The 57671-nt window shown below is 74.4% G+C and carries 35 protein-coding genes and 1 pseudogene (1 of these 36 running past the window's edge); 16 read left to right on the forward strand and 20 right to left on the reverse strand.

The genetic code is table 11. From position 1 onward, the window contains the following. The first annotated feature begins 309 nt into the window (after positions 1-309). The gene (locus tag C3492_RS33580; RefSeq protein WP_258056051.1) at positions 310-1053 is read left to right on the forward strand and encodes an RICIN domain-containing protein; all 744 of its coding nucleotides are present in this window, start codon (positions 310-312) and stop codon (positions 1051-1053) included. 39 nt (positions 1054-1092) lie between these two features. On the opposite strand, the gene C3492_RS33585 is transcribed toward C3492_RS33580, so the two are convergent. The 5 genes from C3492_RS33585 to C3492_RS33605 form a co-directional block, all read right to left on the reverse strand. Next, entirely contained in the window at positions 1093-1581 is a 489-nt protein-coding gene (locus C3492_RS33585) for a universal stress protein (protein WP_103816423.1), read from the reverse strand. A 27-nt stretch (positions 1582-1608) separates the two neighbouring features. Further along, positions 1609-2862, reverse strand: a complete 1254-nt coding sequence (locus tag C3492_RS33590; RefSeq protein WP_103816424.1) for an SLC13 family permease — start codon at positions 2860-2862, stop codon at positions 1609-1611. A gap of 63 nt (positions 2863-2925) precedes the next feature. Next, the gene (locus C3492_RS33595; RefSeq protein ID WP_181140686.1) at positions 2926-4167 is read right to left on the reverse strand and encodes a hypothetical protein; all 1242 of its coding nucleotides are present in this window, start codon (positions 4165-4167) and stop codon (positions 2926-2928) included. 246 nt (positions 4168-4413) lie between these two features. Beyond that, positions 4414-5121 carry a DUF4232 domain-containing protein gene (locus C3492_RS33600; protein ID WP_103816425.1) on the reverse strand — a complete coding sequence of 236 codons (708 nt, stop codon included), beginning with the start codon at positions 5119-5121 and terminating at the stop codon, positions 4414-4416. 162 nt (positions 5122-5283) lie between these two features. Next, positions 5284-6675: a serine/threonine-protein kinase gene (locus C3492_RS33605; protein ID WP_103816426.1), complete on the reverse strand. Its 1392-nt coding sequence runs from the start codon at positions 6673-6675 to the stop codon at positions 5284-5286. Between the two features lie 47 nt (positions 6676-6722). Between C3492_RS33605 and C3492_RS33610 the strand changes: the two genes are divergently transcribed. Next, a complete protein-coding gene (locus C3492_RS33610; protein ID WP_103816468.1) occupies positions 6723-7271 on the forward strand; it encodes an RNA polymerase sigma factor in 549 nt (182 codons plus the stop codon). 15 nt (positions 7272-7286) lie between these two features. On the opposite strand, the gene C3492_RS33615 is transcribed toward C3492_RS33610, so the two are convergent. Next, positions 7287-9668, reverse strand: a complete 2382-nt coding sequence (locus tag C3492_RS33615) for a SpoIIE family protein phosphatase (protein ID WP_103816427.1) — start codon at positions 9666-9668, stop codon at positions 7287-7289. A gap of 276 nt (positions 9669-9944) precedes the next feature. Between C3492_RS33615 and C3492_RS33620 the strand changes: the two genes are divergently transcribed. From C3492_RS33620 to C3492_RS33640, 4 genes are all read left to right on the forward strand, one after another. Continuing rightward, a complete protein-coding gene (locus C3492_RS33620) occupies positions 9945-13037 on the forward strand; it encodes a glycoside hydrolase family 2 TIM barrel-domain containing protein (protein ID WP_103816428.1) in 3093 nt (1030 codons plus the stop codon). Between the two features lie 201 nt (positions 13038-13238). Continuing rightward, the gene (locus C3492_RS33630) at positions 13239-13478 is read left to right on the forward strand and encodes a hypothetical protein (protein ID WP_030344647.1); all 240 of its coding nucleotides are present in this window, start codon (positions 13239-13241) and stop codon (positions 13476-13478) included. Positions 13479-13481: 3 nt separating this feature from the next. Continuing rightward, on the forward strand, positions 13482-13859 hold the full coding sequence (locus tag C3492_RS33635; protein WP_041666033.1) for a toxin Doc: 378 nt from the start codon (positions 13482-13484) through the stop codon (positions 13857-13859). A gap of 334 nt (positions 13860-14193) precedes the next feature. Next, a complete protein-coding gene (locus C3492_RS33640) occupies positions 14194-15738 on the forward strand; it encodes an RICIN domain-containing protein (protein WP_103816429.1) in 1545 nt (514 codons plus the stop codon). 72 nt (positions 15739-15810) lie between these two features. Here the strand turns inward: C3492_RS33640 and C3492_RS33645 are convergent, their stop codons facing one another. Both C3492_RS33645 and C3492_RS33650 read right to left on the reverse strand, forming a co-directional pair. After that, positions 15811-16989, reverse strand: a complete 1179-nt coding sequence (locus C3492_RS33645) for a lactate 2-monooxygenase (RefSeq protein ID WP_103816430.1) — start codon at positions 16987-16989, stop codon at positions 15811-15813. Positions 16990-17071: 82 nt separating this feature from the next. Beyond that, on the reverse strand, positions 17072-18673 hold the full coding sequence (locus C3492_RS33650) for a cytosine permease (protein ID WP_103816431.1): 1602 nt from the start codon (positions 18671-18673) through the stop codon (positions 17072-17074). A 453-nt stretch (positions 18674-19126) separates the two neighbouring features. Here C3492_RS33650 and C3492_RS33655 point away from each other — a divergent pair, with 453 nt between their 5' ends. Beyond that, positions 19127-19561 carry a protease inhibitor gene (locus tag C3492_RS33655; RefSeq protein ID WP_103816432.1) on the forward strand — a complete coding sequence of 145 codons (435 nt, stop codon included), beginning with the start codon at positions 19127-19129 and terminating at the stop codon, positions 19559-19561. Between the two features lie 208 nt (positions 19562-19769). Here C3492_RS33655 and C3492_RS47010 read toward each other — a convergent pair whose 3' ends face one another. The 5 genes from C3492_RS47010 to C3492_RS33675 all read right to left on the reverse strand — a co-directional run bounded on the left by C3492_RS47010 (position 19770) and on the right by C3492_RS33675 (position 23938). After that, entirely contained in the window at positions 19770-20078 is a 309-nt protein-coding gene (locus C3492_RS47010) for a CDGSH iron-sulfur domain-containing protein (RefSeq protein ID WP_374938403.1), read from the reverse strand. A 1-nt stretch (position 20079) separates the two neighbouring features. Further along, a complete protein-coding gene (locus C3492_RS33665; RefSeq protein WP_103816433.1) occupies positions 20080-20709 on the reverse strand; it encodes a HemK2/MTQ2 family protein methyltransferase in 630 nt (209 codons plus the stop codon). 45 nt (positions 20710-20754) lie between these two features. Next, on the reverse strand, positions 20755-21816 hold the full coding sequence (locus tag C3492_RS33670) for an iron-containing redox enzyme family protein (RefSeq protein WP_103816434.1): 1062 nt from the start codon (positions 21814-21816) through the stop codon (positions 20755-20757). 303 nt (positions 21817-22119) lie between these two features. Beyond that, positions 22120-22296 carry a hypothetical protein gene (locus C3492_RS44890; protein ID WP_181140687.1) on the reverse strand — a complete coding sequence of 59 codons (177 nt, stop codon included), beginning with the start codon at positions 22294-22296 and terminating at the stop codon, positions 22120-22122. 136 nt (positions 22297-22432) lie between these two features. Then, positions 22433-23938: an MFS transporter gene (locus tag C3492_RS33675; protein ID WP_103816435.1), complete on the reverse strand. Its 1506-nt coding sequence runs from the start codon at positions 23936-23938 to the stop codon at positions 22433-22435. A gap of 248 nt (positions 23939-24186) precedes the next feature. Here C3492_RS33675 and C3492_RS33680 point away from each other — a divergent pair, with 248 nt between their 5' ends. The 3 genes from C3492_RS33680 to C3492_RS33690 are packed head-to-tail and all read left to right on the forward strand — an operon-like array spanning position 24187 to position 26746. Continuing rightward, entirely contained in the window at positions 24187-25026 is an 840-nt protein-coding gene (locus C3492_RS33680; RefSeq protein ID WP_103816436.1) for an SDR family oxidoreductase, read from the forward strand. Positions 25027-25032: 6 nt separating this feature from the next. Continuing rightward, on the forward strand, positions 25033-25959 hold the full coding sequence (locus tag C3492_RS33685; protein ID WP_103816437.1) for a DMT family transporter: 927 nt from the start codon (positions 25033-25035) through the stop codon (positions 25957-25959). Between the two features lie 7 nt (positions 25960-25966). Further along, positions 25967-26746 carry a polysaccharide deacetylase family protein gene (locus C3492_RS33690; protein WP_103816438.1) on the forward strand — a complete coding sequence of 260 codons (780 nt, stop codon included), beginning with the start codon at positions 25967-25969 and terminating at the stop codon, positions 26744-26746. A gap of 368 nt (positions 26747-27114) precedes the next feature. Here C3492_RS33690 and C3492_RS33695 read toward each other — a convergent pair whose 3' ends face one another. Then, positions 27115-28233, reverse strand: coding sequence for a galactosyldiacylglycerol synthase (locus tag C3492_RS33695; protein ID WP_103816439.1), 1119 nt, complete (start codon positions 28231-28233; stop codon positions 27115-27117). Between the two features lie 191 nt (positions 28234-28424). Here C3492_RS33695 and C3492_RS33700 point away from each other — a divergent pair, with 191 nt between their 5' ends. Next, entirely contained in the window at positions 28425-29249 is an 825-nt protein-coding gene (locus C3492_RS33700; RefSeq protein WP_103816440.1) for a ribonuclease BN, read from the forward strand. Here the strand turns inward: C3492_RS33700 and C3492_RS33705 are convergent. The 5 genes from C3492_RS33705 to C3492_RS33725 all read right to left on the reverse strand — a co-directional run bounded on the left by C3492_RS33705 (position 29246) and on the right by C3492_RS33725 (position 36474). After that, a complete protein-coding gene (locus C3492_RS33705; protein ID WP_103816441.1) occupies positions 29246-32062 on the reverse strand; it encodes an NHLP bacteriocin export ABC transporter permease/ATPase subunit in 2817 nt (938 codons plus the stop codon). The genes C3492_RS33700 and C3492_RS33705 overlap by 4 nt on opposite strands. A 1-nt stretch (position 32063) precedes the next feature. Beyond that, positions 32064-34289, reverse strand: a complete 2226-nt coding sequence (locus C3492_RS33710) for an NHLP family bacteriocin export ABC transporter peptidase/permease/ATPase subunit (protein ID WP_103816442.1) — start codon at positions 34287-34289, stop codon at positions 32064-32066. Then, on the reverse strand, positions 34286-35092 hold the full coding sequence (locus tag C3492_RS33715; RefSeq protein ID WP_103816443.1) for an HlyD family efflux transporter periplasmic adaptor subunit: 807 nt from the start codon (positions 35090-35092) through the stop codon (positions 34286-34288). Before C3492_RS33715 ends, C3492_RS33710 begins: the two co-directional genes overlap by 4 nt. A gap of 101 nt (positions 35093-35193) precedes the next feature. Further along, a complete protein-coding gene (locus tag C3492_RS33720) occupies positions 35194-35412 on the reverse strand; it encodes a hypothetical protein (protein ID WP_014676668.1) in 219 nt (72 codons plus the stop codon). 648 nt (positions 35413-36060) lie between these two features. Beyond that, positions 36061-36474 (reverse strand): PaaI family thioesterase, encoded by a 414-nt coding sequence (locus C3492_RS33725; RefSeq protein WP_103816444.1) that lies wholly within the window; start codon positions 36472-36474, stop codon positions 36061-36063. Positions 36475-36663: 189 nt separating this feature from the next. Between C3492_RS33725 and C3492_RS33730 the strand changes: the two genes are divergently transcribed. Next, on the forward strand, positions 36664-38046 hold the full coding sequence (locus C3492_RS33730) for a S1 family peptidase (protein WP_258056053.1): 1383 nt from the start codon (positions 36664-36666) through the stop codon (positions 38044-38046). 202 nt (positions 38047-38248) lie between these two features. On the opposite strand, the gene C3492_RS33735 is transcribed toward C3492_RS33730, so the two are convergent. Next, entirely contained in the window at positions 38249-40399 is a 2151-nt protein-coding gene (locus tag C3492_RS33735; protein ID WP_374938404.1) for a SpoIIE family protein phosphatase, read from the reverse strand. A 1312-nt stretch (positions 40400-41711) separates the two neighbouring features. On the opposite strand from C3492_RS33735, the gene C3492_RS33745 reads away from it, so the two are divergent. From C3492_RS33745 to C3492_RS47015, 4 genes and pseudogenes are all read left to right on the forward strand, one after another. Further along, positions 41712-42920: a cytochrome P450 gene (locus tag C3492_RS33745; protein ID WP_103816446.1), complete on the forward strand. Its 1209-nt coding sequence runs from the start codon at positions 41712-41714 to the stop codon at positions 42918-42920. Positions 42921-43021: 101 nt separating this feature from the next. Continuing rightward, positions 43022-44374, forward strand: coding sequence for a serine hydrolase (locus C3492_RS33750; RefSeq protein WP_103816447.1), 1353 nt, complete (start codon positions 43022-43024; stop codon positions 44372-44374). A gap of 463 nt (positions 44375-44837) precedes the next feature. Beyond that, a pseudogene (locus C3492_RS33755) lies at positions 44838-46232 on the forward strand (amino acid adenylation domain-containing protein); the annotation flags it as partial. A gap of 142 nt (positions 46233-46374) precedes the next feature. Beyond that, positions 46375-57671, forward strand: the 5' portion of a protein-coding gene (locus C3492_RS47015) for a non-ribosomal peptide synthase/polyketide synthase (protein WP_374938402.1). Its footprint extends 6397 nt past the window's final position; the window shows 11297 of its 17694 coding nt (coding positions 1-11297); it begins with the start codon at positions 46375-46377; the stop codon falls past the right edge of the window.

Consider the following 57671-nt stretch of genomic DNA (forward strand, 5'->3'; position numbering starts at 1 on the left):
GTCGGCTCCGGAGGGGTCGATGGTGCCGGGTCCGCCGGGTCGGGTGGGTCGGCTGGTGATGGATGGGCCGGTCGGGGCGCGTCGCTCGCCCGTCGCCGAAGGGGTGCGTCCTCGGTCGGCTCCGGAGGGGTCGATGGTGCCGGGTCCGCCGGGTCGGGTGGGTCGGCTGGTGATGGATGGGCCGGTCGGGGCGCGTCGCTCGCCCGTCGCCGAAGGGGTGCGTCCTCGGTCGGTCCCGAAGGGGGCGGTGGTGCCGGGTCCGGTGGGACCACCGGACGTGATGGGGCGCCTTCCCGTCGCCGGGCGGGAGTGGTTGCCGCCGTCGCGCCGGGCGGCGGCGGTGTCGAACCCGCCGTCGCCTCCAGCCGTTCCGCCCTGCGTGCCGCCCGCCGGGCCCGGCGCCGGAATCTCGCGCTGGCTGTTCTCACCGTCAGCGGTCTGGTCGTCCTGCCCCTGGCGCTGTGGTCGGCGTTCGGCTCCGACGGCGGCCCGGCGCCCGGCGCCGCCGGGACGCCCTCCCGTACGCCGGGCGGGGACGCGGCCTCCCCGGGCCCCTCCTGGGCCGGTCGGAACGCCCCGGACCAGGACACCCTGCGGGGCAGGCTGCGCAACCTCGCCTCCGGTCTGTGCGTCGGAGTCGTCGGCGACAAGGCCGTCCGGGGCGCCGAGACGGAACTCACCGACTGCTCCGCCGCCCCGACCCAGCAGTGGACGTACGAGACCGACGGTCTGCTGCGCAGCGCCGCCGCCCCCGATCTGTGCCTGGACTCCCACCTCGGCTACTCCGTGCGCCTCGCACCCTGCACGGCCACCGGCAAGGCCGCCCGCGACCTCCACTACGACTTCACCCTCCAGGGCACCCTGGTGCCGCGCTCCGACCAGGAGCTGGCCCTCACCCCGGCCGCCACCGACGGCTCCGGCGCCCTCGTGCTGAAGACCCGCGCCGCGGGCACCGCCCAGCGCTGGGCCATCGACACCGCACACCCGGACCTGCGGATGGAGAACGTCGACTGGGACGGTGCCAACAGCCCCGTGCAGGCCGCACGACCGTGACGGGGGGGGCGGCCCCGCACCCCGGCGCTGCCCGAGCCGTCACGGGTGGTGGTGCGGCGGCGGTGGCGGGATCGTGTCCAGACGCGGGGCCGGTTCCGGCCAGACCAGCAGGACCGGGCAGGGTGCGTGGTCGACGGCGAAGCGGACGGCCGGGCCCAGGCTCTTCGGACCCAGCCGGGACCGGTCCCCGTCCCGCGCCAGCACCAGCAGCCCGGCACCCTCGGCGGCGGCCACGACCTCCCGTTCGACCCGGCCCGAGCGTTCCTCGCGCACACAGGGCCGGCCCAGCCGTTCGGCCGCCGCGTCGAGCAGGGCGGTCGCCGAGGTGCCGCCGAGCGCTTCGAGGCGGTCACCCGGGTCCTGGCCCCGCCGCCCGAGCAGCCCGGCGAAGGCCCCGTGCGCCACCGCCGGCACCTCCGGTCCGCTCACATGGAGCAGCACCACCTCGGCGTCACCGGGTGCGTGGGCGCGCACCGCGTCCACGCAGGCGGGCCAGGTGCCTTCCACGAGCCAGGCGATCACGCGCATTCCTCGGCCTCCTCCGATCACTACCCGTCACATGATGCGCAGCGACCCCCACAGTGCCACCACCGCGACGGCGAGGGAGGAGGGCACGGCCAGCAGCCCGATCCGGGTGAACTCCCGGAGGTCCACGTCGTGCTCGTGCTGGTGGACGATCCGCCGCCACAGCAGCGTCGCCAGCGACCCGGCGTAGGTGAGGTTGGGGCCGATGTTCACGCCGAGCAGCACGGCCAGGACGGCCCCCGGCCCGGCGGGTGCCGCCAGCGGCAGCAGGACCAGGACCGCGGGCAGGTTGTTGATCAGGTTGGCCAGCAGGGCGGCCAGCGCGGCGATCCCGAGCAGCGCGACCAGCCCGGTGCCGCCCGGCATCACCCGTCCGAGCACGTCCGCGAGCCCGTTGTCGACCACCGCCCGCACCACGATGCCCAGCGCCAGCACGAACGCGAGGAAGGCCGGGGCCGCCGCCCGTACGACGGTCAGCGGGCTCGCCTTCCGGCGGACCAGCGCCCGCCCGGCCAGCACCAGCGCTCCCGCCGCGGCCACCCAGGCGGGCTCCACGCCGAACGCCGACGCCACCACGAACCCGGCCAGCGTGCACCCCACGGTCCCCAGCGCGAACAGCGGCAGCTCGGGCGTCCCACCGGTGTCCCGGTCCGCCGGGGCCGCCGCCGCCAGGTCCCGCGCGAAGAACCGCCGGAACACCACGTATTCGACGCCGATCGCGGCCAGCCACGGCAGCGCCATCAGCGCCGCGAACCGGATGAAGCTCAGCCCGCTCGCCGCGAACGCGAGCAGGTTCGTCAGATTGGACACCGGCAGCAGCAGTGACGCCGTGTTCGACAGATGCGTACAGGCGTAGACGTGCGGCTTGGGCCGTACGCCCGTCCGTGCGGCCGTGGCGAACACCACCGGGGTGAGCAGCACGATCGTCGCGTCCAGGCTGAGGACGGCGGTGATGACCGACGCCAGCGCGAACACCGCCGTCAGCAGCCGCACCGGACGGCCCGCCGCCCACCGCGCCATCCACGCCCCGCACGCCTGGAACAGCCCCTCCACGTCACAGAAGTGGGCGAGCACCAGCACCGCCGCCAGGAACCCGACCACCGGACCGAGCCGCTCCGCCTCGGCCCGCGCGTGGCCCAGGGAGATCGCGCCGGTCGCGACGGCGATCCCGGCGGCGGGCACGGCCATGACCGCCTCCGGCCATCCGAAGGGCCGCACGACGGCCCAGGCCAGCACGGCGACCAGCAGAACGGCGGACAGGGCCTCGGCGAGCGGGGTGTTCAGAGCGGGTCCTTCCGGAGTGGAGCAGAGGGTGCCCGCCCATCAAAACAGACGATCCTGAACGGGTTACGACGCCCCGGCGCCCGCCGCGCCCAGGAACTCCGCCCAGCCGCCCGCCGGGGCCTGCCCGGGCACCAGCGTGCGCAGCTTGCGCAGCACCGCCGGGTCCTGCGCCTCCAGCCAGGCCACCAACTGCTTGAAGGACACGAACCGCACGTCGTCGTAGGCGGCCATCCTCCCGATCGCCTCCTCGACGGCGTCCATGTAGATCCCGCCGTTCCAGCGTTCGAAGTGGTTGCCGATGAAGAGGGGCGCGCGGTTGGACTCGTAGGCCCGCCGGAAGCCGGCCAGGTAGGTGTCGCGGGCCTGGACGCGCCAGGTGTCGTACTGCGCGCGGTCGCCGAGCGGGTTGCCGCCGGACTGGTTGAACATCATGTTGTAGTCCATCGAGAGGACCTGGAAGGAGTGGCCGGCGAACGGTATGGACTGCAGCGGGAAGTCCCACAGCCTGCCGCCCCGCACCTTGCCCGGCCAGACCTGGAGGCCGCCGGGGGAACTGGCGTCGTACTTCCAGCCGAGTGCGGCGGCGGTCGGCAGGAGATTGGCCTGGCCCTCCAGACAGGGGGTACGGCCGCCGGTCAGCTCCTTGCGGTAGTCGAAGGGCAGCGGGTCGAGGTCGGTGAAGCCGGTGTTGGTCTTCCACTTCGTCACGAAGTCCACCGCCTGGTCGATCTCGCTGCGCCACTCGGCCGCGGACCAGTTGCGCACGCCGGTCGCCCCGCAGAAGTGCCCGTTGAAGTGGGTGCCGATCTCGTGGCCCTCCAGCCAGGCCGCGCGCACCTGCTGGAGCGTGGCGTGGATGTGCCGGTCGGCGAGGTAGCCGATCGCGGAGGCGCCGACCGGGTGCTGGGGCGGCCGGTAGAGGTGCTTCTTGGACTCGGGCAGGGTGTAGATGCCGCTGAGGAAGAACGTCATCCCGGCGCCGTGGTCGGCGGCCACCTTGCGGAACCGGGAGAACAGCTTGTTGCTCAGCTCGCCGGCGCCGTCCCACGAGAACACCACGAACTGCGGGGGCCGCTGACCGGGACGCAGCCGGTCCGGCTCCGGCTGGTGCGGCTGGGGGCCGGTGTCGGCGGTGGATCCGTCGCCGATCGGCTTCACCGGCCGGGCCTGCGCGGTGCCCTTCCCGTCCGCCGGGTCCGGTCCGCCGGTCCTGAGGCCGGTGCCGGAGGAGCAGGCGGCCAGTGTTCCGAGGGCGCCCGCCGCCGCCCCCGCCGTCAGCACCCGCCTGCGTGAGATCCCGCTCATCTTTCCCCGATTCCCTGGTCACGGCCCCTGTTGGGGCCACTTCGCTGTGCGGTCGACCGGGTTCGATGACCGGAGGGCGGGAAAAGATCGCGACCCGGGGCGGCTGTTGCCGTCCTGTGACAGTTGTGGCGCCGGCATGACGATCGAGGCCGGCGCCGACGTGACGGACCCGCTGCCTCGGGCGCCGACATGACGGACCCCGCTGCCTCGGGGGTGACAGCGGGGTCCGCGCGGAGGGGCGTCGGGTCAGGAGGGCCCGGCGCCGGGGTTGAACACCGTCAGACGGACGGTCGAGGAGTTGCCGGAGACCGGCACGGGGCCGCCCTTCCAGACCACCTTGACCTGGTCCCGCTCGTCCGGCGGGGTCACCAGCAGCGCGGTCGGCGTGGCCGTCTTCGCCCCGCTGACCCCCGGGTTGGAGAAGGTCAGCCCCGCCCAGGCGCTCTGTCCGGGCCTGAGCGTGACGGTCACCGGGGTGCCCGGGGACCGCTTCGGGTCCGGACCGAGCTGGTCGCCGGAGGCGCCCACGAAGGCGGCGCCCGGATAACCGTGCAGGGTGCAGGTCCGGGCGGAGGTGTTGGTGAGGACCACGGGGAAGTTCTCCTGGCCGGCGCCCGGGTCGTTGCGGCCCACGGAGGCGCGCAGCTCGGAGGTGTGGCAGCGGGTGCTCGCCGCGGCCGGGGTGGTCGTGGCCGTGGCGCCGCCCGGGGACGCCGTCGTCCGGGGGGCGGTCGGCGTGCCGGTGCCGGTGGCGGAGGATGCCGTGGCGGGCGGCACCGGGCTCGTCGTGCCGTCCGTCGCGGGGGCCGCCGTACCGGAGACGGTGGCCGGGGCGTCGCCTTGCGCGCTCGTGCCGTTGCCGCAGGCGGTCAGCAGGCCCAGCACGGCGACCGTGCCCACGAGCAGGGCCCCGTGCCGCGCGGACCGGGGGGCGGACCGGGGGGTGTACACCATGTCGCTCAACACTCCTGGAGGTCACGGCACGCGACGGGACCGCGTGCCTACGGCGCCGGGTGCGCCGTCCTCTCCGTCCGATGCACGGACCGCCGGAAAAGTTCGGGGCGCGCCGGGTCCTGTCGTGTTCCTTTCCCCGCCCCGCCTCCCGGCAGCCGCCGTTCAGGCCACCCGCAGTGAACGCAGTATGCCGTCGGTCGCGTCGTCGTCACCCCGCTCGCGCACCTGCACGTACACCTGCGGCCGCGCCTCCCCGGCCGCCGGGACCAACGCGGACTCGGTGACCGAGCCGCCGTCCGGACAGCCGTTCCAGGCCCGGACCAGCCCGTGCCAGTCGGTGTCCGTGAAGCTGTGGGCGCCCGCGTAGCGGCAGCCGGGGTGCGCGAGCGCCTTCACCTTCGCGGTGACGTCGCCGCGCCCGCCGACCCCGACGAACACCCCGTCCACGGCGGCCTTGAGATCGGACCAGCGGGACAGGTCGTCCGCCACGACGAGACCCGGCTGGTGCCCCGCCGTCAGCCCGAGCGCGTGCGGGTCCCAGCCGGAGTCGCGCAGCTCGCGGCCCCAGCCCGCGGGCACCCGGAGGGTCACCCGCCCGGTGGCGTCCGCGACCCGCACCCCGCCGTCCGTGCCGCCGCCCCGGTGCAGGGCCACGGTCACCGTGACCGCGGCGGCGGTGGCGGCGAGGACCGCGGCCACGGCCAGCGTCACGGTGTTGAGCCGGCCGCGCACCCCGTCCAGGCGCCGCGCGGGCCGCACCGACGGACCCGCGGCCAACCGGTCCAGCTCGTGGGCGAACGCCGGGGCGGACGGCCAGCGCCGCGCCCGGTCCGGCTCCAGCGCGCGCAGCAGCGCCCGTTCCACGTCCGCGCCGAGTTCCGGCCGCAGCCGCCGGGGCGGTATCACCTTCCCCGGCGGGCCCGGCACGGTCCCGGTGAGCAGTTCGTAGCCGACCGCGCCCAGGCTGTAGACGTCCGCCCGCTCGTCGATGCCCTCGCCGGGCTCGGCCTGCTCCGGCGGCTGGTAGCCCGCCGAACCGGCCGCCAGGGTCAGCACCGACGCCTGCGCGAGGCTCTTGGCCAGCCCCAGGTCGGCCAGCAGCACCCGGCGGGTGCCGTCCGGGGCGGTGTGCAGCAGCACGTTGGTCGGCTTGATGTCGCGGTGGACGATGCCCGCCTCGTGCAGCGCGGCGGCGCCGCGCGCGGCCTCGGCGGTCAGCGTGAGCGCCTCACGGACCGGCAGCGGGCCGCCCGCCGGCAGATCGGCGAGGGTCCCGCCGGCGGCGTACTCCATCACGAAGTACGGCCTGCCGTCCGGGAGTTCCCCGATGTCGTAGACCTGCACCACCCGGCTGGACCCGGCCCGGCGCAGCAGCCGCGCCTCGGACAGGAAGCGCTCCCGGATGTCGAGCCGGTGCGACCAGTTCTCGGCGAGGACCTTCACCGCCACCGGGGCCTGGAGCTCGGGGTCGTGCGCGAGCCACACCGTGGCGAAGGCGCCGCTGCCCAGCGGCCGTTCGAGGCGGTGGCGGCCGATCCGCTCCAGGGGGTGCATACGACTATCATGCCTGGCCTGAGATCGACTTGGAGGGGGGCCCGTCCGTGCAGGACCAGGCGCTGACGGAAGACCTCGCCCGGCGCGCCGCCGCCGGCGACAGCGGGGCCCTGGACCGGTTGCTGACCGGGATCCGGCCCGAGGTCGTGCGCCGCTGCGCGCGCTTCCTGCCCTGCCGGGAGGACGCCGAGGAGGCCGCGCAGGACGTGCTGCTCCAGGTCGCCCGGCACATCACGGGCTTCCAGGGCCGCAGCCGCTTCGGCACCTGGCTGTACACCGTCGTCGCCAACTGCTGCCGGCAGAAGTACCGCGAGCTGAAGCGGCGGGCCGCCGAACAGCCCGCGGCCATCGAGCCCGCGCACGCCGTCGACCCGCGCACCACCAGCGTCATCGCCGGCTCCCGGGTGGATCTGCTGGAGGCCCTGGACCGGCTGGAGCGCGAGCATCCGCATCTGGTGGCGCCGCTGGTCTACCGGGACATCTGCCAGCTGGACTACGCCGAGGCCGCCGAGCGCGCGGGCATCCCGCTCGGCACCCTCAAGTCCCGTCTGCACGAGGCCCGCAAGCAGGTACGGCCCTGGCTGGCCGCCTCCTGAGACGCGGCCCCGGGGCTACTGGTCCTCCTCGTACAGCGGCAGCTCGGCCCAGATCGTCTTGCCCTCCGGGGTGTGCCGGCTGCCCCAGCGCTGGGTGAGCTGGGCGACCAGCAGCAGACCCCGGCCGCCCTCGTCGAAGGTCTTCGCCCGGCGCAGGTGCGGCGCGGTGTGGCTCGTGTCGGAGACCTCGCAGATCAGCGTGGTCTCGTCATGGATCAGCCGGAGCCGGATCGGCCGCGCCCCGTACCGGATGGCGTTGGTGACCAGTTCGCTGACCACCAGCTCCGCCGTGAACGTCGCCTCGCTCAGCGACCAGGCGTCCAACTGGTCCACGACCTGCTTGCGGATCGGCGCGACCAGCGCCGGGTCGGCGGGGATGTCCCAGGTCGCCACCTGCGAGGCAGGCAGGCCCCGGGTGCGGGCCAGCAGCAGCGCCACGTCGTCCGGCGCGGCCCCGCCCGGGAGCAGGGCGTGCAGGACGTAGTCGCACGCCTCGTCCAGGGAGGCCGCGTCCTGCCCCAGCGCCCGGAACAGCAGCTCGCGGCTGGCGTCCAGGTCCCGCTCCCGGCACTGCACCAGGCCGTCCGTGTACAGGGCGAGGACGGTCCCCTCGGGCAGGTCCACCTCGGTGGACTCGAACGGCAGCCCGCCGAGGCCCAGCGGGGGACCGGCGGGCAGGTCGAGCAGCTGCGGCCGGCCGCCCGGCCGCAGCAGCACGGGCGGCGGATGCCCGGCGCGGGCCAGCGAGCAGCGGCGGGACACCGGGTCGTACACGGCGTACAGGCAGGTGGCTCCGACCTCGCCCGGGCTGCCGTCGGCGCCGGCGTCCTCCGACAGCCGCAGCACCAGGTCGTCCAGGTGCGTGAGCAGCTCGTCCGGGGCCAGGTCGATGTCGGCGAGGGTGCGCACGGCGGTGCGGAGCCGGCCCATGGTGGCCGAGGCCTGGATACCGTGCCCGACGACGTCCCCGACGACCATCGCGACCCGCATCCCGGACAGCGGGATCACATCGAACCAGTCCCCGCCGACGCCGGCGCGCGCGGCCGGCAGATAGCGGGAGGAGGCGTCCAGGGCGGCCGTGCGCGGCAGCGAGCGGGGCAGCAGGCTGCGCTGGAGGGCGAGCGCCGTCTCGCGCTCGCGCGAGTAGCGGCGGGCGTTGTCGATGCAGACGGCTGCCCGCGCGGTGATCTCCTCGGCCAGCAGCACGTCGTCCGCGGTGAAGGGGTCCGGGCGCCGGTGCCGGATGAGCACCGCGACCCCGAGGGTGAGTCCGCGTGCCTGGATGGGCACCGACATCGAGGAGTGGATGCCGAACCGCCGCACCCGCTCGCCGCGCTCCGGATGCCAGGTCAGCCACTGGTCCATGTCACCGGCGGACAGGGCGGCGATGATCGTGCGGCCCGCGGTCAGCGAGTCGGCCTGCGGGGAGAGGGCCGGGTACTCCTCCGCCGTCCCGGGCGGGACCACCACCTCCGGCAGGTCCGGCAGCACCGACTGGTGGGCGGCCCGGCGCAGCCGTACCGGCGCGGTGATGCGGGCCGGGGGCTCACCGCCGTACTCCTGCGGGTCCAGCAGGTCGATGGTGACGAAGTCGGCGAGCGCGGGCACGCACACGTCGGCCAGCTCCTGCGCGGTGCGGGTGACGTCGAGCGTGGTCCCGATGCGCACGCTGGCCTCGTTGAGCAGTTGCAGCCGCTGCCGGGCGCGGTGGTTGTCGGTGATGTCGTGCGCGGCCAGGCACACGCCCCGGACCCGGCCGGCCGGGTCACGGACCGGGGCCATGCTGGCGAGCCAGGCGTGGGCCCGGTCCTCGCCGCCGGCGCGCATGAAGGTCTGCACGTCCAGGGGCCGGCCCGAGTTCAGCACCCGGAGCATGTTCTCCTCCAGCTCCTCGCTCTGCGGTCGGCCGCCGATCTCCGCGAGCCGCAGGCCCCGTACCCGCGCCTCGGGCAGCCCGACGACGCCGGCCATCGCCTCGTTCATCCGGCGCAGCCGCAGCCGGTCGTCGTACACGGCGACCGGGCACGGCGACTGGATCAGGCCCGCCTCGGTGAGCGGGTCGTCCCCGGCGGGCGGATCGGTGCCGATGAGCGGGGTGACGACGAGCCAGTCACCCGGGTGCTCGTCGTGCGCCGGGCGGTGGTGGGCGAGCAGCCACACGGGGACGGTACGGCCGTCCCGGTGGCGCAATCCGACCGTTCCCGCCCAGCGGGAGCCCGTGGGCGGCACCGGGGTGCCGGCGTCGGCCAGCAGCTCGGTGGCGGGGCGGCCCAGGACGGCGTCGGCCGGGTGGCCGAGCAGGCGGCGGGCGCCCTCGTTCCACTCCACCAGCGTTCCGTCGGTGCCGATGACAGCCCGGGCCGTCGCCGCATCGTCGAACGGATAGACCCGGCTCATCGTCGCCGCTCCCAAGCGCACACTCACAGTGAACAGGTGGCACCACTCGCGTACCAGCCTAGTGCTTCGCGCCCGCCCGTGAGCGCCGATCCGGGCCGCCCGGCCGACCCGTCGAACAGGTCGGGGGCACGGTCAAGGGGGAAATCCGGCCGATGTGCCGGCGGCGGCACTCATGCGGTTCCGGACCCTTGACGATCGTGTGTGGCAGGACGTCAGAATCTGTTTGTTCACGATCAGTTGTGAGTACTTCTGGGCCCTGATGAGGGAGAGCCGCTCATGTCGGTCACGCGCAGATCGGTTCTGGTCGCAGCCACGGCAGCGCCCGCGGCCGGGACGCTCCTGGACATTTCCGCGGCTCCGGCCGCCCTGGCCGCCGGCGTGCCCCCCGCCGGGGGACGCCATACCGTGCCCCTGCGGGACGGCTGGCGCTTCGCCCTGGCCGACCCGGGCGGCACCGACCCCACCGGTGCCTACGCACGGGCCGCCGACCCCGACTACGACGACTCGGCCTGGCGCGAGGTCGGCGTACCCCACGACTGGAGCATCGAGCAGACCCCCACGACCGACCACGGCACCACCAGCGGCACCGGTTTCTTCCCGGGCGGCCTCGGCTGGTACCGGCTCGCCCTCACCCTCCCGCGCGACTGTGCCGGCAAGCGGATCTCGGTCGAGTTCGACGGCGTCTACATGGACGCCCACGTCTACTGCAACGGCACCGAGGTGGGCCGCCACCCCTACGGCTACACCGGTTTCGCCTTCGACCTCACCGACCTCGTCCACACCGACGGCACCACCGTCGACGTGCTCGCGGTCAAGGTGCAGAACCAGCTGCCCAGCAGCCGCTGGTACTCCGGCAGCGGCATCTACCGCGAGGCCCGTCTGGTGATCACCGAGCCGGTGCACGTGGCCCGCTGGGGGACGTACGTCACCACGCCGGAGGTCTCCGCCGACCGGGCGCTGGTCCGGGTGCGGACCACCGTGCGGAACACCTCCGGCACCGGCGCGGACGTGGAGATACGCTCCCGGATCGTCGCTCCGGACGGCCGGACCGTCGCCCGTACGGCCACCACCGCCACCGTCTCGGAGGAGGCCACCGAGACCCACGAACTGACGGTCCCCAAGCCCCTCCTGTGGGATTTCGCGACCCCGCAGCACCGCTACACCCTGCACACCGAGCTGCGCGTCGGGGGCCGCACCACCGACACCCACCGCACGACCTTGGGCATCCGCACCTTCCGCTTCGACCCCGACGTGGGCTTCTCCCTCAACGGCGCGTACACGAAGATCAAGGGGGTCGACCTCCACCACGACCAGGGTGCGCTCGGCGCCGCGATCAGCATCGACGCCGTGCGCCGGCAGATGCGGATCATGAAGTCGATGGGCGTCAACGCCTTCCGCACCTCCCACAACCCGCCCTCGCCGCAGATGATCCAGGTCTGCGAGGAGCTGGGCATCGTGATGATGGTGGAGGCGTTCGACTGCTGGCGCACCGGCAAGACGAAGTACGACTACGGCCGGTTCTTCGACGAGTGGTGCGAACGCGACGCCACCGAGATGGTGCTGGCCGCCCGCAACTCGCCCGCCGTGGTGCTGTGGTCCATCGGCAACGAGATCCCCGACTCCACCTCCACCGCCGGGCTCGCCATGGCGGACCGGATCATCGCCGCCGTCAGGGCCGCCGACGACACCCGGCCGCTCGTCATCGGCTCCGACAAGTACCGGCGCGTACCCGCCAAGGGCTCGGCGGCCGACCTGATGCTCGCCAAGCTGGACGGCCTCGGCCTCAACTACAACACGGCCAAGTCGGTGGACGCCCTGCACGCGGCCTACCCGCACCTGTTCCTCTTCGAGTCGGAGTCCTCCTCGGAGACCTCGACCCGCGGCACCTACCAGGAGCCGGAGCACCTGAACACGGGGGAGAACCACACGCCCGGCAAGCGGGAGGTCTCCTCGTACGACAACAACCTCGCCTCCTGGACGATGAGCGGCGAGTACGGGCACAAGAAGGACCGGGACCGGAAGTGGTTCGCGGGCCAGTTCCTGTGGTCCGGCATCGACTACATCGGCGAACCGACGCCGTACGACGTCTTCCCGGTCAAGGCGTCCTTCTTCGGTGCCGTCGACACCGCCGGCTTCCCCAAGGACATGTACCACCTCTTCCGGAGCCAGTGGACCACCGAGCCGATGGTCCATCTGCTGCCCATGACCTGGAACCACGAGGAGGGCGACACCGTCGAGGTGTGGGCGTACGCCAACGTGCCCACCGTCGAGCTGTTCCTCGACGGAGAGTCCCTGGGAGTGCGGGAGTTCGACCTCAAGCGGACCACCGACGGCCGAAGCTACCTGGAGACCACCGAGGCCACCGGTGACGACAAGACCTTCACCGACGGCCCCTACCCGGGCAGTTACACCAGCCCCAACGGCAGCGCGGGCAAGCTGCACCTGACCTGGAAGGTCCCGTACCGGCCGGGCGAGCTGAAGGCGGTGGCCCGGCGCGGCGGCAAGGTCGTCGCCACCGACGTGCTGCGCACGGCCGGCGCCCCGCACGCCGTACGGCTCACCGCCGACCGCGACTCCCTCGCCGCAGACGGCCGTTCGCTGGCGTTCGTGACCGCAGAGATCGTCGACGCGCACGGCGTGGTCGTGCCCGACGCCGACCACCTCATCGCCTTCGACGTCACCGGCGGCTCCCTGGCCGGCGTCGACAACGGCCGTGAGGAGAGCGCCGAGCGCTACCAGGCGAGCACCCGCACCGCCTTCCACGGCAAGGCCCTCGCCATCGTCCGCTCCGGCACCAGGCCCGGCGCCCTGAAGGTCACCGCCCGCGTGGACGGCCTGCGCACGGGCACGGCCCACCTGCACACCACCCCGGCCCGCTCGGCCGCGACCACCGAACCCGCCGCCTTCCGGCCCGACCACCCGGCGCCGCCCGGCTACCCCTGCGCGGACGCCAGTTACTCAGGCCGCCCCGACACCCTGCCCGCCGCGATGCTGGACGGCGACCCGGCCACCGGCTGGTCCAACGCCTTCGTCAAGCCGGCCACCGCGCTGCTGCCGGCGTTCGGCGGGGCCCGGGCGAAGGACTGGGTGTCGGTCGACTTCGGGCGCACCCGGAGCTTCGACCGGGTGGCGGTCTCCTTCACCGTCGACGCCGGCCACACCCTGCCCGCGCGGGCCGAGGTGGCGGTGTGGGACGGCCACGCCTGGGTGCCGGTGACCGGGGCCACGGTGGAGTGGGCCACCGCCTCCGACAGCCCGACGGCCATCACGTTCGACGCGGTACGCGGCTCCCGGCTGCGCCTGACGCTCACCAGCGCGTACCCGGGACAGGCGAAGGGAGCGGTGCGGATCAGCCGACTGGACGTGTGACCGAGCCCGCACGGCCGGGGCGGTCAGGCGGCGTCGTGGAGGACCAGGCCCAGGGTGCGCCCCCGCCCCGACCGCACCGTGCTCACCCCGCGCCGCACCGCCCCGGCCCGGACATGGCTCTCGGTCCCGGCGGTACCGCATCAGGTATCAGTTGACCTGGGCATATTTACGGAGGAGTACCCGCGCGGTACCGTGAGGGGCATGCCAGCTCTCAACGTGGAGTTCAGCGAACGGGAACTAGAGGACCTGCGGCAGATCGCCAAGGAGCGCGGTACGTCGATGAAGGCCCTCGTGCGCGAGGCCGCCGCCGCCGACATCGCCCGGCACCGGGCCCTGCAGGAGGGCGCCGAGGCGTTCCGCCGCTTCTTCGCCGGCCATGCCGAGGAGTTCGCGGCGGCCTTCCCCGACGACGAGCGCCCCGCCAAGGGCGAGGCCGCCTGAGCGATGCCCTCCGTCATCCACATCGACGTCCCGTGGCTGCTCCAGCGGCACGAGGAGGTCCTGCCCGACCAGCCCGCCGTGGACGACTTCTCCGCCCTGGTCGCCGCCGTCGCCCGGCACCGGGTGGACCCGCCCCGGCTCGGCGTGGACTCCGACGCCGCCTGGCGCGCCGCCGCGCTGCTGCACACCCTCGCCGTGCTCAAGCCGCTGCCCGCGGCCAACGCCCGCTTCGCCTGCGCGACCGCCGTGGCCTACATGTTCGTCAGCGGAGTCGGCATCGACCCGCCCTACGGCGCCCTCGTCGACCTGGCCCGCGACCTGATCTCCGGCAAGACCGACGTGTACGGCGCCGCCGACCGGCTCCGCTCCTGGCAGATCTGAGGCGCCCGGACCCGCCCCGCCCCCGGCCGGCGGGGGAAGCCGCCGGGAGCCGCCGGCCGGGAACGGGCCTTTCCGAGGAGGACCGGCACCCAGTCCACCACCGGTCCGCCCGCCGCGGGAGCGTGCGCTTCCGGCGGACGCGTGCGCACGCTTCACACGGGGCGCACGAGAAATCCGGCCGATTTCGCGACAACCCCTGGCCGGCGCCCCGATTCTGACTTTCTTTCAAACCCGTCGATGTCCTCCGTGCGCCTTGTTGCCCATGTGGCACTTGTGCAAGGGTTCAAACGCGGTGAATTTCCCGCTCGCACACGCGCCAAAAGGAATCCGCTCCGTGCTCACCCCCCACCCCCCTCGTCCTCCCTATCCGCCGTCCGGCGCCGATCCCGGGGAATCCGACGAGTTCCTCGCCGGTCCGCTGCGGGCCGGCTCCGACGCGGAGGCCTCCCGGTCGGTCGCCCTCCTGATGGCCAGGCACTGGCAGCCGGCCCAGGAGTACGCGGTGATCTGCCTGGCCGCCTCCGGACCCCTCGCCCACATGGTCACCGCGACCGCCTTCCACCAGGTCCTCGGCCGGCTGGCGCTCGGCGAACCCGCCGACGCGCTGCGGCCCCGCCTGCTGGTGGCCGTCCGCGACACGGTCCTGAACTGGTCCGGCACCGACCGGATCACCGCCGTACTGCCCGGACTCGGCAAACCCGCCGGGGGCCGCGGGATGCGCGCCGCGCAACCGCTCGTCCCGGAGAACCGCGCCCTCTCCGACCGTTCCTTCCACGGTCTCTCCCGCCTGGAACGGGCCCTGTTGTGGCACGCCGAGGTCGAGGCCGAACCGCTGGACGTGCCCGCCGGACTGCTCGGTGTGGACATCCCGAACGCGTCCGCCGCGCTCGAACAGGCCAGGGAGAAGTTCCGCGAGGGCCTGGTACGCGCCCACCGGGAACTCGCGCCCGGCAAGGAGTGCCGTTACTACAACCGCCTGCTCGACGTCCCGATCCGCCGGGGCGGCGCACTGCTGCCCGACGTCCAGGAGCATCTGGCCGGCTGCGCCTACTGCCGGCACGCGGCCGAGCAACTCGGCCACACCGACGCGGCTCTGGGCGTGCTGCTCGCCGAGGCCGTGCTCGGCTGGGGCGCCCGCCGCTACCTCGACTCGCGCCCCGGCCGCCGTCCCCGCCCCGCCCGCGGCGGCTCCCGGCGGTCCGGCGGGCGCCGGCGCGGCGGCGGCCGGCGCGGCGCCGAGGAGGGCGGAAGGGGGCTGCCGGCCCGGTTCCTCGCGGGGGTGTCCGCGCACCGCGCACCCGGCACCGGCTGGTCGTCCCGGACGCTGCTGACCGGGGTCGGCGTGGCCTCGGCCGGGCTGCTCGCCACCGTCCTCGCGGTCAGCGCGTGGCCGGACGGCGACGACGGCACCACCCCCGTCGCCACCAGCGCGGTGCCCGGCGCGTCGGCTCCGACGGGCACCCCGGGCCTGCCCGCCGCCGGCCGGCCCGGTCCGCTGCGCAACGCCGCCGGCCGGTGTCTGGACGTCAGGGGCACGCCGGAGGCGGGGGCGAGTGCCGTGCTCGCCGAGTGCTCCGGCGCGTCCACGCAGCGGTGGACGTACGAGACCGACGGGCTGCTGCGCAGTGCCGCCGGCGCCGGTCTGTGCCTGGACTCGCACGCCGACGCCGGCGTGGTGCTCCTCGGCCGGTGCGCCGGCGCCGGATCGGACCGTGGCGACGACGTGCGCTACGACCTCACTCCGGAGGGCGAGTTGCTGCCGCGGTGGGACCGGACCCTCGCGCTCGCCGCCGGCGGCGACCAGGCCGGGGCCGACCTCGTCGTCAAGGTCCGGGACGGGGCCGTCGGCCAGCGGTGGGTCTCCGGCGGCTCGTCGTAGGCCGCGGCAGGTCGCCGCGCCGGCTGCCGGTCCGTCGCGGCCGGGCCGCACGCCGGCACCGCCCCGCATCCCTCAGGAGGCCGCGCGGCCGTCGGCCTCCAGGTCCGACCGCGTCACCGTACCCGGGCGTGCGTGGCCCGACAGGGCCAGGGTCAGGTCGAACTCCGCCAGGAGGCAGCGGATGACGTGCTCCACGCCCGCCTGGCCGTCCAGGCCCAGGCCGTAGACGTACGGGCGCCCGAGCAGGACCGCCCGTGCGCCCAGGGCCAGGGCCTTGAAGACGTCGTCGCCGGTGCGCACCCCGCTGTCGAACAGCACCGTCAGCCGGTCGCCCACCGCGTCCGCGACCCGGGGCAGCGCGTCGGCCGCCGCGACGGAACCGGCCACCTGCCGGCCGCCGTGGTTGGAGACCACCACGCCGTCCATCCCGGCGTCCGCGGCGAACCGGGCGTCGTCCGGGTGCAGGACGCCCTTGAGGACGATCGGCCCGTCCCAGTGCTCGCGCAGCAGGGCCAGGTCCGGCCAGGTATGGCTCGCGTCCCCGAACAGGCCGAGGAAGTGCAGCACCGCCGCGTTCGGGTCCTCGTGCACCGGCTTGGCGAGGCCCGCCTGGAACGCCGGGTCGGTGAAGTAGTTGGCGGTGCCCACGCCGTGCACGAACGGCAGGTAGGCCTGGTCCAGATCGCGGGGCCGCCACGCCAGCAGCGGGGTGTCCAGCGTGACGACCAGCACCGAGAAGCCGGCCGCGCGGGCCCGGGCGAGGAAGCTCCGGGTCACCTCCCGGTCCTTGCCCCAGTACAGCTGGAACCACCGCTCGGCGTCCCCCATCGCCTCCGCGACCTGCTCCATCGGCGTGCTGGACGCCGACGACAGGACGTACGGGACGCCCTGCGCGGCGGCGGCCCGGGCGGCGGCGGTCTCGGCGTCCGGGTGCATGATCGACAGCACTCCGACGGGAGCGAGGGCGAGCGGTGCCGGCAGGGTCCGCCCGAGCACCTCGGTGGTGAGGTCGCGCTCGTGCACGTCCCGCAGCACGCGCGGCACGATCCGGCGCCGGGCCAGGGCCGCCCGGTTGGCGCGGGCCGTGCCGCCGTCGCCCGCGCTGCCCGCCACATAGCCCACCGGCCCCGGGCCGAGCCGGTGTTCGGCCAGCTCCTCCAGCCGGGTCAGGTCGGTGGGGAGCCGGGGCACGGCCCCCGTCGTCCCGTTCAGGTAGATCTCGTACTGGAAGTCCGCCCAGTGCTGTGCCATCCGTCAACTCCCGCGCGTCGTCGGCCACGTGCGCCCCCGACGATACCGACCGGTACGTCGGACGGCGCGTCACCGGACGACGTCAGCCGGCCCCGCCCGCCGGCACGGGCGCGGGGGCGTCGGCGGCGGTTCCCGGGCCGGTGACCGGTGGCACCGGGACCTCGACCGTACGGACCAGCCGGGCGCCCTCGGGGCCGTACGCGGCACGGGGTTCGGGGAACAGCCACAGCAGGGCCAGGAAGAGCACCGCGGCCGTCGCCAGCGACAGCGGCAGGCTGATGTCGACGCCGTGCGCCAGATCGCCCAGCGGACCCACGAACTGGCCCGGGATGTTCGTGAACAGCACACCGATGAGCGCCGACACCCACCACGCGGTCATGCCGCGCCAGTTCCAGCCGTGCGCGAACCAGTAACGGCCGCCGCGCTGACGGCGGTTGAAGACCTGGAGCGCGTCCGGGTCGTACCAGCCGCGGCGGGTCCAGAAGCCCAGCATCATCACGACCATCCAGGGGGTGGTGCAGGTGATGATCATGGTGGCGAAGGTGGAGATCGACTGGACCAGGTCCAGGCCGAACCGGCCGACGAAGATGAACGCGATCGACAACACGCCGACCAGCAGCGTCGCCTGGACCCGCGACAGCCTCGGGAACACCGAGGAGAAGTCGAGGCCGGTGCCGTACAGCGAGGTCGTGCCCGTGGACATGCCACCGATCAGGGCCAGCAGGCACACCGGCAGGAAGAACCAACTCGGCGAGATCGCCAGCAGCCCGCCCACGAAGTCCGGCGCGGCCGGGTCGACGTACTTCGGCGCCTCCGTCGCCACGATGCTGGCCGTCGCCAGCCCGAACACGAACGGCAGCAGCGTCGCGACCTGGGACAGGAACGCGGCCCCGACCACCCGGCGGCGCGGGGTGGCGGCCGGGATGTAGCGCGACCAGTCGCCGAGGAACGCGCCGAACGACACCGGGTTGGACAGCACGATCAGCGCCGCGCCGATGAAGGACGGCCAGAACATCGACCGTGTCGCCGCGTCCGCCGAGGCGGTGAACACCCCGGCGTACGACGGGTCGAAGTCACCGGCGAACGCGACCGCGCCGAGCAGGAACAGCACGCTCGCCGAGGTTACCGCGATCTTGTTGACGAACAGCATGAACCGGAAGCCGTAGACGCACACCGCGAGCACGAGAGCGGCGAAGAGGGCGTACGCGACGACGTACGACAGGTTGTTCCGCTCCAGACCGAACAGCCGGTGGGCGCCGCCGACCAGGGCGTCGCCCGAGCTCCACACCGACAGCGAGAAGAACGCGACGGCGGTCAGCAGGGACAGGAACGAGCCGACCACCCGGCCGTGCACACCGAGGTGCGCCGAGGACGACACGGCGTTGTTGGTGCCGTTGACCGGGCCGAACACGGCCATCGGGCACAGGATCAGCGCGCCCGCGAGGACACCGAGCACGGTGGCCGCGAGGCCCTGCCAGAAGGAGAGCCCGAACAGGATCGGGAAGGCGCCGAGGACACAGGCGGAGAAGGTGTTGGCGCCGCCGAAGGCGAGCCGGAACAGGTCCAGCGGGGTCGCGGTGCGGTCGGCGTCGGGGATGCGTTCCACACCGTGGGCCTCGACCTCGGTCAGGGCCGGTCCGGACGGGGAGGCGGACGCGGGGGGTGGCGCGGGCTGTGCGGACACGGGCGCTCCAGCGGGGACGGCAGCGGGGTGCGCTGACGGTACGGCGGGCGGAACGGGGTGATCCAGAGGACGGTTCATCCAACTTTCGCGCCGCCGATGGATGAATCGCCCATCGGTCGGGCGATGGAGGCACCGGCGCCTGGTGATCACTTCATGAACACGAGGAGTCATGAAGGGGCGCGACGCGGTCAGAGGCGGAATGTTTCAGGACGATTAACGAAGAGCTGTTTTTCGGCCATCCGGCCGCTTCCGCGAGGGGGGAACCGCTCAGTTCCGGGGCCACGGCGTTCGAATTCCGTGACTTCACGCCACTGATTCAACACGAAAGGTTACTGAAACCCATGGGTTCGATGTGAGTTTCGCCGAGGGAGTCGGCAGAGTGGCGCACGCCGCTCCGGCGCCCGACCGGGCCGGAGCCGGCGACCCGACTGTTCGAGCGGAAGGATGCACACAATGCGGAACACCGCGCGCTGGGCAGCGGCCCTCGGCCTCACGGCCGCCGCCGTTTGCGGACCCCTGACCGGGGCCGCCGTCGCTGCACCGGGCGCCGCCCCGTCGTCGCTCTACGCCCCCTCGGCGCTGGTGCTCACCACCGGCCACGGCAACGACGCGGCCACGGCCACTCCGGAGCGCGCCGTCACCCTCACCTGCGCCCCCACTGCGTCCGGCACCCATCCGGCCGCCGCCGAGGCCTGCGCGGAACTGCGCCGCGTCGACGGCGAACCGGCCGCCCTGAAGCCCGCCGGCGACGTGATGTGCACCAAGGTTTACGACCCCGTCGTCGTCACCGTCCAGGGTGTCTGGCAGGGCAAGCGCGTCTCCTACGAGCGCAGCTTCGGCAACGCGTGCATGCGGGATGCCGTCGGCGGCAGCGTGTTCGCCTTCTAGGACCGGGATCGCACGGGTCCCCGTGGACGCCGGATCAGGCCCGCAACTGGGGAGTGCGGCCCCCTGGAGCGGGGAACCTGCGATCTCGCGCCGGGGCAGGCGGGCGGAGTGGGGCCGCCCGCAGGCCCCGGGCACACAGCCGCTCCCCGGGCCGGTCCGTGGGGGACCGCCCGGGGAGCGGCGAAAAACAATCTGTTTCAACCAGTGTTCAGGCCTTGCGCCGGTGACTCGTGTCGCACCAGGGGTAGCGGCGACTGCGCCGGCAGGTACACAGAGCGACGCGGAAGCGGTCCGAGGAGACCGTGGTCCCGTCCTCCAGTTCGATCTCCACAGGCCCTTCCACGAGGAGGGGCCCGCGCCGCTGCACGGTGATCCGCCGCGCCCGGTCGGCCGAAGCCCTGGCCTCCGGGCCGGCAGGGTTCTTGGAGCCGGCGGGGCCGTTGGAGTCGGCGGGGCCGTTGGAGACCGCAGGGCTTTTGGTGTCAGCGGGGCCGTGGGAGCCGGCAGGGCTCTTGATGTCAGCAGGGTCGTTCGGCACGGATGACCACCAGCTCTTCCCTGTCCTCGGCCGGCGCGAGCAGCCCGCTCCGGCGCAGCCAGTCCTCCCGGGAGCGCAGCACCGGGCCGAAGGCGATCCAGCGGCGCCGGACCACCGAGGCCTTCAGGCCCGCAGCCCGCAGCAGCTCCAGGGTGCGGTCGGGACCGCTCAGCGCCGAGTGCACGATCAGCAGCACCCCGCCGGGGCGCAGCAGCGCCGGCGCGTCCCGGCAGATCCGGTCCAGCAGCAGCCGCCCGTCGCGCCCGGCGTCCCAGGCCCGGGCCCGGCCGTGCGGCCCCCGCCCCGCGTCGGGCGCCGGTACGTAGGGCGGGTTCGCCAGGATGAGGTCGTACGTCCGGCCCCGCACCGGTGCGAAGAGGTTGCCGCGCCGGATGCGCACCGGCAGCCGCCTCAGCCACGAGTTCAGCCGGGCCGTCCACACCGCCCGCCGGGACACGTCCACCGCGGTCACCTCGGCGCCCCGGCGGGCCGCCTCCAGGGCCAGCGCCCCGCTGCCGGTACCGACGTCCAGCACCCGGGCGCCGGGCGGCGGAGCCTCCTCGCGGAGGGCCTCGGCCAGCAGCTCCGTATCGTCCTGCGGGGCGTACACACCCGGTAGCAGCAAAGCGATCACGTCGCGCGGGTACCCCGGGAATCAGGATGTATGGGAAACCTCCTGTTCCCGGTGTGCCCCCACGGGGGATTCCGGGGCTGTGCGCACGGGGGAGTCCAGGGGTGTCCGCAGGGACGACCGTCCCGCCCGCCAGTCCGCCAGCAGCCGGCGCGCCAGCCGGTCCTCCAGGTACTCGGTCGCGTCGATCCCGAAGGCGATGTCCGGCGCCAGCTCCGGTTCCTCGGCGAGCAGTCCGCCGATCACCTCGTGCCGGACGACCTGCTCGTGCACCGCGTCCGCCTCCACGTGCTCGTCGTAGAAGAACTCCGCGGCCGGGCCGGCGCCGGTGCGGCGCATCGCCTCGGCCAGCCGGCGGGAGCCGGGCGAGGAGGTGATCTCCACCTCGGCGAAGTGGCCGACCAGCGCGCCGCGCAGATCGCGGTGCAGGCCGAACAGGGACATCAGGTTGACGACGGCCAGCATCTCGGCCGGGGCCGCGTCCAGGTGACGGCCGTACGTGGTGTCCAGGCCGAGGTCCGTCATCAGGTCGGCGAACAGGCGCGCGTGCACCCGCTCGGCCCGGCCGCCGCCGAACTCGTCGTACTCCACCGCGGCCATCGCCGCTTTCGCCCGGCCCCACAGCCGCGGCAGCACCCAGGCGTGCGGGTCGGCCTCCTTCAGGTGGTACAGCGAGCGCAGCGCCGCGTACTCCCGCAGCTGCCACAGCTCGCCCTCGGCACACAGGAAGTGGGTGACCCCCGTGCCCTCGGCCGGCTCGACCAGGAGGGCGGCGAGCGCGTCGTCCAGGCTGTCGTGGACGGGGGTGTCGGCGCGCAGCGCGGCGCCGAAGCGGTGTTCCAGCGCGGCCCGGACGCGCAACAGTTCCGGGTCCCACTCGCTCTCCGGCGGGACACCGGCGAAGCCGCGGTAGTGCAGTTCGTAGCAGAGGTACAGGGCGAGCTGGAGGTCGTCGCCGTACGGATCGGCGGCCCCGGCGTCCGCGGGGTCGGGAAGCGGGCCCGTGCCGCGCAGGTACGCGGTGACCGCGGCGGAGAGCGGGCCTCGGGGCGGGGGCAGCAGGGGTCCTCGCACGTCGTGGTTCATGGGGTCCGGGTACCCGCCCCGCGGGAAAGCAGCAGTGATCAGCCGCACCCCGCGCGGAAGCACCCGTGGTCAGCCGCACCCGGAAGAGGTCACCGGACACCTCCGGCACCGAGGCGCCGGCCGCGGGCGTCGCCGAGCGGCTCGGGGAGCGGGGCGTGGCCGCGGAGGTCCTGTCCGCCGTCGGCCTGCCCATCGGCCTGGACCGGTCGCACCGCACCGGCCGGGCCACGGCCGCGCTCCGCCGACGCCAGGGCCGGCCCGGGCGTCGGCGGAGCACCCCGTGGATGCGCCGCCCGGCCGGCCTCAGTCGCCCTTCGCCTGCTCCTGCGCGCCGGGGCTCGGGGTGATGGTGTCCCCGGCCTCACCCGAGGCGGACCGGTCCTCGTCGCGCTTCTCGGCCTCCTCGACCTCCCGGAGCACCTCCTCCAGGGCCGTCTCCGGCTGGTGCTCGTGGTCGTCGTGGCCGTTCCCGCCAGGCATGGCGTCTCCTTCCGTCGGCGAGGTGATCTGCCCTGCGAGTTACCCGAGGGAGGCGTCCCAAGCGTGCCCCGGACAGGGCGAGGGGCCGCCGTCTCCCTGCTGACGGCGGCCCCTCGGGCCTCGATGGCGACGGCTGTCACATGTGGACGACGGGTGCGGCGCCCGCGTCCTGCCGCGGCACCCCGCGCCGGTAGCAGAGGAAGGCGATGACCGTGCCGGCGCCGAAGAGGACCGCCGACCACCAGAAGGCGGTGGTGTAGCTCTCGATCGTGGCCTGCGCCTGCACCAGCTTGCTGCCGGCGTCCCGGCCGGCCAGGTAGTCGGTGGCCGCGCTCGCCGCGAGGGTGTTCAGCAGGGCCGTGCCGATCGAGCCGCCCACCTGCTGCATGGCGTTGACGGTCGCGGAGGCCACGCCCGCGTCCTCGGCCGCGACCCCGCCGGTGGCGAGTTGCATGGCCGTCGGCATGACGAGGCCGAGGCCCACGCCGATGACGATCAGCTGGGGGAGCACCGCGCCGAGGTAGTGGGAGCCGAGGCCGATGCCGGTCAGCCAGGCCATGCCGGCCGTGGCGACCGCGAAGCCCAGCGGGATGACCACCTTGGGGCCGATCCGCGGCAGCAGGACGGTGGTGCCCACCTGCGCGGTCACCATCAGCGCGCCGACCATCGGCAGGAACGCCACACCGGTCTTCGTGGGGCTGAAGCCGAGGTTGAGCTGGAGGTAGTAGGTCAGGAAGAGGAACACGCCGAACATGCCGCCGGCGGCGATCAGCACCGCGAGGAACGAGGCCGCGCGGTCGCGGTCGAGCAGGATGCGCAGGGGCAGCAGCGGGTGCGCGGTCCGGGTCTGCCACCAGGCGAAGGCCGCCAGCAGCACCCCGCCCGCGATCAGGAAGCCCCAGGTCAGCGGCGAGTCCCAGTCGTGGGTCTCGGCGTTGGAGAAGCCGTAGACCAGGGAGAACAGACCGGCGGCCACCAGGATCGTGCCCGGGACGTCGAGCTTGGCGTCGGCCGCGTCGCGGTGGTTGCTCAGCAGCAGCCAGCCGCCCGCGAAGGCGACGACCGCGATGGCCACGTTCACGTAGAGCGTCCAGCGCCAGTCCAGCGCGTCGGTCAGCACACCGCCGAGCAGCAGACCGAACGCACCGCCGGCGCCGGCGATCGCGCCGTACACGCTGAACGCGCGGGCCCGCTCCCGGGCGTCGGTGAACGTGGTGTTGAGCAGTGAGAGCGCGGCGGGTGCGAGCAGCGCGCCGAAGACACCCTGCAGGGCGCGGGCGACGACCAGCATGGTGAAGCCGTTCGCCGCGCCGCCGAGCGCGGAGACCGCGGCGAAGCCGACGACGCCGACGAGGAAGGCGGTCTTGCGGCCGAACATGTCGGCGATCCGTCCGCCGAGCAGCAGCAGGGAGGCGAAGGCCAGCGCGTAGGCGGTGACGATCCACTGGCGGTTGCCGTCGGAGAAGCCGAGGTCGGTCTGGGCGGACGGCAGGGCGATGTTCACGATCGTGGCGTCGAGGACGACCATCAGCTGGGCGATCGCGATGACCGCCAGGATCCACCACCGCTTGGGCGAGGGCTCGGCGAGCGCCGGCGCCGCGGCTCCCGCGCGGGAGCTCTCGGCCAGGGTCTTCTCGGGCATGCGGAACCACTCCAGGGAAGTCGTTCGGGTACGGGACGGCAGACGGGTACGAGAAGATGAACAGCTCCTAAACGAAACTGTTTCGTACATCTAGAGCCTAAGTCACCGCGAGCGAAACGGCAACGTTTCTCTATTGCGGCCCTCTTCGCCGTGCGCGGTGTTTCAGTGTGTGGCGCCCTGGATACACCGCGAAGGTTCGGCCCCGGAGTTCGCGAGCCCGTGCAACGCCGTCGCAGTGAGGTCGTCACATGTCCCATGCCCCGTCCCCCGCAGGACCGTCGAACGACACCCGGCCGCTCCCGGCCCCGGCCGGAACGGCCGACACCGCCCCGTACCCCGGCCGGGGCGGCACCGCCCTGGTGACGGGCGCCTCCTCGGGCATCGGCGCGGCCGTGGCCCGCCGGCTGGCCGCCGAGGGCGGCTGGCGGCTGGCCCTGAACGGACGCGACGTCACCCGACTGGAGCAGGTGGCCGCACAGGCCGGTGCGGTCGCGCTGCCCGCGGACCTGACCCGGCCCGGCGCCGACCGCCGGCTCGCCGGTCAAGCGCTGGACCACCTCGGACGGCTGGACCTGCTCGTCGCGGGCGCCGGCGTCGGCTGGGCCGGGGACTTCACAGGCATGCCGGCCGCGCGGATCGACGAGATCGTGGAGGTCGACCTGCTGGCCACCGTGCACCTGGTACGGACCGTGCTGCCGCACATGGTCGCCGCGGGATCCGGACGCGTCGTACTCATCGGATCCCTCGCCGGCAGCGTGGGCGTGCGCGGTGAGGCCGTCTACTCCGCGGCGAAGGCCGCGGTGGCCACCTTCGCCGACTGCCTGCGGTACGAACTGCGCGGCACCGGAGTGGGCGTCAGCCATGTCATCCCCGGCGTGGTGGCCACCCCCTTCTTCGACCGGCGGGGGACCCCCTACACCCGCGCCTGGCCGAGGCCCGTGTCCGCCGAACGCGTGGCCGACGCGGTCCGGGCCGCCGTCCTGCACGGCCGTGACGAGGTGTACGTCCCCGGGTGGCTGCGGCTGCCCGCCCGGGTGCGCGGCGTCGCGCCCGGACTCTACCGGCGGCTGGCCGCCCGCTTCGGGTGAGCGACCATGATGGCGCTGACGGTGCTGCTCGCCCTTCTCGCGGCCCTGTCCAACGCGTCCGCGTCCGTCCTCCAGCGCCGCGCCGCCGTGCAGGAGGAACCGGACCAGGGCGGTGGGGCGGGGTCCGTGGTGCGCCGGTTCGCCCATCTGCTGCGCAGACCCTACTGGCTGGCGGGCGCGGGGCTGCTCGGACTGTCCAGCCTGTTGCAGGCCGGTGCGCTGGCCGTGGGCAGCCTGTCCCTGGTCCAGCCCCTGCTCACCGCCGAACTGCTGTTCACGCTGGCCGTGGGCAGTGTCGTCTTCCGGCGCCGCCCGGAAGCCCGCACCTGGCTGGCGTTCGTCGCCCTCGCCGGCGGACTGGCCCTGTTCCTCCTGGCGGCGGCGCCGTCCGCCGGCCGGCCTACCGCGCGGCCGGGGGACTGGCTGCTGGGCGGCGGCGGGGCGCTCGGCGCCGTCGTCCTGCTGGTGGTGGTCGCGCGCCCGACCCGTGGCGCGTCGCGGGCCGCGCTGCTCGGCCTCGCCTCCGCCGTGTCCTTCGCCGCGACCGCGGCGCTGCTGAAGGAGGCCGTGGGACGGCTCGCGCAGGGGCCCGCGGAGATGTTCGGGCACTGGTCGCTGTACGCCACCGGGGCCGCCGGACTCGTCGCGTTCCTGCTGCTCCAGGGCGCGCTCGGCGCCGGCTCGCTGACGGCCTCCCAGCCCGCCCTCACCCTCGGCGACGCGCTCACCAGCGTCGTGCTCGGCTGGGTGCTGTTCGACGAATCGATCCACCTGGGCCTGAGTCTGCTGCCGGAGGCGATCGGCGTCGCCCTCATCGGCGCGGGCAGCATCGGCCTGGTCCACTCGCCGTCCGTCGGCGGCGAGTGGGACGCCACGGACCCGGAGGAGTCCTCCGGCTCCACCAACGCTCTCCCGCGCTCCCCGAGGAGGTAGGTCACCCATGTCCCTCGTGTCCGGCCGCGCCGTGCGGACGGCCGCCGTCCTGCTGCCCGCAGCGGTCGCCGCGGCCCACATCGGCCCGGCGGCCACCTGGCTGCCGGGCGTACGGCTGCCGCTCTTCCCCGGGCTCGCCGGCACCGGGCCCCGCCGGCACATCGCGCTCACCTTCGACGACGGACCGGACCCGGTGTCGACCCCGCGCTTCCTCGACGCGCTGGACGAGCTCGGGGTGCGGGCCACGTTCTTCGTGCTCGGCGAGCAGGCGGTGCGCCATCCCGCGCTGGTCCGGGAGACGGCGCGGCGCGGGCACGAGCTCGGGGTGCACGGCTGGGCCCACGACCGGCCCTGGTGGCCGGCGTTCGCCCGCGACGCCGAGGCGGTCGCCCGGACCGTCCACGCGGTGCACGACCTCACCGGCCACCGCCCGTGGTGGTACCGCCCGCCCTACGGCATCCTCACCACGAGCCGCTGGCTGGCCGCCCGGCGCTCCGGACTGCGGACGGTGCTGTGGTCGGCGTGGGGCAGGGACTGGACCGCCGACGCGACCCCCACGTCCGTACGGGCCCGGGTCGCCGCGGACCTGCGCGGCGGCGGCACCGTCCTGCTCCACGACTCCGACCGCCACTCGGCCCCCGGCAGCTGGCACGCGACCCTGACCGCGCTCCCGACGATCGTCCGGGACTGCCGCGAGGCGGGGCTCACCGTGGGCCCCCTGCGCGACCACGGGCCGGTTCCGCTTCGGGACGGGGTGATCGTGCCGGCCGGGGTGGCGGGAGAGTGACCGGGTGTTCCCGGGGCGCTCGCGCTGGACCGGCACTCGGGTTCCGGCTGCTGCCGGCATGGCCCCGGGGGGCGCCCTGTCAGCCGTGGTCGGGGCCTGCCGGGTGGTGAGGCGCTTGCGTGACCGTGGGCCGGGTCCGCTTCGGGACGGGGTGATCGTGCCGGCCGGGGTGGCGGGGGAGTGACCGGGTGTTCCCGGGGCGTTCGCGCTGGACCGGCACTCGGGTTCCGGCTGCTGCCGGCATGGCCCAGGGAGGGGGCGCCGTGTCGGCCGTGGTCGGGGCCTGCCGGGTGGTGAGGCGCTTGCGTGACCGTGGGCCGGGTCCGCTTCGGGACGGGGTCGTCGTGATGCGTCCGGCTTGGACCGGCTCAGCTGTCCGTCGTCAGGTCCGTCACGCGGTCCAGGGCGTCCCCGCGGAACAGGGTGCGCCCGCGGACCACCCGGTCCGTGCGTTCCGGGGTGTTCTCCCCGAGCCGCCCCAGTGCCGCCAGCAGGGCGGGGGCGTCCGGGGCCAGGTCGGACACGCCCAGCTCGGTCATGCGGCGCACGCCGTCCGTGCCGTGGCCGGGCAGCGGGCGGTACGCGATCACGGGCAGGCCCGCCGCGAGGGCCTGCACGGCGGTCTGGCCGGCCGCGTTGTCCACCAGCGCGTAGCAGGCGGCCAGCAGGCCCGGCATGTCGTCGACCCAGCCCAGGGCCAGCGCCGCCGGCTCCCGGGAGACGCCCGCGCGCAGCCGCTCGTTGCGGCCGCACAGCACCACCGGCAGATAGCCGGCCGCCGCCAGCAGCCGGGCCGTGGCGGCCGGGCGGGACGCCGCGCCCCAGGCACCGGCGGACAGCAGCACCGGGGGACGGCCGGGCGCCCGCCGGGCGAACCGCTCCCGCCAGCGGGCCGCCCCGGCGGCCGGTGCACGGAAGGCGGGCGCGACCACCGGGCCGGTCGTGACCACCGGCACGGCCAGGAACCGGCGTACGTCCGCCGCCGCCGCGTCGGTGAGGCACAGATACCGGTCGTTGCCCGCATGCAGCCACTGCCGGTGCACCTCGAAGTCCAGCAGGAACACGGCGCTCGGCACCCGCAGCCCGCCACGCTCCCGCAGGTGCCCGGTGAGCTGCGCGGCCAGGTGGAAGACGGACACCACCACGTCGGCGCCCGTCCGGTCCACGAGTTCCGTCAGCCGGTCCCCGGCCAGCCGGGCGAGCGGGACCCCGCTGGGCCGCCGGCCGGGTCCGCCGCGCAGGAACGCGCCGTACACACCGCCGTACAGCCAGGGCAGATGCCGTACCGACGCCTGGTAGCCGCGGCGCAGCCCGGTGCCCAGGCCGTACGGCAGCAACGTCAGCACATCGGCCACCCGGGCCTCGTGGCCCCGCTCCGCGGCCCGCCGCGCCAGCTCGGCGGCCACGGTGTCGTGACCGGCTCCCATGCTCGCGCTCAGGATCAGCACGCGTCGCCGGCCGCCCGGCGTGTCCTCGGTGATAGGCACGGAGTCCGATTCTCCGCCGCCGCACCCCGCAAACCGCACCCGCCGCCCGTGTCGCCGGCCGGACGGTCACCCGTGCGCAGCAGCGCGCCGGGCCGGTGCGCGCCTTCCGGCTGCGAGTCGCGCGGCGCGTGCCACGCTGGATGAATCGGCACAGGAGAGCGTGTGGTGGGCGGCGAGCGGCGGGAGGAGCCGTGAGGCGGTTGCGGCGCGGCCTGCACCGCGCGTGGCGGTGGCTACGGGTCCAGGCCCTGTTCGAGCACGGCCGGGAGCTGGAGCTGATGCACCGGGCGATGGGCTTCGCCACCCTGGCCCTGGTCACGCTGGCCCCGCTGCTGATCGTGGTCGCCGCGGCCGACCCGCTGGTACGGGGCGGCTTCGCCTCCTGGCTCACCGACGGCATGGGCCTGTCCGGGCGGTCCGCCCACGTCATCACCGATGTGATCAGCCCCCCGCGCAAGGTCATCGGCACCACCAGCGTGTGGAGTGGTGTCCTGCTCGCCGTGTTCGGCGTGTCCTTCGGCGGCAGCGTGCAGAACGCCTACGAGCGGATCTGGGGCCTGGCCTCCGGCCCCTGGCACCGGGTGTGGCGGCAGGCGACCTGGCTGGTGGTGCTGACGGCGTACCTCTACCAGGAGGTCGCGACGAAGTCGACGCTGCACGGGACGCAGCGGATCGTGTTCTCCGCGCTGAGCGGTGTGCTGTTCTTCTGGTGGGGGCAGCGTTTCCTGCTCGGCGGGCAGGTCCACTGGCGCTCGCTGCTGCCCGGCGCGGTGGCCACGGTCATCGGCCTGGCCGGCCTGCGTGCCTTCTCCTACCTCGTCTTCACCCCGCTCATCGTCACCAACGCCCTGAGCTACGGCGCCGTCGGCACCGTGCTCGTCGTCGAGTCCTGGCTCATCGGCGTCGGCTTCGTCATCTACGGCGGTGCCCTGTTCGGCCGCTGGTTCACCCAGCACCACTGGGTCCCCTCCCACCACGACGAGCCGGCTCAGCCGGGTGACGAGGAGAGGCCCTAGGCCAGCTGCCGGCGCACCAGCTCGTGCAGCCGGCCCCCGGTGTCCGCGAGGAGTTCGGCCGGGGTGCCCTGCTGGACGACCTTGCCCTCCTCCATCACGATCACCCGGTCGGCGTCCATGACGGTCGACAGCCGGTGGGCGATGACGATCCGGGTGGCGTTCAGCTTGCGGGTGCTGTCGATGACGATGCGCTGGGTGTCGTTGTCCAGGGCGCTGGTCGCCTCGTCGAAGAAGAGGATGCGCGGGCGCCGGATGAGGGCCTGGGCGATCATCAGGCGCTGCCGCTGGCCGCCGGAGACCGCTCCGCTGCCCGCGACGATCGTGTGCAGCCCCATCGGCATCCGCTGGATGTCCTCGGCGAGCCCCGCCAGCTCGGCGGCCGCCATCGCCTCCTCGGGTGTGTACGGCTCGGTGCCGCAGATGACGTCCATGATCGAGCCGGTGAACGGCTGGGCGTGCTGGAGGACGACCCCGCACTGGCGGCGCACCGCGGACTGGTCGAGCGCCGCCAGGTCCTGGCCGTCGTAGAGGACGCTGCCGGAGACCGGCCGGTCGAAGCCGATGAGCAGGCGCAGCAGCGTGGACTTGCCGCAGCCGCTCGGGCCGACGACCGCCACGAACTCGCCCGGCCGTACGGCGAAGGACACGTCGTCCAGCACGAGGGGGCCGTCGTCGGCGTACCGGAAGGACAGCCGGCGGGCCTCCACCGCCCCGGACAGCGGGCCGGGGCGGGTGCTCGCCGTGCGCACCTCGGGCGTGGCCTCCAGCACCGGCTTGATCTCCTCGAACAGCGGCAGCGCCGCCACCGCCGACACGAACGCGCCGGTCAGCTGGGTGACCGAGGTCAGCACCATGGTCACCGACGTGCTGAACGCGAGGAAGTCCGCCGCGGACATCGTGCCCCGGGCCGGGCCCGCCAGCAGGATGAACATCAGCAGGGTGCACACCGGCAGGTAGACCGCGCCGAGGACCGTGGTGAGGTTCTTGATCCGGCCCGCCTTCTGCTGGAGTTCCCGGCTGTGCGCGAACTGCCGCGCCCAGGCCGCGTAGGCGTAGTTCTCCGCCGCCGCCACCCTCAGCTTCGGCAGGCCGCGCAGGGTCTGGAACGCCTGGTTGTTCAGCTTGTTGCCGAGCACCACCAGGCGCCGCTGCCAGCGCACCTGCCACAGCCCCAGCCCGCCGAACACCGCCGCGATGACGACGAGCATCCCGATCGCGGCCGTCGCCATCGCCGGGCTGTACCAGAACAGCAGGGCGAGGTTCATCGCGCCGACGGTCACCGACTGGGCGACGACCGGGCCGACGCCCGCCAGCAGCCGGCGGATCGTGCTGATGCCCATCGCCGCACTGGCCAGCTCGCCCGTGGAGCGCTGGGCGAAGAAACGAGTGGGCAGCCGCAGCAGCCGGTCCCAGACGGCGGGTTGCAGCGCCGCCTCGATCCGGCCCTCCAGACGCAGGATGGACAGGTTCTCCAGCAGCGTGAACGCCGCCGCGACCACCCCGCTCACCATGACCGCCAGGCACACCTGGACGATCAGGTCCTCCTGCGCCCTCGGCACGTACTCACCGAGCACCTTGCCGGTGGCGATCGGCACCAGCGCGCCGATCGCCACCGTCACCAGCCCCGCGAGGAGCAGGTTCAGCAGGTCGGCGCGGGTGCCGCGCAGACTGAACCGCAGCAGCCCGAGCGGCCCGAGCCGCTTGTCGGGCAGCGGCCGGTAGAACATCACCGCGCGCGGCTCGAACTCCTCCGCGTTCGCCCTCTCGACGGGTGTCTCGCGCCCCGTCCCCGGGTGGACGGCGACATAGCCGCCGCGCCGCCACAGCAGCGCGACCGGCGCCCCGGACAGCGCCCGGTGGCCGACCAGCGGGCCCACGTTCTCCCGCCACCAGCGCCCGTCCAGCCGGACGGCCCGCGTCCGCACCCGCGAGGCCAGCGCCACCCGCTCCACCGGGTCCAGCCGGTCGCTCTCCGTGCCGCTCTGCGCCGGCTCGGCGAGCCGGATGCCCGCCGCCTCGGCGACCAGCTTGCAGGCCGCGTACGTCGCGTCGGCGTCCGCGGCCGTCGTACGGTGCGAGGAGCGCTTGCCGATGGAGGCCAGCAGGGTCCGGTCGGCCTGGGCGCGGACCGCCTCACCGGCCTTGATCCCGGCGGCCGTCCGCGTCTCGTGCGTGCGCTCCAGCTGCTCGATCCAGCGGTCCAGAGCGGTCAGCAGCCGGTACTGCTGGTCCACCATGCTCTGCCACAGCGCCGGGTCCACCAGCAGATCGGCGGCGGCCTCCGCGCCGTACAGCGAGCCGTACTGCACGCTGCCCGGCGGCACCTGCATCCAGAACACGTCGTCGTCCGCGGGGGCGGTCGCCCGCTCCTCGGCCAGCGGGGCCTGGAAGAGGACGGACAGGCCCCGGCCGACGCCCAGGGCGAGCGCGTACTCCAGCGGGCTCGACGTCGGCGGCACGTACTGCGGGTTGCCGTACTCGTCGTACGACCAGGTCTGGGTCTGCGCCGGCTGGTACAGCTCGCGCAGGTTGACGCGGTGCACCACGCAGTCCCGGACCGGGCGGGCCACCAGGGTGTGCTGGGGGCCGGCGACCGGGCCCAGCAGCAGTGTGCCCGCCTCCAGCCGGCCGAGGTGGTGCCAGTGGCCCTGCTGGACGGCGTCCACCGCGTACAGGTCCAGGGCGCCGGCCGCGACCAGCCACAGCACCTGCGGGCCCTCCAGGTCCAGGCGGCTCAGACCGGCGCAGTCGAACCGGGCGCCGAGCGCGCCGAACGCGCCCAGGACGAGGTCCCCTTCGTGTACGGAGGTCATCTCACCGCTCCCTGACCAGCGCCGCGTACGCGCCGCCGCGCGCCACCAGATCCTCGTGCCGCCCGCGCTCCACGACCGTGCCGTGCTGGAGGACGACGATCTCGTCGCTGTCGCGGACCGTGCTCAGCCGGTGCGCGATCACCACGCAGGCACAGCCGCGCCGCCGCAGGTTGTCCATCACGACCAGCTCGGTCTCCGCGTCCAGCGCGCTGGTCACCTCGTCCAGCACGAGGATGCTCGGCCGGCGCACCAGCGCCCGCGCGATCTCCAGGCGCTGACGCTGCCCGCCGGAGAAGTTGCGGCCGTCCTGCTCGACCCTGCTGTGGATACCGCCGGGCCGGCGCATCACCACGTCGTACAGCGCCGCGTCCTTCAGCGCCTCCACCACGGCCTCGTCCGGGATCGACGGGTCCCACAGGGCCACGTTGTCGCGGACCGAGCCCTCGAAGAGGAAGACGTCCTGGTCGACGAAGGAGACGGAGGCGGCGAGCGCGCCGCGCGGGATGTCCTCCAGCCGGCGGCCGTCGATGCGGATCACCCCGTCCCACGGCGTGTACAGCCCCGAGATCAGCCGGGAGACCGTGGACTTGCCGCTGCCCGAGCCGCCCACCAGCGCCACCTGCTGCCCGGGGCCGACGGTCAGGTCGAACCCGGTCAGCAGCGGCTGGTCCAGCGGGCTGTAGCCGAAGGTGACGTTCTCCAGCTCGACGTGCCCGTGCAGCCGCCGGGTCGAGTCGCCCCCGCCGGGGCGGGCGTAGAGCGGGTCGGCCTGGAAGTTCTCCACGTCCTTCAGCCGGGCCACGTCGGCGGCGAAGTCCTGGATGCGGCCCGCCACGCCGTTGAGCCGGGTCAGCGGCGCGGTGAAGCGGGTCACCAGCGCCTGGAAGGCGACGAGCAGACCGACCGAGATGTGCCCCTCCACGGCGCGCATCCCGCCGATCCACAGGATGAGCGCGCTGTTGAAGGTGGCGAGCGTCGGCGCGACCACGCCGAGCCAGGCGCTCGGCACACCGAGCCGCTGCTGCTCCTCCAGCGTGGTGGCGTGCTGCCCGGCCCACTTGCGGAAGTAGCCGTCCTCGCCGCCGGTCGCCTTCAGCGTCTCGATCAACTGAAGGCCGGTGTACGAGGTGTTGGTCAGCCGCGCGGTGTCCGCGCGGAGCTTCGCCGTCCGCGTCGCGCGCAGCCGTACGACGAGCCGCATGGCGACGACGTTCAGCAGGGCCACGGCGATGCCGACGAACGTGAGCTGCGGGTCGTAGGTGTAGAGCAGGACCGCGTACAGGACGACCACGATCGCGTCGACGCCGGCCGCCGCGAGGTCGCGGGCCAGGGTCTCGGCGACCTGGTCGTTGGACTGCAGGCGCTGCACCAGGTCGGCGGGGGAGCGCTGGGCGAAGAACGTGACCGGCAGCCGCAGCAGATGGCGCAGGAAGCGGGCGCTGGAGAGGGTGGAGGAGATGATCCGGCCGTGCAGCAGGTTGGCCTGCTGGAGCCAGGTCAGAACCAGCGTGAGCAGCACACAGGCGGCCATCGAGGTGAACAGCACGCCCAGCAGCGAGGTCTGCCCGCCGATGAGGAACATGTCGATGTAGGTGCGGCTGAGCGCGGGTACGGCAGCACCGACCGCCACCAGCAGCAGGCTGGCCAGGACGGCGGCGGGCAGCGTGCCCGCGGTGCCGCGCAGCCGGGCCGGCATCGCGCCGAGCACACCGGGCTTGCGCCCGCCCCTGGTGAAGCCCTCGCCGGGCTCCAGCACCAGCACCACACCGGTGAAGCTGCCGTCGAACTCCTCCATGGGCACGAACCGGCGGCCCTTGGCGGGGTCGTTGACGTACACCCCGCGCCGGCCGAAGCGGCGGCCCATGCCGTCGTAGACGACGTAGTGGTTGAACTCCCAGAAGAGGATGGCCGGGGCCCGCACCTCGGCGAGGGCGGCCAGGTCCATCTGCATGCCCTTGGCCGTCAGGCCGTAACCACGGGCCGCCTTGAGCAGGTTGGAGGCGCGGGAGCCGTCGCGGGAGACGCCGCAGGCGATGCGCAGCTCCTCCAGCGGGACGTACCGGCCGTAGTGGCCGAGGACCATGGCGAGGGAGGCGGCGCCGCACTCGACGGCCTCCATCTGCAGCACGGTGGGCGTACGGACCGTGCCGGTACGGGACTTGGGGACCGGCCGCTTGGCGGGGGCCGCGCGTCTGCGGCCGCGGGATTCCTGGGCGGTGGTCGTCACGGGAGCAGCCAATCGACGGGATGCTGGTCGGCGAGCCGGACGGAGCCGGTGGCGAGCGTCATGGAGTCGAGCCGGAACGGCGGCCCGTCCGAGGTGGACCAGCGGTAGCCGCTCTTGGTCGACGAGGACGTGGCGAGTTCCACCAGGACGGCCACCGGGCGGCCCTTGCGGGTGAACTGCTCGCCGAGCTGGCTGTCGCCGAGGAACGCGGAGACGGACTGCGCGGACTGCGCGGTGCGGTCCACCGACTTCACCTCGCCGCGCAGCACGCCGTACCGCTGCGTGGGTACGGAGGACACGGTCAGGTCGACCGAGGCGTGCGCCGGGATGGCGGCGGCGTTCTCGGCCGGGACGTACACGGTCGCGTACAGCGGGTCGGAGGCGTGGGCGACCTTCTCGACCGCGGCGACGTCGGTGCCGGTCTGGACGATCTGGCCGATGGTGGCGGCGAGCGTGGTGACGCGTCCGGCGGCGACCGTCCGGACCACGGTCTCGCCCTTGTCGCCACGGACCTTGAGCAGGGGCGCGTTCGCGGGCAGCCGCTGGCCCTGACGGGCGAGGACGGCCGTCACCTGTCCGGCCACCGGGCTCTGCAGCAGATAACTGCCCTGCCCGTGGGTGAGGATGGCGGGCGCGCTCACGGTGGAGGCGACCGAGCCGGTCACCGCCCAGACGGAGGCGGCGGCCATGACAACGACGGTGACGCCGAGCGCGAGCCAGCCCTGCGGGCGCGCGAGACGCACCGGGAGGTCCAGCTCCTCCGGTGACTGGAGCTTGGCGAGGGCCTGTTGGCGGAACTGCACGGAACTTCCCTCACCTGTGGGAGAGACGCGGGTGTTTCAGGGCACCGATGAGTCCCGGAGCCGAGGGACGGCTCCGGGACGTCGGTCACACCTGGGTGCGATCAGAGACCGGCGACCAGGCCGTTGACCGGGGCGACGTTCAGGCCGGAGACGCCCTCGACGGTGCCGACGACCGTGTTGACCAGGCCGGTGACGCCCGGGGCCACCGCGTTCACGGTACCCAGGGTGCTGTTGAGGGTGTTCACGGACAGACCGCCGGAGACGTTGTCCAGCTCGGCGTCCGAGATCTCGACGGTCTCAACCTGGGGGGTGGAGTTCATGGTGGAACTTCCCTTCATATGGATATTTCACAAGGGGGGAGCGGCCCCCTCTGGGGACAGACGGACGGCCGCGGCCGCGGGCGCCGGGCACCCGTCTCCGGGGGCCCGCCGGACCCCCGCGGTGCGATGGATCAAAGCACGCACGCGGGGCGCGCTTCCAATCAACCAGGGCTCTCACCTGGGAACTTGGCGCGTGAGGGGGGTCCAACCGTGCAGGTCTGTGCACGGCATGTCGGCGACTCCTTCACATGCCGCACGGCATCACCGCGCCCGGTGTCTTGCCCCTCGGATCGCGAATCCGGCACTCCGCGCCAAAGGCGTGTCAGGGGGCGCGCGGATGTGCAGATCTCCGGGCGGCCGTGACGTGCCTGGGTATTCGATGTGCAGATTCCCTGAAGGGGGGATTCCGCTTCACGTTCGCAGCTGACCGTTACCGACCGATAGCTGAGCGTGTCGGTACGGAGACGTGTCGGCCGGCGTCAGATCGGCCGACATGGCGCCAGCCGACTCCACGTCAGCCGGCCTGGCGTCAGTCGACTCCGCGTCAGTCGGCTTCGTGTCAGGCGACTCCGGGTCGCTCGGCATCGCGTCAGGCGACTCGGGTCGGCCGACACGGCGTCAGACCTCGGCGTGTCAGCCCTCGTCGTGTCAGCCCAGGATCGCGTAGACCGTGCTCGCCCGGGCCGCGAGCGCACCCGAGGCGGCGTCGCTCAACGTGACGTCCGCGAACGCCATCCGGCGGCCCAGCTTGGTGAGCACCGCTTCGATCAGGACATCCGCGCCGGTCACCGCCCGCTGGAACGAGGTCGACTGCTGCACCGTCGTCATCGGCACGAACCCGCCCCGGGCGGCCGAGACCGCGATCACCGTCGCCGTGTCGGCCGCCGCCATCAGCGCCTGACCCGACAGCCCACCGCCCTCCCGGGCCAGCCGGTCGGACCAGGGCAGACGCAGCACGGCCCGGTCCTCGCCCACCGCTTCGACGGTCAAGCCCAGATCGAGCACCCAGGGCGCGAAGTTGGCGGAGAGGATCTTGTCGGCTTCGGCGGTGGTCATCGTCATATGGGGGATTGTTCCCGGCCGCCGACCACGACACGCGGAGCATGGCCGATTCCCCGTGCCGGTACGGCCGTGCGGAACCGGAATTGAACACACCGCGCGGCCGGTGCGTACGTACGGCCATCCAGGCGCCCCGGTACGAACCCGATACGCACTGCCCGTGAGCGGCAGACCCCGTGGAGGTCGAGAAGTTTGAGTCACAAGCGAATGCCCAAGCGCAAGGCCGCGATAGCGGTGGGCGGTGTCGCGGCGCTCGGGGCGGCGGCCCTCCTGCTGCCCAACGCCAACGCCTCCCAGGACCAGGACAACGCGACCGCGGGCGGCACGGCGGACGTGAAGACCCTGAAGGCCACGGACGCCTCCGACCTCGCCGGCCGGCTCCAGAAGATCCTCGGCGACGCCTTCGCCGGGTCCTACTACGACGGCGGCAAGCAGCAGCTGGTCGTCAACGTGGTCAGCGGCGACAACAACGTCATCGTGCAGGCGAAGAAGGCCGGTGCGGTGGTCCGCCAGGTCGACAACAGCACCGCCGAACTCAAAGCCGCCGCCGCGACGTTGAAGGCCAAGGCGACCATCCCCGGCACCTCCTGGGCCGTCGACCCGCGCACCGACAAGGTCCTGGTCACCGCCGACTCCACCGTGACCGGCGCCGACTGGAACAGGTTGCAGTCGACCGTGCGCGGCCTCGGGTCCGGCATGGCGACCCTGAAGAAGTCCTCCGGCACCTTCAAGACCTTCGTCTCCGGCGGCGACGCCATCTTCTCCCAGGTGCAGGGCGGCAGCGTCCGCTGCTCGCTCGGCTTCAACGTCACCGCCTCCGACGGCAGCCCCGCCTTCCTGACGGCCGGTCACTGCGGGGTGGCCGCCAAGGAATGGTCCGACTCCGAGACAGGCCAGCCCATCGCCACCGTCGACCAGGCCACCTTCCCCGGCGAGGGCGACTTCTCCCTCGTCAAGTACAACGACCCGAACACCCAGGCGCCCAGCGAGGTCAACGCCGGCAACGGCCAGAGGGTCCAGATCAACCAGGCCGCCGACGCCACCGTCGGCGAGACCGTGTTCCGGATGGGCTCCACGACCGGGCTGCACGACGGCCAGGTCACCGGCCTCGACGCCACCGTCAACTTCCAGAGCGAGACCGACCCGAACGGCGTCGACACCGTCACCGGCCTCATCCAGACCGACGTCTGCGCCGAGCCCGGCGACAGCGGTGGCTCGCTGTTCACCCAGGACGGCAGCGCCCTCGGCCTCACCTCCGGCGGCAGCGGCGACTGCGCCAGCGGCGGCGAGACCTTCTTCCAGCCGGTCACCACCGCCCTCCAGGCCACCGGCGCGACGCTCGGCGACGGCGACGCCGGCAACGGAGCGGGCGACCAGTCCGGCGCGGGTGCCGGAGACGAAGCCGGTGCGGGCGATCAGGCGGGCGCAGGCGCGGGCGATCAGGCCGGTGCCGGTGACCAAGCGGGTGCCGGTGACCAGCCCGGTGCCGGCGGTGACCAGATCGGGGGCGGCGCCGATCCGTCCGGTGCCGGCGCGGCGGACGACGGGTCGTCGTCCGTCACCGGCTCCCACTGACGGGACCGGCAGGCACTGAGCCGGCCAGTAGGCGCTGAGCCGGCCGGCCCGCACTGCCCCCACTGAGCCGGCCGATGGGCACTGAGCCGGCCCGCACCGAGTCGGCCGATGCGCCCTCCAGGCTCCCCGCCGGGCTCCCCCCGGTGTCGGTCGGCGGGGAGGGGTCCGGTTCTCCGGTGGGAGGGCCGGGCCCGGCCGTGCGTCATCCGTCGTCGCGTGCCCGCAGCAGCAGCACCGCCACGTCGTCCACCCGTCCCCGGGCCCCCGCACTGTGCCGGACCACCTCGTCCGCCAGGTTCTCCAGTGGCTGGTCGCCGACCTCCGCGAGCAGCCCGCCGAGGTCGACCAGCGCGTCCTCGATGTCGATGCCGGGGGACTCCACCAGACCGTCGGTGTACAGGACGAGCACCGAGCCGGGGACCAGGGAGACCTCGGTCGTCGGATACCGGGCCGAGGCGTCGATCCCGAGGAGCGGGCCCCCGGCCAGGTCCAGCACCCGCACCCGCCCGTCCGGCCGGCGCAGCAGCGGCGGCGGATGACCCGCCCGCGCCATGACGGCCCGCCCGCGCGCCGGATCCAGTCGCAGGTACAGACAGCTGGCGAACAGTTCGGCACCGAGATCGATCAGCAGCCGGTTGGTGCTGCTCATCACCTCGTGCGGCGCCTGCCCCACCGTGGTGTACGCGCGGACCGCGGTGCGGATCTGCCCCATCAGACCGGCCGCGGTCACGTTGTGCCCCTGGACGTCCCCGATCACCGCCGCCGCCAGCGGCCGGGTCGGCACCAGGTCGTAGAAGTCGCCGCCGATCTCCATGCCGTGGGTGGCGGGCAGATAGCGGGCCGCGGCCTCGATGCCGGGCGGGGGCGCCAGCGAGTGCGGCAGCAGCGCCTGTTGCAGGCCGTGGGCGAGGCGGTGCTTGGCGTCGTAGAGCAGGGCCCGCTCCAGGGCCTGCGCGATCAGCCCGCCGAGCGAGGCCAGCACCGCCCGCTCGTCGGCGGGGAAGACACGCGGCTCCGTGTAGGCCAGCACACAGGTGCCGACCGGCCGCCCGGACGCGATCAGCGGCAGGTACGCCCAGGCCGCGAAGCCGTCCGGGGTGTGGTGCCGGTTCGGATACAGCCGTTCGAGCTGCTCCTGGGAGTCGAAGAAGGCGGGCACCCCACTGCTCAGGACGTGCGTGCCCGGCGTGCGATCGGACAGCGGCAGCCCGTTGAACCGTTCCACGACGTGCGCGTCCGGATAGCCGCGGTGCCCGAGCACGTGCAGCCGCCCGCCCTGCGCCCGCAGCAGCGCCAGCGCCTGGCTGCCGACGGCCGGGGCCACCTCCTCCCACACGAGCTGCACCACGTCCCGCACCCCGACCGCCTCGGTGAGCGCGCCCGCCAGGCTCAGCAGCTGGGAGATCGTCACGAGCCGGGACGGGCCCGGACCCGCCCGGGGGCTCCCGCCCGCCATCTCCGCCACCGCCTTGGCCCGGGTGACGCGCACGCTCAGTCCGGTCGTGCTCGGATACATCCGGAACGACAGCCACTCGCCCGGCGGGCGCAGCGCCACGAACGACGTCACCTGCTGGCTCATCAGCGCCGCCCGGTAGCGGTCCTCGTACATAGGGTCGTTCAACCACGGCACCGACACCCAGGGCACCTTGCCCAGCAGCTCCCCGGCGGGCCGGCCGAGCAGTTCGCCGGCGGCTGCGTTCACGAAGCCGATACGGCCGTACAGATCCAGTGACATCAGTCCGTACGGCAGCCGGGACACCATCCGCGCCGCCTCGACCGAGCCCAGCGTTTCCGCCACGAACGACACCGGCGCCGCGAGCACGTCCGGCTCGTGCCCGAGCGGGCGGTCCTCCCGCGCGGCCCGCTCCAGCCGCAGCGCCAGCCGTGCGCAGGCCGCCGTCAGATGTTCCCGCTCCCGGTCCGACAGCTCCGGCGGATGCGTGCCCGGCCAGGTGACGAACACCGCGCCGTACACCGTGCGCTCCGTCGCCACGGGCGCGGCGGCCAGCGCGAACGGGTACGGCAGCACCACCGAGATCCTGGGATAGCGGCGGGCCATCTCCGCTTCGCCGCCCACCCACACGAGCCGCCTCTCGCGCGCCGCGTCGGCGACCGGGATCGGAGCGCTCAGCCCGACCCGCTCCCACGGTGCCGCGAAGGCGCGGGGCATGCCCGCCATGACCGCCATTTCCAGGACAGGCTCGTCGGTCCTGAGCAGATAGATGGCGCCGGAGTGCGCCTGCACCTCCTCCAGCAGGGTGGCCAGCGCCAGCGACAGCACCGGCTGTCCGGCCGGCGCCGTGCCGGCCGCCGGTGCCCGTCCCGGCTCCGGCCCGTCGGACACGCCGACCACCTCCTCGTACGGCCGCGCGTCGCATCCCGGCCACAAGACTCCCTCGCGGCGGCGCCCCGCGCACGGCGAACGCTCACGGGGCACCCTTCGCGCCCGCGCGTGCCGGATGGCTCCGAATACCCCGCCCGGCCGTCTCCATGCGCCGGCGCCGAAGGGCAGGGGGCCGGCCGCGGACGGGAACGCCGTCCCCGGGCGTCGGCCGCCGTACCGGGTGGCGCTCGGCGGTGGGCGCGAAGCACGGGTGGCGTACGGGTTTGTGGTGTGCGCCCCCGCCGCGCCCGGATGGCCGAATCCGCGCGCACCGGCCGAGGTTCTCGGTCCCGCGCGGCGCCGAAGCGGCCGAGTGGAGGGCGGGGTGCGGGTGGCCGCCGGGCGTGTCGGCGGTGGGCGGGTGCGGCGCGCCGCGCGTGTCGTCACCGTCCTCGGCAATGGGGGAGGAGCTCCGCTGGCCGAATCATCCCCCCTGATCAGGGGCAGTCCGGCCATCGGGACGAACAGTGGGGCGGCGCACCGGCCCGCGTGCGGACGCGGTACGGAGGACCTGCCGCCCGTTCGGTCGGTGACAGGTTTTCCCCGCGCTCTCGGTTTGCGGCGGAGGTGCCGGGGCACACGCGGGGGCGACGATCCGGCCGGGGGGCTCGTGTGCGCACAGGCCCGGCGAGTGGCCGGACAGTGACGCAAAAGCACCGCCAGAGTACTCTCCGTTCAACTTCAGGGGGTTGCTTGTGTGTGACTCGCCATGAAGACTGTGGCCGAGTTCCATCGAAACGAAGGTGTCTCGGGGTACGCATCATGCCAATCGTGGGGCGGCACGCGCTGCGACTGCGTATTCTCACACCTCACGAGCCGGGAGGGTCCTGCGTGAGCCGTGCGCGGGAGCTATCGCCGAGGGGGATGCGTTATGTCGGATCGGCGCGCCGCACGACAGGGCTCGCTACGGGGCCGTGGCCGGCCGGGGCCTCATCACATGGGTGAGTGCCGGTACACGGACCGCAGGGGCTGTGTGCCCCCCCATGCGTCGGAGGGCTGAGTCCCACCCCGTGCGTCGCATGGGCTGAAACCCGCCCCATGGGCTGAGACCTCATCGCCTGCGCGCAGGGTCTTCGGCCCACCCGGACGCCAGTCCGACGGCGGCCTACGTCGCCGCACCCGAGGAGGACACGGGGGTCACGCGTTCTTCCCGTCCGGATGTCCCGGCAGCGGGGGCGCAGCCGTGCCCGGAACCCGCCCGGTCTCCCGGCCGGCGCCGGTCCACGGCCTTCCCCCGCGCCCACGACTCCGCCATGCCCGCACGCGCCAGCAAGGAGACAAGGTGATCAGCAAGCAACCGACGGGCGAACCGCTCCTCCTGGAGGAGTTACCCGACCGCTGGCGTGGCTTACGCGAGGCCGGGCCGGTGCGGTACGACGGGACGCAGGGCGTCTGGCAGGTGCTGGACCACGAGACCGTCTCCACCGTGCTCGCCGACCCGACGACGTACTCCTCCGACATGTCCGCCCTCGCGCCCACCCAGCCCGACTTCGAGACCTTCCGGCAGGGCAACTTCGTCGGCATGGACCCGCCGGAGCACCGCAAGCTCCGCACCCTGGTGAGTCAGGCGTTCACCCCCCGGGTGGTCCAGGGGCTCGGCCCCCGCATCGAGGCCGTCTGCGCCCGGCTGCTGGACGCCGTCGCCGACCGCGACCGGTTCGACCTGGTCGACGCCCTGGCCTATCCACTGCCGATCATCGTCATCGCCGAACTGCTCGGCATCCCGGCGGAGGAACACCGCCTCTTCCAGGAGTGGGCGAGCGTCCTGTTCGGCGGGGACCAGCTCGGCGAGGCACCCGACATGGCCGACCTGGAACGGGCCCTGGAGGCCATTGCGCCCACGGTGCGCGAGATGAACGGCTACATGCTCGACCACATCCGCGCCCGCCGCGCCGACCCCGGTGACGACCTCACCAGCAGACTCATCGCCGCCGAGGTGGACGGCGTCCGCCTCGCCGACCAGGAGATGGTCGGCTTCGTGGCCCTGCTGCTGGTCGCCGGGCACATCACCACCACCGCGCTGCTGGGCAACGCCGTCGTCACCTTCGACCGGCACCCCGGCACGAACGCCGCGCTGCGCGCCGACCCCGCGCGGATCCCGGCCGCCGTCGAGGAGGTGCTGCGCTGGCTGCCCCCGTTCCCGGAACTGGGCCGCCGCGTCACCCGGCCCGTGGTCCTCGGTTGCCATGAGATCGCGGCCGACACCCTGCTCATGGCACATCTGGGCGCCGCCAACCGGGACCCCGCCCGCTTCGAGGCGCCCGACGTCTTCGACGTGACCAGGCACCCCAACCCGCATCTGACCTTCGGGCACGGCATCCACTTCTGTTTCGGCGCGCCCCTGGCCCGGCTGGAGGCGCGGATCGCCCTGCGGATGTTGCATGAACGATTCCGCATGCTGGCGATCCCCTCCTACGAGGACGTCGCCTACCAGAATCCGGCCGTGATCATCGGCGTGCGGCAGCTGCCCGTCGAGGTCCGCAGACCGTAGCCCGAGCGCGCCCAGCGCACCGGCCGGCCCCGGCACCGCTCAGACCCGGGCCGCACCGGCACACCCGCACATGAGACCCATCCAACGGGAGTCCCCTTCTCATGCCGTACACCATCCCCACCGCTCCGGCCGCCTCCCGGACGCCGTCCCTGTTACGCCGGGAGATACAGGACCGCCTCGACGCCCTGGCCCGGACCCACCGGGTGCCCGGCGCCCAGCTGGCCCTGGACACCGGCACCGATCTCATCGCCGTGCACACCGGTACGGCCGACGCCACCACCGGCAGACCCTTCACCGAGGACACGGCGGTCCCGCTGGGCTCGCTCACCAAGCCCTGCACCGCCGCGCTCGTCATGCTCCTGGCCGACGACGGCGACCTGGACCTGGACGAACCCGCCGTCGCGCACCTCCCGGAACTCAGCGGCGTCCCCGAGGTGACCATCCGTCAGCTCCTCAGTCACACCGGGGGGTTGCCGGCCGGACCGGACTCGGACACCGCCGCCACGACCAGCGCCCCCCGCTATCTCGCCACCGTCTGCACCGCCCGCGACGCGCTGTTCCCGCCGGGGACCGACTTCTCCTACTCCAACGCCGGCTACGTCGCCGCCGGACGGCTGGTGGAGACGGTCACCGGCATGCCGTGGCAGGAGGCGGCCGGGGCGCTGCTCCTCGAACCCCTCGGCATCACACCCGCGTTCATCGGTGACCCCGCGCCCGGTCGTCCCGTGGCCGCAGGACACGCCGTCAACTCCGCGACCGGACAGGCCCGTCCGGCCCGGCAGAACCTGGCGCCGCTGGAGGCGCCGGCCGGGGCGCTGCTCGCGAGCGCCCGGGACCTCGCCGCGTTCGGCAACGCGCTGATCGGCCGCGTGGACCTGCTGCCGCCCGCCGTCGCCAAGGAGATGCGCCGCCCCGAGACCGCCGCCCGGCCGGGCACCCTGGCCGACGGCTGGGGCCCCGGGCTCGCCCTCTACGAGCGGGACGACCGCGTGTGGTGCGGGCACGACGGCAACGCCCAGGGCACGTCCTGCCATCTGCGGGCCGATCCGGAGAGCGGGGCGGTGATCGCCTTCACGGGCAATGCCGGGGGTGCCACCGCGCTCTGGCGCGACCTCACCGAGGAACTGGGCCGGCTGACCGGCATACAGGTGCCCGCCGGCGTGCCGGCCGTGGACCGGGGGCGTCCCGTCGCCCTGCCCGAGTGCGTGGGCACCTACCGCAACGGCACCACGACCTATCGCATCGCGCCCGGACCGGACGGCTCGCCGGCCCTGTCGGTCGACGGTGACCTGCCCCTGCCGCTGGTCTGCTACGCCGACCTCTCCTGCGACCTGCTCGATCCGGACACCGGACACCTCGAACCCGGGGGCCGTTTCCACCGCGATCCGGTCACCGGAAGCATCGACCGGGTGCAGATCTCCGGCCGCACGGCCCGCCGCGCCGACCCCGACTGAACACGGGTGCCCGCCGGTCCGGGGCCGGTCCGGGTCCGGAGCCGTGGTGCCGGCTCCAGCGCATCGCGCCGGTGTCCTGGCCGACGTCGCCCTGGGCCGTGGTCCGACGGTGCCGGTGCCGGTCCAGCCGCTGATCCGCTGGCCCGCTCGGGCTTGGTTCCGTCCGGTCCGGGTCCCCTCGGGGACCGGGGCCTGTCCGGGCCGGCCGAGCAGCCCCGGCACCGGCACGGGCCGCTCCGGCACCGGAACGAGGTCGGCTGCCCGGGCCGGTGGTCGTCACCGGCCAGGTGGCACCCCTGGCGCACCTCCCGGCCGCCCCCGGTACCGACACCCCAGTCAGCTTCCGCACCCGTACCGCCCCGCCCCACACCCCCGGTGTGTCACCCGAGCCGGTGCACGGCCCCCTCGGTGGGGCCCGGGATCGTCCGCGCCGCATCGCCCCGCTCTCCGAAGGACTTCACCCATGACGGACCTGCACGACAAGCCCGCACCGGCGTCCTCCCTGCCGCCGCAGGCCGGCCCCGCCGCCGGCGCGTCGCAGAGCGCGGCGGCACCGGCGCATCCGACGCTCGGCGAGCTGTTCACCGCGTGGGTGGCCCGCACCCCGGACGCACCGGCGCTCACCGACGGCCGGCGGACCTGGACCTACCGCGAACTCGCGGTCCGCGCCGACCGGTTGGCCGTACACCTGACCCGGCGAGGAGCCGGTCCCGACCGGATCGTCGCCCTGGTCCTGCCGCGCTCCATGGAGCTGATCGCGGCGGAGCTGGCCGTCGCCCGGGCAGGCGCCGCCTTCCTGCCCGTGGACCCGGCCTATCCCGCCGAGCGCCGTGCGCTGATGCTCGCCGACGCCGCGCCCGCCGTCACCCTCGACGACCCGGGCCGGGTCCGTGAGCTGCTGGACACCGCCGGCGGTCCAGGACACGCGGCCGGCGCGGACGCCCCTGTCGACGCCGATCACGCCGCCTACGTCATCTACACCTCCGGCTCCACCGGTACCCCCAAGGGCGTGACCGTCACCCACCGCGGCATCGGCGGCTTCACCGCGGCCGCCGCCGAACGGTACGCGGTGGGCCCCGGCGACCGCGTGCTCCAGTTCTCCTCACCGAGCTTCGACGCCTCCGTGCTGGAGCTGTGCGCCTCCGTCCTGTCCGGCGCCACCCTCGTCGTACCGCCGCACGGTCCCTGGCTCGGTGACGAGCTCGCCGCGGTCCTCGACGAGCAGCGCATCACCCACGCCCTCATCCCGCCCGCCGCACTGGCCACCCTGCCGGACCCCGCGCAGGGCACCACCCGCCACCTGCGCACGCTCATCGTGGGCGCCGAAGCCTGCCCCGCCTCTCTGGTCGACCGCTGGGCACCCGGCCGCCGCATGATCAACTCGTACGGGCCGACCGAGGCCACGATCGTCGCCACCTGGACCGGACCGCTCACCGCCGGTCAGGGCACGCCGACGATCGGCGGCGCCCTGCCGCACACCCGGGTGCACGTCCTCGACGCCGCGCTGCGCCCCGTACCGGCCGGCGCGGACGGCGAGTTGTTCGTCGGCGGTGACGCGGTGGCCCGCGGTTACCTGGGCCGTCCGGGCCTGACCGCGGCCCGGTTCGTCGCCGACCCCTTCGGCCCGCCCGGCGCCCGTCTGTACCGCACCGGCGACCGGGCGCGCTGGACGGCCGACGGGGAACTGGAGTTCCTGGGCCGGCTGGACCGGCAGGTGAAGATCCGCGGCTTCCGCGTCGAACCGGGCGAGGTCGAGGCGGCGTTGCGCCGCGCCGGCGCCGGGAGCGTCGGCGAGGCGGTGGTCGTGGTCCGGGAGGACGAGCCGGGCCACCAACGCCTCGTCGGCTACGTCACCCCCGCCGGCCAGGGTTCCGCCGCCCCTGCGGCCCCCGCCGGGCAGAGCGCCACCGATCTCACCGCTGCCGCCGGGCAGGGGTCCGGCGCCCCCGCCGCCTCCGCCGGGCAGGGGTCCGGCGACCCCACCGCCCCCGCCGGGCAGAGTGCCGCCGGCCCCACCAGCCCTACTCATCCCACCGCCCCCGCCGGGCAGAGCACCACCGGTCCCACCGGCCTCACAGCCACCGCCCCCTCCGACCCCCCGCACGCCCTCGACCCGGCGGCCCTCCGCTCCGCCGTGGCCGCCGTCCTGCCCGCCCACATGGTGCCGTCCGCCGTCGTGGTGCTCGACCGGATGCCGCTCACCCCCCCAGCACAAGATCGACCGGCGGGCCCTGCCCGCGCCGGGGAGGACCGTCACGGAGGGGCGCGTCGCGCCGCGTTCGGCGGGCGAGCGGGCCGTCGCCCGGATCTGGGCGGAGGTGCTGGGCGTCGACGCGGTCGGTGTGACGGACGACTTCTTCGACCTGGGCGGTGAATCGATCCTCGCCGCCCGTGCGCTGGCCCGGATCCGGGACGAGCTCGGTGTCCGGCTGACCCTGCGGGACGTCTTCACCGCGCGGACGGTCGCCGCCCTGGCCCCCCTGCTGGACGATCCGTCGGCCGCCGCGCCGCCGGAGCCGATACCGCCGGCGCCCCGCGACGGCACCCTGCCGCTGTCCAGCGCGCAGCGGCGGCTCTGGTACCTCGACGACCTCACCGAGGGCGGCACCGAGTACAACACCGGCGTGTCGCTACGGCTGCGCGGCCCCCTCGACCCGGACGCGCTGCGCCGCTCCCTGCACCGCCTCGCCGCCCGCCACGCCTCCCTGCGCACCACGTTCACCACGACCGACGGGCAGGGCGCCCAGCGTGTCGCGCCGGAGCCGGACCTGCCCCTGCGCACGGCCGACCTCACCGGCGTACCCGAAGCGCGCCGTCCGGACGCGGCCGAGGCGCTGCTCACCGAGGAACTGGGCCGCCCCTTCGACCTTTCGGCCGGCCCGCTCACCCGGGCGCTGCTCGTCCGGCTCGCCGCCGAGGACCACCTGCTGCTCCTGGCCCAGCACCACATCGTCACCGACGGCTGGTCGGTGGGCATCCTCACCCGCGAACTCGCCGCCCTCTACCACGCGGAGACCACCGGAGAACCCGACGGCCTTCCGCGACCCGCCGTGCAGTACCCGGACTTCGCCGTGTGGGAGCGGCGGCAGCGGGCCACCGAGGCCGACACCGCGGATCTGGCCTACTGGAGACGCCACCTGGCGGGCATGCAGCACCTGGAGCTGCCCACCGACCGGCCGCGCCCCGCCGTGCGCACCACCGCCGGAGCGGCCCACCGACGCCCGCTCCCCGCCGAGTTGGTGACCCGGCTGCGACAACTCGCCGCGGGACGCGGCACCACGCTGTTCACGCTCCTCGCGGGCGCCTCCGCGCTGCTCTTCTCCCGCTACTCCGGGCAGCGGGACGTCGCGTTCGGCACCGTCACCACCGGGCGCGGGCGGCGCGACCTGGAGGAGGTGCCGGGCTTCTTCGCCAACACGGTGGTGCTGCGGGGCGAGGTCGACGAACGGGCGACCGTGGACCGGTTCGTGGAGAGCATGCGGACGACCGTACTGGACGCCTTCGCCCACGACGGGGTGCCGTTCGACCGGGTGGTCGAGGAGCTGGCACCGCCCCGCGACCCGAGCCGCACCCCGCTGGTGCAGGCCCTCGTCGTGCAGCAGACCGCCCTGTCCGTGCCGCCCCGGTCCGGCGGGCTGCGGCTCACCGAGCACCCGCTGCCCCGCCCCGCCGCCCGCTTCGACCTGGTCCTGGAGTTCTCACCGGACCCCGACGGCGGCTGCGTGCTGACCGCCGAGTTCAACACGGACCTGTTCGACGCCGCCACCGTGGCTCGGCTGACCGCCCATCTGCACCGCCTGCTGGAGGGCATGGCGGACGGACCGGGCCGCACGCTCGCCGAGCTGCCCATGCTCTCGGCCGGGGAACAGCGCACCCTGGTCGACACCTGGAACCCGCCCGCCCACCGCTCCCGGGACACCCGTCACGGCACGCTGCCCGACCTGTTCCGCGCCCAGGCGGCCCGCACCCCGGACCGTACCGCCGTCATCTGCGGCCCCGTCCGGCTGGACTACTCCGAGGTCGCCCGGCGCGCCAACCGGCTGGCCCGGCAGCTCCTCGCGCGCGGCGCGGGCCCGGAGACCCTGGTCGCGCTGTGCCTGCCGCGCACCGCCGACCTCGTGCCCGTGCTGTGGGCCGTGCTCGCCTCGGGCGCGGGCTACCTCCCCGTCGACCCCGCCTATCCGGCCGAGCGCGTCCGCCTCATGCTCGACGACGCCCGGCCCGCCCTCGTCCTCGCCACCCGGGAGACCGCAGCCGCCCTGCCCGCCGACCGCGCCCCCCTGCTGCTGGAGGACTGCGCCGACCCGGCCGTGCCCGACACGGACCTCACCGACGCCGACCGGCCCCGGCCACTGCTGCCGGACCATCCCGCCTACGTCATCTACACTTCCGGTTCCACCGGCCGCCCCAAGGGGGTCGTCGTCACCCACCGCACGGTCAGCGCGCTGGCCGCGTGGGCGAAGGAGCGGTTCGGGGCCGCCGGCCTGGACCATGTGATCGCCTCCACCTCCCTCAACTTCGACGTCTCCGTGTTCGAGCTGCTGTGCCCGCTGACGGCCGGCGGCACGGTCGAGGTGGTCCCCGACCTGCCGGCCCTGGCCGACGACACCGGCCCCCGGCGCGCCGGGCTGCTCAGCGGAGTGCCGTCCGTCGTCTCCCGCCTGATCGCCGGCGGTACGGCACCCGTCACCGCGGACACCGTCGTCCTGGCCGGTGAGGCCCTGCCCGAGCAGACGCTGCGGGACCTGCGCGCCGCCCTGCCCGAGTGCCGTGTCGCGAACGTCTACGGGCCCACCGAGGCCACCGTGTACGCCACCGCCTGGTTCGCCGGCGACCGGCTGCCCGAGCAGGCGCCGCCCATCGGCGGACCCGTGGCGCTCACCCGGTCCTACGTCCTCGACGGCTCCCTGCGGCCCCAACCGGTCGGCGTCACCGGCGAGCTGTACCTGGGGGGCGGCGGCCTGGCCCGCGGCTACCTGCACCGGCCCGGACTGACGGCCGCCCGGTTCGTCGCCGACCCGTTCGGCGCACCGGGGGAGCGCATGTACCGCACCGGCGACCTGGTGCGCCGCCGCGCCGACGGCGCCCTGGAGTACGTCGGGCGGATCGACCAGCAGGTCAAGGTGCGCGGCTTCCGGATCGAGCTGGGCGAGGTGGAGGAGGCGCTGCGCCGCTGCGCGGGCGTCGCCGAGGCGGCGGCCACCGTCACCACCGACGCCGACGGCCACCGGCGGCTGGCCGGATACGTCGTCCCGGCCGCCGGGCAGCGGGTCGACCCCGAGGCCGTACGCCGGGAGCTCGGCCGTACCCTGCCCGCCTCCATGGTGCCCTCGGCCGTCGTCGTGCTCGACGCCCTGCCGCTCAACCCGAACGGCAAGCTCGACCGCGCCCGGCTCCCCGACCCGGGCCCCGCCGTGCGCGCGGTACGGCATGTCGCTCCCCGCACACCCACCGAACGCGCGCTCGCGGCGATCTGGGCCGAGGTGCTGCGCGTGGAACGCGTCGGCGTCGACGACAACTTCTTCGAACTCGGCGGCGACTCGATCCTCAGCATCCAGGTGGTGGCCCGCGCCCGGCAGGAGGGGCTGTCGCTGACCTCCCGGGACGTCTACCGGCACCAGACGGTCGCCGCCCTCGCCCGCTGCGCGGACGCCGCCCGAGGCCCCCGCGAGACCGCCCCCGCCCCGGAGCCGGCCACCGGCCCGGCCCCCCTGACACCCATCCAGCACTGGCTGTTCGGCACCGCCCCCGAGCGCGCCGGACACTACGCCCAGGCGCTGTCCGTCCGCGTGCCGGACGACCTCGACCCGGCGGCACTGGAAGAGGCGCTGAACGACCTGGCCGCCCACCACGACGCCCTGCGCTCCCGCTTCGTCACCGACGCGGCCGGCCCGGGCGTCCGCTGGCACATCGAGGACCGGGCGCCCCGCATCCGCCTGGCCCACCACACCGGCCCGGACACGGACACCCCGCACTTCGGCCCCTTCGACCTCGCCCGGGGTCCCCTGCTGCGGGCCGTGCTGCACGACGACGGAACCGGCCGCCCCAGGGTCATGCACCTCGCCGTCCACCACCTGGTGGTCGACGGGGTGTCCTGGCGGGTGCTCCTGGAGGACCTGGACCGCGCCTACCGGGCCCGCCGGGCCGGCGACGACGGCGCGGCGGCGCTGCCCGCGAAGTCCACGGCCCTGCGGGAGTGGGCCCGCCGGCTGGCCGCGCACGCGGCGGAGGGCGGCTTCGACGACGAACGGGAGTACTGGGCCCAGGCCGTCCCGCAGGCCGGACCCGTGGTGCCGGTGAGCGACCCCGGCGCGCAGGACTCCCGGCGCGCGAACACCTACGCCTCCCAGCGCTCCGTCACCGTCCGCCTGAGCCCCGAGGACACCTCCGCCCTGCTGCGCACCCTGCCCGACACCTACCGCACCCAGGCCAACGACGTCCTGCTCAGCGCCCTCGGCCGGGCCCTGTGCGCCTGGAGCGGCCGGGACCGGGTGGTGGTCGACGTCGAGGGGCACGGCCGCGAGGAACTCTTCCCCGAGCTGGACATCAGCCGCACGGTCGGCTGGTTCACCACCCGGTACCCCGTCGCGCTCGCCGTCCCGAAGGACGCCGGCTGGGACGCCGTGCTCAAGCGGGTCAAGGAGCAGCTGCGCGCCGTACCCCGGCACGGCCTGGGCCATGACGCGCTGCGCCACCTGGCGGATCCCGGTACGGCCCCGCGCACCCCCGAGGCACAGATCAGCTTCAACTACCTGGGCCGCATGGGGCTGCCGGAGGACCCCGACAGCCTCTACCGGGGCACCGTACGGCCGCTGGAACTGGACGCCGACCCGGCGGCCGAGCGCCCGCACGCCCTCGAAGTCGTCGGCCGGCTCGACGGTGACACGCTGGAGTTCACGTGGTTCCACTCCGGCCGGCTGCACCGGCAGGACACGGTCGCGGACCTGGCGGGCCGCTTCGCCGACGCGCTGGCCGACCTGGCCCGGTACGCCGCCCGGCCCGGCGCCGCGGGGCGCACCCCGTCCGACTTCCCGCTGGCCCGGCTCGACCAGGCCACCGTGGACCGGATCACCGGCGCGGACCCGGCGGCGGTCACCGACGTGTACCCGCTCACGCCCACCCAGGCGGGCATGCTCTTCCACGGCCTGTCCCAGGACGACCGCGGTGTCTACTTCCAGCAGCTGACCTTCGTCCTGGACGGCGTGCCCGACCCGCGGGCCCTCGCCGCCGCCTGGCAGTACGTCACCGACCGCACCGAGGTGCTGCGTGCCGGGGTCGTCTGGCAGGACGTGCCCGAGCCGCTGCTGGTGGTGCGGCGCCACGCGGCCGTACCGGTCACCCACCTGGACTGGCGCGACCTGACCGACGGCGAGCGCCGCGCCCGGCTGGACGACGTACTGGCCCGCGACCGCGCGGACGGCATCGACCTCGGCCGCGCCCCGCTCCAGCGGCTGCTCCTCGCCCGCCTCTCCGGCACCGAGGTGCGCGTGGTGTGGTCCTTCCACCACCTTCTCCTGGACGGCTGGAGCCTGTTCCAGGTGCTCTCGGACGTCTTCGCCCACCACGCCGGCGGCGACCCCGGCACCCTCCCGGACCGCCCGCCCCACCGCGACTACGTGAGCTGGCTGCGCCGACGCGACCCGGACGCCGCCGAACGGCACTGGCGGCGCCGCCTGGCCGGTCTGACCGAGGCCACCCCGCTGCCGTACGACCGTGAGCCGCGCGAGGCCCACCGCGCCGAGTCCACGCACGCCGTCCGGACGACGCTGCCCCCGGAAACCAGCCGGGCGCTGGAGGAGCTGGCCCGCACCTCCGGCCTGACCCTGAACACCCTGGTGCAGGGCGCCTGGGCGCTGCTGCTGGCCCGGCAGGCGGGACGGAACGAGGTGGTGTTCGGCACCACCGTGTCCGGACGGCCGCCCGAGCTTCCCGGCGCCGAGGCCATGACCGGCCTGTTCATCACCACCCTGCCCACCCGCGTCACCGTCCCGGACCACGGCACCCTGCTCGACTGGCTGCGCGCGCTCCAGCACGACCAGAGCGAGGACCGGCGCTTCGACCACCTGCCGCTCACCCGGATGCGGGCGTTCACCGGACTCCCCGAGCGGGTCGGCCTGTTCGACAGCATCGTCGTCTTCGAGAACTACCCGGTGGACGACGACCTCGCCGCCGCCCACGGACTGCGCCTGAGCGGTCTGGAGGGCATCGAGACCACCAACTACCCGCTGAGCCTCACCGCCTATCCGGGGGCCGGGCTGACCCTGCGCCTCGGCTACGACCCCGAACTCCTCGACACGGGAACCGCCGAGCGGATGGCCGAGTACCTGACCGTCCTGCTCGCCGGGATGCCCACCGGCTCCGCGCGCCCGCCCGCCCGGCTGCCGCTGCTCACCGCCGAGCGCCGCGAACAGGTGCTGCGCGCCTGGAACGACACCGCCACCGATCTCCCCGACACCACCGTCGCGGACCTCTTCGCCGCGCAGGTGCGCCGCACTCCCGGCGCGGTGGCCCTGGAGGCCGGTGACGAGCGCCTGACGTACCGCGAACTCGACGCCCGCGCACAGCGTTTGGCTGTGCGTCTGACGGGGCTCGGCGTACGGCCGGAACGCCCGGCCGGGGTGCTCATGGACCGCTGTGTGGAGCTGATCGTCACGCAGCTGGCGCTCGTCCGCACCGGCGGGGTGTACGTGCCGCTGGACGGCCGGGCTCCCGTCGAGCGGCTGCGCCGGACACTCGCCGAGGCCGGAGCCGGCCTGCTGCTGACCGACGCCGGGTGGGAGGAGACGGCCCGGGAGGTGCTGCCCGGCGACGGCGTCGTGCGCGTGGACGACACGTCCGCCACGCACGCTTCCGCGACTCTCACCCACTCCGGCCCGGACGATTCCGCGGCCCCGGGCCACTTCGAGGCGTACGCTCCCGCGACTCCCGGGCACTCCGAGGGGGACGGCCCCGCGATTCCCGGGCACTCCGACGGGGACGGTCCCGCGCTTCCCGCCCCCTCCGCCCCGGACGCCGCCCACGCCGTCCACCCCGACAACGTCCAGTACCTGATGTTCACTTCGGGCTCCACCGGTACCCCCAAGGGTGTCGCGGTGCGGCAGCGGGACGTCGTCGCGCTCGCTCTGGACCGGGCGTTCGCCGGGCACGACCGGGTCCTCGTGCACTCGCCGCACGCGTTCGACGCCGCCACCTACGAGGTGTGGGTGCCGCTGCTGCGTGGCGGAACGGCCGTGCTCGCCCCGCCCACCGACCTGGACGCCGCCCTGGTCCGCCGTGCCGTCAGGGAGCAGGGTGTGAGCTGCCTGTGGCTGACGGCGGGGCTGTTCCGCCTGCTGGCCCAGGAGGACCCCGGCTGCCTGCACGGCGCCCGTGAGGTGTGGACGGGCGGCGAGGCCGTGCCGGGCGCGGTCGTGCGCCGGGTGCTGGACGCCTGCCCCGGGCTGACCGTCGTGGACGGCTACGGTCCCACCGAGACCACCACCTTCGCCACCCGCCGCGCCTTCCGCTCCGGCGACCCGCTGTCCGCCGTCCTGCCCATCGGACGCCCGCTGGACAACACCCGTGTGTACGTCCTGGACTCCGCTCTGCAACCCCAGCCGCCGGGCGTACCGGGTGAGTTGTACGTCGCCGGCGCCGGCCTGGCGCGGGGCTACGCCGGCCGGCCCGGGGCGACCGCCGCCCGCTACGTCGCCGACCCCTTCGGCCCGCCCGGCACCCGGATGTACCGCACCGGCGACATCGTGCGCTGGAGCGCCGACGGCGAGCTGCACTTCGTCGGCCGCGCCGACGACCAGATCAAGATCCGTGGCTTCCGCGTCGAACCCGCGGAGATCGAGGCCCGGCTCAGCGCACACCCCGGCGTGGCCGAGGCCGTCGTCTCCCTGTACGAGGACGCCGGGCGCAAGCGGCTGGCCGCCCACCTCGTGCCGGCCAAGGGCGCCGAGGTGCCGTCCACCGCCGAGCTGCGCGCACACCTCGCGGCCGGGCTGCCCGACTACATGCTGCCCGCCGCGTTCGTCACCGTCGCGGAGCTGCCGCTGACGGCGAACGGCAAGGTCGACCGGCGGCGGCTGCCCGCCCCCGACTGGTCGGCCGGCGCCGAGCGGGCCCACCGCGCCCCGCGCACCGAGACCGAGCACATCCTCGCCGGGATCTGGGCGGAGCTGCTGGGGCTCGAACAGGTCGGCGTCGACGACAACTTCTTCATGCTGGGCGGCGACTCGATCCTCAGCATCCAGGTGGTCTCCCGGGCCCGGGCCGCGGGGCTCGCGCTCACCCCGCGCGATCTCTTCCGGCACCCCACGGTGGCCGAACTGGCCGCCGCCGGCGGCGGTACCGGGCCGGCCGTCGCCGGTACCGGACCGGTCGCCGGACCGGCGGACCTCACCCCGATCCAGCACTGGTTCCTGGACGCGCGCCCCGCGCACCCCGACTTCTTCAACCAGTCCGTCGTCATCGAGACGGCCGGCCCGGTGGACGAGGACGCCCTGCGCCACGCCCTGACCGCGCTGTGGACCCACCACGACGCCCTGCGCGCCCGGTTCGTGGCCGCCGCCGGCGGCCGGCGCCAGGACGTCGCCGCCGCCGACAGCCCGGTCCCCGACCTGCTCCAGGTCCACGACGTCCGCGCCGAGGAGCTCGTCACGGCGGCGGCCCACGCCGGACTCCGCCTGGACACCGGCCCGTTGTTCACCGCCCGCCTGTTCACCGCCGACGGCTCCCGCCCCGCCCGGCTGCTGCTGATCGCCCACCACCTGGTGGTCGACGGAGTCTCCTGGCGGATCCTGCTGGAGGACCTGGAGACCGCCTACCGGCAGGCCGCGTCCGGACAGTCCGTACGGCTGCCCGCCCGCACCACCTCCGCACAGGAGTGGGCCCGCCGGCTGCGCGACCACGCCGACGTCTTCGCCGCCGGGCACGCCCACTGGGCGGAGGCCGCCCGGGCCTGCGCCGACCCGCTGCCCGTGGACGGCGACGGCGGCACCACCATGGCCGACACCCGCGAGGTGACCGTACGGCTGGACCGCGACAGCACCGACGGCCTCCTGCGCCGCGTCCCCGGCGTCTACCGCACCCGCGTCGACGACGTCCTGCTCACCGCGCTGGGCCGGGTCCTCGCCGACTGGACCGGACGCGACACCGTCGCCGTCGGCCTGGAGGGGCACGGCCGGGAGGACCAGCTCTTCGAGGACGTCGACCTGTCCCGCACGGTCGGCTGGTTCACCTCGCTCTTCCCGGTCGCCCTCACCGTCCCGGCCGGGGACTGGGGCACCGCCCTGAAGTCGGTGAAGGAGCAGCTGCGGGCCGTACCCGACCGCGGACTCGGCTACGGCGTGCTGCGCCACCTCGCCCGCGACCCTCGGCTCACCGGCACCCCCGCGCCCGGCGTCAGCTTCAACTACCTGGGCCGCTTCGACTGGTCCGCAGAGGGCGGCATCCTGATCGGCTCGGTGCCCGGCGGGCTCGGCGGCGCGGAGGCGCCCGGCACCGAGCGGCCGCACCTGCTGGACGTCGTGGCCCGGGTCGAGGACGACCGGCTGGAGATCACCTGGTACTACAGCGCCGGACGGCACCACGAGGAGACCGTCACCGCGCTCGCCGAGGGCATGCTGCGGGCCCTCACCGGCATCGTCGCGCACTGCGCCCGCCCGGACGCGGGCGGCCGTACCCCGTCGGACTTCCCGCTGGCCCGCCTGGACCAGGCCGCCGTGGACCGGATCGCCGGGGACGGCCGGGACGTCGCCGACATCTACCCGCTGACGCCGATGCAGGCGGGCATGCTCTTCCACAGTCTGCTGGACCCGGCCGGCCGCACCTACGTCAACCAGGTGCAGCTGGTGCTGTCCGGCGTCACCGACCCGCACGCGCTCGCCGAGGCGTGGCAGCACACCGCCGACGCCAACCCGGTGCTGCGCACCCGCCTGGTGTGGCAGGAGACCCCGGAACCGCTCCAGGTCGTCCGGCACCGGGCCACCGTGCCCGTCACCCACCTCGACTGGTCCGGACGGTCCGCCGAGGAAGAGGCGCGCGAGCTGGACCGGCTGCTCGCCGAGGACCGGCGGGCCGGCATCGACCTGGCCGCCGCGCCCCTGATGCGGCTGACGCTGATCCGGCTGGCACCGGACCGGGTCCGCCTGCTGTGGACGTTCCACCACGTCCTGCTCGACGGCTGGAGCGCGGCCCAGGTCTTCGACGAGGTGTGCGAGCGGTACGCGGCCCTCACCTCAGGACGCCGCCCGCAGGTGCCCGAACGCCGGCCCTTCGCCGACCATCTGCGCCGGCTGGCCGGGCGGGACACCGCCCGGGCCGAACGGTACTGGCGCGAGGCCCTCGCCGGCTTCCCGGCCCCCACCGAACTGCCCCGCGACCGGCGGCCCGCCGAGGCCCACCGCGCCTCCTCCTCCGGGTCGGTGCGGATGACCCTCTCCCCGGACGTCTCGGCGCGCCTGCGGGACACCGCGCAGCGGGCCGGGCTGACCCTCAACACGGTCCTCCAGGGCGCCTGGGCGCTGCTGCTGTCCCGCTACGGCGGCGGCGAGGACGTGGTGTTCGGTACGACCGTCTCCGGGCGGCCCGCCGATCTGCCGGGGGTCACCACGATGGTCGGCCTGTTCATCAACACGCTGCCCACCCGGGCCCGCGTCGACGGGCGGCGCCCGCTGCTGGACTGGCTGCGCGACCTCCAGGCCGCCCAGTCCGAGGCCAGGCGCCACGACTTCGTCTCGCTGGCCCAGGTGCAGTCGTGGAGCGAAGTGCCGGGCGGCACCGGCCTGTTCGACTCCATCGTCGTCTTCGAGAACTACCCCTTCGACGAGGGCGCGCTGGCCCGGCACGGCCTGGCCATGGAGCAGGAGCGGGACCTGGAGCCGACCAACTACCCGCTCAGCGTGGTCGTCGCACCCGGCGACACCCTGGCCGTGCACCTGGACTACGACCCGGCCGTGTTCGACGCCACGACGGTGGAAGGGCTCGGCGAGACCCTGCGCACCCTGCTCACCGGCATGGCCACCGACCCCGGCCGCCGCCTGGCCGACCTGCCGCTGCTGGACCCGGCCGCGGGGCGTGGGCTGGTCGACCGGTTCGGCGGACGGGGGGCCGAGGCACCGCGCGACACGCTGCCGGAGGCGTTCCGGCGCCAGGCCGCGCGCACCCCGGACGCCCCCGCCGTCCGCCACGGCGACACCTGCCTCACCTATCGCGAACTCGACGCACGCTCCAGCCGGCTGGCCCGGCTGCTCATCGCCGCCGGCGCCGGACCCGAGCGCTTCGTCGCCCTGTGCCTGCCCCGCACCGCCGA

The organism is Streptomyces sp. Ru62 (assembly GCF_002920615.1).
Taxonomy (GTDB): Bacteria; Actinomycetota; Actinomycetes; order Streptomycetales; family Streptomycetaceae; genus Streptomyces.

Excerpts from the sequence above, each read along its gene's own strand:
- C3492_RS33635 (WP_041666033.1), top strand. The coding sequence starts at position 13,482 with ATGCCCTCCGTCATCCACATCGACGTCCCGTGGCTGCTCCAGCGGCAC.
- C3492_RS33605 (WP_103816426.1), bottom strand. The coding sequence starts at position 6,675 with ATGCACCCCCTGGAGCGGATCGGCCGCCACCGCCTCGAACGGCCGCTG.
- C3492_RS33685 (WP_103816437.1), top strand. The coding sequence starts at position 25,033 with ATGATGGCGCTGACGGTGCTGCTCGCCCTTCTCGCGGCCCTGTCCAAC.
- C3492_RS33670 (WP_103816434.1), bottom strand. The coding sequence starts at position 21,816 with ATGAACCACGACGTGCGAGGACCCCTGCTGCCCCCGCCCCGAGGCCCG.
- C3492_RS33645 (WP_103816430.1), bottom strand. The coding sequence starts at position 16,989 with ATGGCACAGCACTGGGCGGACTTCCAGTACGAGATCTACCTGAACGGG.
- C3492_RS33705 (WP_103816441.1), bottom strand. The coding sequence starts at position 32,062 with ATGACCTCCGTACACGAAGGGGACCTCGTCCTGGGCGCGTTCGGCGCG.
- C3492_RS44890 (WP_181140687.1), bottom strand. The coding sequence starts at position 22,296 with ATGCCTGGCGGGAACGGCCACGACGACCACGAGCACCAGCCGGAGACG.
- C3492_RS33620 (WP_103816428.1), top strand. The coding sequence starts at position 9,945 with ATGTCGGTCACGCGCAGATCGGTTCTGGTCGCAGCCACGGCAGCGCCC.
- C3492_RS33600 (WP_103816425.1), bottom strand. The coding sequence starts at position 5,121 with ATGGTGTACACCCCCCGGTCCGCCCCCCGGTCCGCGCGGCACGGGGCC.
- C3492_RS33690 (WP_103816438.1), top strand. The coding sequence starts at position 25,967 with ATGTCCCTCGTGTCCGGCCGCGCCGTGCGGACGGCCGCCGTCCTGCTG.
- C3492_RS33720 (WP_014676668.1), bottom strand. The coding sequence starts at position 35,412 with ATGAACTCCACCCCCCAGGTTGAGACCGTCGAGATCTCGGACGCCGAG.
- C3492_RS33630 (WP_030344647.1), top strand. The coding sequence starts at position 13,239 with ATGCCAGCTCTCAACGTGGAGTTCAGCGAACGGGAACTAGAGGACCTG.
- C3492_RS33655 (WP_103816432.1), top strand. The coding sequence starts at position 19,127 with ATGCGGAACACCGCGCGCTGGGCAGCGGCCCTCGGCCTCACGGCCGCC.
- C3492_RS33680 (WP_103816436.1), top strand. The coding sequence starts at position 24,187 with ATGTCCCATGCCCCGTCCCCCGCAGGACCGTCGAACGACACCCGGCCG.
- C3492_RS33585 (WP_103816423.1), bottom strand. The coding sequence starts at position 1,581 with ATGCGCGTGATCGCCTGGCTCGTGGAAGGCACCTGGCCCGCCTGCGTG.
- C3492_RS33675 (WP_103816435.1), bottom strand. The coding sequence starts at position 23,938 with ATGCCCGAGAAGACCCTGGCCGAGAGCTCCCGCGCGGGAGCCGCGGCG.
- C3492_RS33725 (WP_103816444.1), bottom strand. The coding sequence starts at position 36,474 with ATGACGATGACCACCGCCGAAGCCGACAAGATCCTCTCCGCCAACTTC.
- C3492_RS33595 (WP_181140686.1), bottom strand. The coding sequence starts at position 4,167 with ATGAGCGGGATCTCACGCAGGCGGGTGCTGACGGCGGGGGCGGCGGCG.
- C3492_RS33750 (WP_103816447.1), top strand. The coding sequence starts at position 43,022 with ATGCCGTACACCATCCCCACCGCTCCGGCCGCCTCCCGGACGCCGTCC.
- C3492_RS33615 (WP_103816427.1), bottom strand. The coding sequence starts at position 9,668 with ATGAGCCGGGTCTATCCGTTCGACGATGCGGCGACGGCCCGGGCTGTC.